Source organism: Pseudoselenomonas ruminantium (assembly GCF_900104055.1).
GTDB lineage: Bacteria > Bacillota > Negativicutes > Selenomonadales > Selenomonadaceae > Selenomonas_A > Selenomonas_A ruminantium_C.
This window is the reverse complement of sequence record NZ_FNJQ01000025.1, coordinates 1-56204: the sequence shown is the minus strand read 5'-3', so window position 1 is coordinate 56204 and position 56204 is coordinate 1. Positions and strand designations below refer to the sequence as shown.

54 protein-coding genes are annotated in these 56204 nt (G+C 51.3%); 34 read left to right on the top strand and 20 right to left on the bottom strand.

Annotation, left to right across the window (positions count from 1 at the left end; all coding sequences use genetic code 11):
* The 3 genes from BLQ59_RS16045 to BLQ59_RS10985 all read left to right on the top strand — a co-directional run.
* Window positions 1-202 (top strand): hypothetical protein (locus BLQ59_RS16045; protein WP_176756792.1); only part of this gene is annotated, 202 nt, incomplete at its 5' end.
* 351 nt (window positions 203-553) lie between these two features.
* Complete coding sequence (locus tag BLQ59_RS10990) at window positions 554-2395, top strand: glucose PTS transporter subunit IIA (protein WP_074572938.1); 1842 nt, start codon at window positions 554-556, stop codon at window positions 2393-2395.
* A gap of 51 nt (window positions 2396-2446) precedes the next feature.
* The gene (locus BLQ59_RS10985) at window positions 2447-3892 is read left to right on the top strand and encodes a glycoside hydrolase family 32 protein (RefSeq protein ID WP_074572937.1); all 1446 of its coding nucleotides are present in this window, start codon (window positions 2447-2449) and stop codon (window positions 3890-3892) included.
* Between the two features lie 81 nt (window positions 3893-3973).
* On the opposite strand, the gene BLQ59_RS10980 is transcribed toward BLQ59_RS10985, so the two are convergent.
* Window positions 3974-4207 carry a hypothetical protein gene (locus BLQ59_RS10980; protein WP_041914204.1) on the bottom strand — a complete coding sequence of 78 codons (234 nt, stop codon included), beginning with the start codon at window positions 4205-4207 and terminating at the stop codon, window positions 3974-3976.
* A 576-nt stretch (window positions 4208-4783) separates the two neighbouring features.
* On the opposite strand from BLQ59_RS10980, the gene BLQ59_RS10975 reads away from it, so the two are divergent.
* Window positions 4784-5503, top strand: coding sequence for a TerC family protein (locus BLQ59_RS10975; RefSeq protein ID WP_074572936.1), 720 nt, complete (start codon window positions 4784-4786; stop codon window positions 5501-5503).
* The gene (htpX, locus tag BLQ59_RS10970) at window positions 5496-6344 is read left to right on the top strand and encodes a zinc metalloprotease HtpX (RefSeq protein WP_074572935.1); all 849 of its coding nucleotides are present in this window, start codon (window positions 5496-5498) and stop codon (window positions 6342-6344) included. Before BLQ59_RS10975 ends, htpX begins: the two co-directional genes overlap by 8 nt.
* 41 nt (window positions 6345-6385) lie before the next feature.
* Here htpX and BLQ59_RS10965 read toward each other — a convergent pair whose 3' ends face one another.
* Window positions 6386-6982, bottom strand: a complete 597-nt coding sequence (locus BLQ59_RS10965; RefSeq protein ID WP_074572934.1) for an AAA family ATPase — start codon at window positions 6980-6982, stop codon at window positions 6386-6388.
* 288 nt (window positions 6983-7270) lie between these two features.
* On the opposite strand from BLQ59_RS10965, the gene BLQ59_RS10960 reads away from it, so the two are divergent.
* Entirely contained in the window at window positions 7271-8266 is a 996-nt protein-coding gene (locus tag BLQ59_RS10960) for a pyridoxal-phosphate dependent enzyme (RefSeq protein WP_074572933.1), read from the top strand.
* Between the two features lie 25 nt (window positions 8267-8291).
* Window positions 8292-9200, top strand: a complete 909-nt coding sequence (locus BLQ59_RS10955; RefSeq protein ID WP_074572932.1) for a Ppx/GppA phosphatase family protein — start codon at window positions 8292-8294, stop codon at window positions 9198-9200.
* Window positions 9201-9240: 40 nt separating this feature from the next.
* Here BLQ59_RS10955 and BLQ59_RS10950 read toward each other — a convergent pair whose 3' ends face one another.
* Entirely contained in the window at window positions 9241-10833 is a 1593-nt protein-coding gene (locus tag BLQ59_RS10950; protein WP_074572931.1) for a sensor domain-containing diguanylate cyclase, read from the bottom strand.
* Between the two features lie 295 nt (window positions 10834-11128).
* Between BLQ59_RS10950 and cpaB the strand changes: the two genes are divergently transcribed.
* From cpaB to gyrA, 12 genes are all read left to right on the top strand, one after another.
* Complete coding sequence (cpaB, locus tag BLQ59_RS10945) at window positions 11129-12055, top strand: Flp pilus assembly protein CpaB (RefSeq protein WP_074572930.1); 927 nt, start codon at window positions 11129-11131, stop codon at window positions 12053-12055.
* Between the two features lie 11 nt (window positions 12056-12066).
* Entirely contained in the window at window positions 12067-13620 is a 1554-nt protein-coding gene (locus BLQ59_RS10940; protein ID WP_143005341.1) for a type II and III secretion system protein family protein, read from the top strand.
* Between the two features lie 42 nt (window positions 13621-13662).
* Window positions 13663-14514, top strand: a complete 852-nt coding sequence (locus BLQ59_RS10935) for a CpaE/TadZ family protein (protein ID WP_074572928.1) — start codon at window positions 13663-13665, stop codon at window positions 14512-14514.
* 16 nt (window positions 14515-14530) lie between these two features.
* Window positions 14531-15637 (top strand): CpaE/TadZ family protein, encoded by a 1107-nt coding sequence (locus tag BLQ59_RS10930; RefSeq protein WP_081342541.1) that lies wholly within the window; start codon window positions 14531-14533, stop codon window positions 15635-15637.
* A gap of 6 nt (window positions 15638-15643) precedes the next feature.
* Window positions 15644-16603, top strand: a complete 960-nt coding sequence (locus BLQ59_RS10925; RefSeq protein WP_074572927.1) for a type II secretion system F family protein — start codon at window positions 15644-15646, stop codon at window positions 16601-16603.
* 38 nt (window positions 16604-16641) lie between these two features.
* Window positions 16642-16845, top strand: coding sequence for a Flp family type IVb pilin (locus tag BLQ59_RS10920; RefSeq protein ID WP_074572926.1), 204 nt, complete (start codon window positions 16642-16644; stop codon window positions 16843-16845).
* A gap of 90 nt (window positions 16846-16935) precedes the next feature.
* A complete protein-coding gene (locus BLQ59_RS10915) occupies window positions 16936-17394 on the top strand; it encodes a TadE family protein (RefSeq protein ID WP_218122898.1) in 459 nt (152 codons plus the stop codon).
* Between the two features lie 30 nt (window positions 17395-17424).
* Window positions 17425-18954 carry a TadA family conjugal transfer-associated ATPase gene (locus BLQ59_RS10910; RefSeq protein WP_371118288.1) on the top strand — a complete coding sequence of 510 codons (1530 nt, stop codon included), beginning with the start codon at window positions 17425-17427 and terminating at the stop codon, window positions 18952-18954.
* Window positions 18954-19955 (top strand): type II secretion system F family protein, encoded by a 1002-nt coding sequence (locus BLQ59_RS10905; RefSeq protein ID WP_081342539.1) that lies wholly within the window; start codon window positions 18954-18956, stop codon window positions 19953-19955. Before BLQ59_RS10910 ends, BLQ59_RS10905 begins: the two co-directional genes overlap by 1 nt.
* Before the next feature lie 28 nt (window positions 19956-19983).
* Window positions 19984-20742, top strand: coding sequence for a Flp family type IVb pilin (locus tag BLQ59_RS10900; RefSeq protein WP_074572923.1), 759 nt, complete (start codon window positions 19984-19986; stop codon window positions 20740-20742).
* Window positions 20743-20754: 12 nt separating this feature from the next.
* Window positions 20755-22434 (top strand): TadE/TadG family type IV pilus assembly protein, encoded by a 1680-nt coding sequence (locus BLQ59_RS10895; RefSeq protein ID WP_074572922.1) that lies wholly within the window; start codon window positions 20755-20757, stop codon window positions 22432-22434.
* A 156-nt stretch (window positions 22435-22590) separates the two neighbouring features.
* Window positions 22591-25020, top strand: a complete 2430-nt coding sequence (gyrA, locus tag BLQ59_RS10890; RefSeq protein WP_074572921.1) for a DNA gyrase subunit A — start codon at window positions 22591-22593, stop codon at window positions 25018-25020.
* 64 nt (window positions 25021-25084) lie between these two features.
* On the opposite strand, the gene BLQ59_RS10885 is transcribed toward gyrA, so the two are convergent.
* Window positions 25085-26320: an NAD(P)-dependent malic enzyme gene (locus BLQ59_RS10885; RefSeq protein WP_074572920.1), complete on the bottom strand. Its 1236-nt coding sequence runs from the start codon at window positions 26318-26320 to the stop codon at window positions 25085-25087.
* Window positions 26321-26632: 312 nt separating this feature from the next.
* Window positions 26633-27901 carry an LCP family protein gene (locus tag BLQ59_RS10880; RefSeq protein ID WP_074572919.1) on the bottom strand — a complete coding sequence of 423 codons (1269 nt, stop codon included), beginning with the start codon at window positions 27899-27901 and terminating at the stop codon, window positions 26633-26635.
* A 155-nt stretch (window positions 27902-28056) separates the two neighbouring features.
* Here BLQ59_RS10880 and BLQ59_RS10875 point away from each other — a divergent pair, with 155 nt between their 5' ends.
* From BLQ59_RS10875 to BLQ59_RS10860, 4 genes are all read left to right on the top strand, one after another.
* Complete coding sequence (locus BLQ59_RS10875) at window positions 28057-28521, top strand: CYTH domain-containing protein (protein WP_074572940.1); 465 nt, start codon at window positions 28057-28059, stop codon at window positions 28519-28521.
* Between the two features lie 375 nt (window positions 28522-28896).
* Window positions 28897-29577, top strand: coding sequence for an MgtC/SapB family protein (locus BLQ59_RS10870; RefSeq protein ID WP_176756789.1), 681 nt, complete (start codon window positions 28897-28899; stop codon window positions 29575-29577).
* 93 nt (window positions 29578-29670) lie between these two features.
* A complete protein-coding gene (locus BLQ59_RS10865; protein WP_074572918.1) occupies window positions 29671-30087 on the top strand; it encodes a cytidine deaminase in 417 nt (138 codons plus the stop codon).
* Between the two features lie 56 nt (window positions 30088-30143).
* Complete coding sequence (locus tag BLQ59_RS10860) at window positions 30144-30614, top strand: hypothetical protein (RefSeq protein ID WP_074572917.1); 471 nt, start codon at window positions 30144-30146, stop codon at window positions 30612-30614.
* On the opposite strand, the gene BLQ59_RS10855 is transcribed toward BLQ59_RS10860, so the two are convergent.
* The 4 genes from BLQ59_RS10855 to BLQ59_RS10840 all read right to left on the bottom strand — a co-directional run bounded on the left by BLQ59_RS10855 (window position 30611) and on the right by BLQ59_RS10840 (window position 35612).
* A complete protein-coding gene (locus BLQ59_RS10855) occupies window positions 30611-31918 on the bottom strand; it encodes an NCS2 family permease (protein ID WP_074572916.1) in 1308 nt (435 codons plus the stop codon). The two genes, BLQ59_RS10860 and BLQ59_RS10855, sit on opposite strands and share 4 nt — an antisense overlap.
* Window positions 31919-31997: 79 nt before the next feature.
* Window positions 31998-33896, bottom strand: a complete 1899-nt coding sequence (locus BLQ59_RS10850; protein WP_074572915.1) for a PTS fructose transporter subunit IIABC — start codon at window positions 33894-33896, stop codon at window positions 31998-32000.
* A gap of 58 nt (window positions 33897-33954) precedes the next feature.
* Window positions 33955-34863: a 1-phosphofructokinase gene (gene pfkB, locus BLQ59_RS10845; protein ID WP_074572914.1), complete on the bottom strand. Its 909-nt coding sequence runs from the start codon at window positions 34861-34863 to the stop codon at window positions 33955-33957.
* A gap of 2 nt (window positions 34864-34865) precedes the next feature.
* Window positions 34866-35612, bottom strand: a complete 747-nt coding sequence (locus BLQ59_RS10840) for a DeoR/GlpR family DNA-binding transcription regulator (protein WP_074572913.1) — start codon at window positions 35610-35612, stop codon at window positions 34866-34868.
* Window positions 35613-35845: 233 nt separating this feature from the next.
* Here BLQ59_RS10840 and BLQ59_RS10835 point away from each other — a divergent pair, with 233 nt between their 5' ends.
* The gene (locus BLQ59_RS10835; RefSeq protein WP_074572912.1) at window positions 35846-36745 is read left to right on the top strand and encodes a YitT family protein; all 900 of its coding nucleotides are present in this window, start codon (window positions 35846-35848) and stop codon (window positions 36743-36745) included.
* 11 nt (window positions 36746-36756) lie between these two features.
* Complete coding sequence (locus BLQ59_RS10830; RefSeq protein ID WP_074572911.1) at window positions 36757-37389, top strand: hypothetical protein; 633 nt, start codon at window positions 36757-36759, stop codon at window positions 37387-37389.
* On the opposite strand, the gene BLQ59_RS10825 is transcribed toward BLQ59_RS10830, so the two are convergent.
* Entirely contained in the window at window positions 37383-37946 is a 564-nt protein-coding gene (locus tag BLQ59_RS10825; protein ID WP_074572910.1) for a beta-class carbonic anhydrase, read from the bottom strand. The two genes, BLQ59_RS10830 and BLQ59_RS10825, sit on opposite strands and share 7 nt — an antisense overlap.
* 17 nt (window positions 37947-37963) lie before the next feature.
* Window positions 37964-38524 (bottom strand): hypothetical protein, encoded by a 561-nt coding sequence (locus tag BLQ59_RS10820; RefSeq protein ID WP_074572909.1) that lies wholly within the window; start codon window positions 38522-38524, stop codon window positions 37964-37966.
* Window positions 38525-38690: 166 nt separating this feature from the next.
* Between BLQ59_RS10820 and BLQ59_RS10815 the strand changes: the two genes are divergently transcribed.
* The 3 genes from BLQ59_RS10815 to BLQ59_RS10805 all read left to right on the top strand — a co-directional run bounded on the left by BLQ59_RS10815 (window position 38691) and on the right by BLQ59_RS10805 (window position 40902).
* Entirely contained in the window at window positions 38691-38957 is a 267-nt protein-coding gene (locus BLQ59_RS10815) for a YhdT family protein (RefSeq protein WP_074572908.1), read from the top strand.
* Window positions 38950-40449 (top strand): sodium/pantothenate symporter, encoded by a 1500-nt coding sequence (panF, locus tag BLQ59_RS10810; RefSeq protein ID WP_074572907.1) that lies wholly within the window; start codon window positions 38950-38952, stop codon window positions 40447-40449. The genes BLQ59_RS10815 and panF overlap by 8 nt, the downstream gene beginning before the upstream one ends.
* A gap of 180 nt (window positions 40450-40629) precedes the next feature.
* Complete coding sequence (locus BLQ59_RS10805) at window positions 40630-40902, top strand: hypothetical protein (RefSeq protein ID WP_176756788.1); 273 nt, start codon at window positions 40630-40632, stop codon at window positions 40900-40902.
* 83 nt (window positions 40903-40985) lie between these two features.
* Here BLQ59_RS10805 and BLQ59_RS10800 read toward each other — a convergent pair whose 3' ends face one another.
* From BLQ59_RS10800 to BLQ59_RS10790, 3 genes are read right to left on the bottom strand one after another with little or no spacing between them, the layout of a single operon-like run.
* Window positions 40986-41294, bottom strand: coding sequence for an AzlD domain-containing protein (locus tag BLQ59_RS10800; RefSeq protein ID WP_074572905.1), 309 nt, complete (start codon window positions 41292-41294; stop codon window positions 40986-40988).
* Window positions 41284-42039, bottom strand: a complete 756-nt coding sequence (locus BLQ59_RS10795; RefSeq protein ID WP_074572904.1) for an AzlC family ABC transporter permease — start codon at window positions 42037-42039, stop codon at window positions 41284-41286. Before BLQ59_RS10795 ends, BLQ59_RS10800 begins: the two co-directional genes overlap by 11 nt.
* 14 nt (window positions 42040-42053) lie before the next feature.
* Complete coding sequence (locus BLQ59_RS10790) at window positions 42054-43382, bottom strand: threonine/serine exporter family protein (protein ID WP_074572903.1); 1329 nt, start codon at window positions 43380-43382, stop codon at window positions 42054-42056.
* 150 nt (window positions 43383-43532) lie between these two features.
* Here BLQ59_RS10790 and BLQ59_RS10785 point away from each other — a divergent pair, with 150 nt between their 5' ends.
* Window positions 43533-43946, top strand: a complete 414-nt coding sequence (locus BLQ59_RS10785; RefSeq protein WP_074572902.1) for a peptide deformylase — start codon at window positions 43533-43535, stop codon at window positions 43944-43946.
* Window positions 43947-43994: 48 nt separating this feature from the next.
* Here the strand turns inward: BLQ59_RS10785 and BLQ59_RS10780 are convergent, their stop codons facing one another.
* Both BLQ59_RS10780 and BLQ59_RS10775 read right to left on the bottom strand, forming a co-directional pair.
* A complete protein-coding gene (locus BLQ59_RS10780; protein ID WP_074572901.1) occupies window positions 43995-45380 on the bottom strand; it encodes an alanine/glycine:cation symporter family protein in 1386 nt (461 codons plus the stop codon).
* Between the two features lie 110 nt (window positions 45381-45490).
* Entirely contained in the window at window positions 45491-47260 is a 1770-nt protein-coding gene (locus tag BLQ59_RS10775; RefSeq protein WP_074572900.1) for a MutS-related protein, read from the bottom strand.
* A 99-nt stretch (window positions 47261-47359) separates the two neighbouring features.
* On the opposite strand from BLQ59_RS10775, the gene BLQ59_RS10770 reads away from it, so the two are divergent.
* The 4 genes from BLQ59_RS10770 (at window position 47360) to BLQ59_RS10755 (ending at window position 49436) form a co-directional block, all read left to right on the top strand.
* Window positions 47360-47527: an aminoglycoside phosphotransferase gene (locus BLQ59_RS10770; protein WP_074572899.1), complete on the top strand. Its 168-nt coding sequence runs from the start codon at window positions 47360-47362 to the stop codon at window positions 47525-47527.
* A gap of 74 nt (window positions 47528-47601) precedes the next feature.
* Entirely contained in the window at window positions 47602-47877 is a 276-nt protein-coding gene (locus BLQ59_RS10765) for a hypothetical protein (RefSeq protein WP_074572898.1), read from the top strand.
* A gap of 20 nt (window positions 47878-47897) precedes the next feature.
* A complete protein-coding gene (locus BLQ59_RS10760; RefSeq protein ID WP_074572897.1) occupies window positions 47898-48569 on the top strand; it encodes a hypothetical protein in 672 nt (223 codons plus the stop codon).
* 210 nt (window positions 48570-48779) lie between these two features.
* Window positions 48780-49436 (top strand): D-sedoheptulose-7-phosphate isomerase, encoded by a 657-nt coding sequence (locus BLQ59_RS10755; RefSeq protein WP_074572896.1) that lies wholly within the window; start codon window positions 48780-48782, stop codon window positions 49434-49436.
* Between the two features lie 54 nt (window positions 49437-49490).
* Here BLQ59_RS10755 and BLQ59_RS10750 read toward each other — a convergent pair whose 3' ends face one another.
* From BLQ59_RS10750 to xylB, 4 genes are all read right to left on the bottom strand, one after another.
* Window positions 49491-50507, bottom strand: coding sequence for a LacI family DNA-binding transcriptional regulator (locus BLQ59_RS10750; protein ID WP_074572895.1), 1017 nt, complete (start codon window positions 50505-50507; stop codon window positions 49491-49493).
* Window positions 50508-50599: 92 nt separating this feature from the next.
* Window positions 50600-51223, bottom strand: coding sequence for a DUF4867 family protein (locus BLQ59_RS10745; protein WP_074572894.1), 624 nt, complete (start codon window positions 51221-51223; stop codon window positions 50600-50602).
* Between the two features lie 33 nt (window positions 51224-51256).
* Complete coding sequence (locus tag BLQ59_RS10740; protein WP_371118287.1) at window positions 51257-52663, bottom strand: sugar porter family MFS transporter; 1407 nt, start codon at window positions 52661-52663, stop codon at window positions 51257-51259.
* A gap of 57 nt (window positions 52664-52720) precedes the next feature.
* A complete protein-coding gene (gene xylB / locus BLQ59_RS10735) occupies window positions 52721-54214 on the bottom strand; it encodes a xylulokinase (protein ID WP_074572892.1) in 1494 nt (497 codons plus the stop codon).
* A 284-nt stretch (window positions 54215-54498) separates the two neighbouring features.
* Here xylB and BLQ59_RS10730 point away from each other — a divergent pair, with 284 nt between their 5' ends.
* On the top strand, window positions 54499-55989 hold the full coding sequence (locus BLQ59_RS10730; protein WP_074572891.1) for an L-fucose/L-arabinose isomerase family protein: 1491 nt from the start codon (window positions 54499-54501) through the stop codon (window positions 55987-55989).
* Window positions 55990-56204 lie beyond the last annotated feature (215 nt).

Here is a 56204-nt window from a genome sequence, read left to right as displayed (position 1 = left end):
CCAAGAAACGGAATTGACAATCAGCACGAACCGTTGCTCCCATAACAAGAACATCGATGTAATTGCGGCTTCCAGCCGGAACATATCTGCAGACACAAACGAAGCTTTGGGTGGAGGCGGGGATGCTTATTCGCCGACGGAACGACTGCCTGAACGAAGTGAAGGCTGGCCCGCAAACCGTTGTTACTGGAAACTGAGCTGAATATACGCGCCGCCGGCCTGCCCGGCGCAGGTAACTAAAACAGTACGCACTATTGCTGGCGGGTCATTTAGTGAAGCGGCGAAGAAGTATCCCCGCCTCCGCCCCACTACGCTGTAACAGATTTAGATTAAGCTCGCATTGACAAACTGCAATTTATATGTGTGAATGCAGGTATTATCTTTTGGCAACGGTAAAGAAAGGGACTTTTGACCGATTTTGACGGATTTTTGCAAGTTTAATCTTGACAAAGCAGGAGAAAGCTTGTAGACTGTAAATATGAAATTGGTTTCATACAGATTCTTTACAGGATTTATTCTTAGAAGCGCGAATTAATAGAAGGAGGCTTTTCCGATGAAGGAAATTCGTTTGGACAGCCCGCTCAATGGTGAGCTGGTAGAGCTGTCTAAGGTAAACGATCCGGCTTTTGCCAGCGGGGCCATGGGCTTTGGTGCGGCAGTGAAGAACCCGGAAGGCAAGGTTTATGCACCGGTTGATGGTGAAGTTACGGTATTCTTCGAAACGAAGCATGCCATCGGCATTCATGGTGTGAATGGCGAAGACCTGCTGATTCATGTTGGTCTGGACACGGTCAAATTGAATGGCGAGCATTTCACGGCACATGTGGAACAGGGCGCAGCCGTCAAAAAAGGCCAGCTGCTGCTGGAATTCGATGCCGAGGCAATCAAGGCTGCCGGCTATGATGTTACGACGCCGTTCGTTGTAACCAATTCCAGTGAGTTCGAGAAAATCACGATTGCGCTGGGCGACAAGGAAATCGTATCTGCGCAGGCTGAAGCTAAGGCTGAAACGGTTACGGCTGATGATGAATACGCTGACCTGCCGAAGGAAGCCCGCGTAGCCAAGCTGATCGAGAAATATGTGGGCGGCATGGACAACGTGCGCAACGCTGAACACTGCGCTACGCGCCTGCGCCTGATCATTAACGATAAATCCAAGATCGACGAAAAGGCCATTGAAAACATCGATGGCGTAAAGGGACAGTTCTTTGCCGCTGCCCAGTATCAGATTATCCTGGGCACGGGCTTTGTGGATAAGGTCTTTGCGGAATTCACCAAGGGTACGACCTTCTCCGGTACGAGCAATAAGGAAGAAGCGTATGCTCAGATGACGCCGCTGCAGAAGATTTCCCGTACGCTCGGTGACGTATTCGTACCGATTATCCCCGTACTCGTGGCAACCGGTCTCTTCATGGGCCTGCGCGGTGCTGCGCAGAGCCTGGGCGCGGAGTTCAGCCCCAATGTGCTGCTGCTTAGCCAGATCCTGACGGATACGGCCTTCATCTTCCTGCCGGCACTCGTTTGCTGGTCCACGATGAAACGCTTCGGCGGCACACCGGTTATCGGCCTGGTCCTTGGCCTGATGCTGGTCGGTCCGCAGCTGCCGAATGCCTGGGCTGTTGCTGGCGGTGATGTGAAGCCCATTCCCATGGAAGTCTTTGGTATGACCATCGGTATCGTCGGCTATCAGGGTTCTGTACTGCCGGCATTGGTGCTCGGTATCTTTGCTGCCAAGCTGCAGAAGGCACTCAAATCCGTTGTTCCTGATATCATTGATCTGATCGTTACGCCGTTTGTTACCCTGTTCATTTCCATGATCCTCGGTATCCTGATCATCGGGCCCATCATGCATGCGCTCGAGACGACGATCTTCGGTGCGGTTTCCGCCTTCCTGCAGATGCCGATGGGGATCGGCGGTTTCATCGTCGGCGGTTTGCAGCAGGTTATCGTAGTATTCGGTGTACACCATGTGTTCAACGCCCTCGAAGTGCAGCTGCTGGCTACCACGGGCGTCGATCCCTTCAATGCCATCATCACGGGTGCTATCGTAGCCCAGGGCGGTGCGGCTGTAGCCGTTGCCATGAAGACTCAGGACCCGAAGAAACGCGCACTCTACATTTCCTCCGCTGTACCAGCTTTCCTGGGCATCACGGAACCGGCTATCTTCGGTATCAACCTGCGCTTCATGAAGCCGTTCCTCTACGCTCTCGTAGGCGGTGCCTGTGCTGGCGGTGTGGCTAGCTTCCTGCATCTGGCAGGTACGGGTATGGGGATCACGGTTCTGCCGGGTACGCTCCTCTATCTTGACCATCTGCTCGAATATATAATTGTAAACCTGATCGGTTTTGGTATAGCGTTTGCTTTGACCTTCACGCTGTTCAAACCGGAAGAATAAAGTTAGGGGAAGGCTATGCCTTCCCCTTTTTTACAAAGGAAGGTGAATCCCATGGAAAATTTCAATAAACAGGAAATCGATGCGAAATTAAAGGAAACTTTCCCCTTGGAACATCGCTGGCATAACCGCTTTCATCTGGAAATGCCCTTTGGCCTGATCAATGATCCCAATGGAATGGCTTATCATGATGGGAAATTCCATATCTTCTATCAGTGGAACCCGCTGGGATGCGAGCATAAGAATAAATGCTGGGCCCATACGGCTACGCGGGATTTTGTCCATTACAGCCTGCCGGAACTGGCACTCTGGCCGGACGATGTGCATGACAAGGATGGCTGTTACTCCGGCTGCGGCACGGTGGAGGATGGGCGTCTGCGTGTGCTCTACACCTGCAACCGCAAGGAAGACGGCGTGCGCATTCCGGCCCAGCGCTTCGGCAGCTTGAAGGGCGATAAGGTCGAGAAGGAAGAAATCATCGTTCCCGACCATCCGGAAGGCATCACCGGTCATTTCCGTGATCCTTACCTTTTTACCCGCCGGGGTAAGCGCTACTTTGTGATCGGAGCCCAGCGGGAGGCCGATGAAAAGGGAACCGTACTGATTTATGAGGAGACAGCTGAAGGCTGGAAGAATCTGGGCGAGGTAAAGAACCGTTTGGGCGATTTCGGCTATATGTGGGAATGTCCCAATCTCGTGCAGTTCGGCAGTTATGATGTGCTGATCTTCTGCCCGCAGGGCTTGGAGGCCAGGGAGTTTGACCGGCAGAATATCTATCAGGCTGGTTATATCGCCGGTCATCTGTCTCTGGACAGCATGGATATGATGCAGCATACGAAATTCCAGGAACTCGACCGCGGTTTTGACTTCTATGCACCGCAGGTGCTCACGCATGAAGGCCGGCAGATCCTGATTGGCTGGATGGGGATGCCGGACAAGGATAGTGAATATCCGACGGCGGAATTGGGTTGGCAGTACAGCCTGACCATGCCCCGCGAACTGCGGCTGCGTCAGGGCCATATCTATTCCCGCCCGGCCCGCGAGCTGAAGGACCTGCGCATTGCCGAAACGGCTGTGGAACTGGAAGCAGAGGATATCAAGGAAATCAGCCGGCCCTTGTTTGAGGGTTCTGAGATCCTGCTGGATATGGACCTCGGTGAGAGCAAGGAAATCGTAACCACGCTGGCTTATGGCACGGAGAAATTGCGTTTTATCTATGACCGCAAGGAACAGGTTATGTCCATTGACCGCAATGAGATGAAAAAAGGCGGCCGGGGCGTGCGGCGCTTCAAGCTTTTTGCCGATGAAAACCTGTCTCTGCAGATTTTCGTGGATAAGACGGCTGTGGAAATATTCTTCCAGCATGGTGAGGAAGCAGCCAGCATCCTGGTGTTCCCCGAAAAGAATATTCGCCCGGAAATCACCATTGCAGCAGATGGTGAGCTTAAGTCCCTGAGCGGCAAGATTTGGGAGTTGGACAGCTTCAGATTCAACGCCTGAGAAAAGAAAAAGGAATAAGCCCCTGAAACCATTGGTTTCAGGGGCTTATTCCTGTCAGAAAACGGCTGGGGAAGCCGTACGTCAGTTGTTTACTGCGCGATCTTCGAACGTTTCTTTCAGTGGAATTCGTCTAATTCGGTCGAAGGGGATTGACTCAAACGAATAACGAATGTCTAAATACGCATCAGTCCGATTGAAGATGACCTTCTTCAGGGAAAATTTTGAGGTCTTCTTGATCCGGTTGATATAATACTGCGCATCTTCCGCTGAAAATGTTCCGTTCTCGATAATAACGCGGACGTTATCGACTATCATGGGGAAACACCTCCAACAAATAAAACACCGCATAAGCTGCCTATTGGGGATTATCAGGGACGGCTGCTTATGCATTCCTTGTTGTTAGCGAAGCAAAGGAATAGAGTATTCTTCAACAACTCAATATACAGTATACACTAAGATATGACGATTGTGAAGTACCAAAAGTTACCAATATTCCCCAAAAGTCCCAATTTAAGTGGAATTATTTCCAGTGATGGGGGTTTACGTAACAATCTCGCCCGTTTTTGATGGTTTTTAGCGTTTTTTGCAGGATTTTTTGTTAGTTAGTCATATAAACAATTATAATCAGTCATAAAATGAAATATATACTAAAGTTATTTGTTATAGTTGATGCGGAAAAGTATTGACTTTTTTCCAGCTTATGGTACACTATAGGTATCCCGAACAAGGGGAGTAGCTGAACGGCCAGATATCGTCAATACGGTGCAGGGCACCCGGTATGGCCGGCTATGATTAGTTAGTAAGCGAGACCTTGTCTTGCAGGAGCTTTTTCAAGTTATCTGTAAGGCAAGGTCTTTTTTGTACAATAAAGAAGGAGTTGGAAGGTTAGAAATGGAAAATATCTTTGCAGGGATGTTCAGTCCCGAATGGTTTGCGGCATTATCCGGAATTCTGCTGCTGGATATCCTGCTGTCCGGGGATAATGCGATACTGATTGCCCTGGCCTGCAAGAATCTGCCGGAGCATAACAAGAAAAAAGCCATCTTTATCGGTGGCTTTGGCGCAGTGTTCATTCGTATCGTCTGTACATTATTTGCCACCAGCGTGCTGGCAGCGCCCTATATCGAATTTATTGGCGGTGCGGCACTGCTCTATATCGCTGTGAAGCTGGTTACCGACCATAAGGAAAACAGTGAGGAAGGTGAGGCTCCGGCAAATTTTGGGGCGGCAGTGCGTACGATTCTGATTGCTGATTTCATCATGAGCATTGACAATATCCTGTCGCTGGCCGGTGTGGCCAATACCGTGCCGGAGGGTAAATGGAGCCTGATCATCGTGGGGCTGCTCATATCTATCCCCATTGTGCTCTGCGGGGCGCAGATTTTTCTCAAGCTGATGCAGAAAGTCCCTGCTCTTATCTATGCAGGCGCAGCCATCTTAGGCTGGACAGCAGCAGAACTGATGACGGCGGATAAAGGACTGGGCATGTATCTTGTGGATTACGCGCTGGCACTCAAAGTGCTCTTTGTAGCTTTAGTGCTGGGGATCGGTTATTACCTCAACCAAAAATACAAAAAGGAAATGAAAATGGGAGTGACGGAACATGAATAACTTAAAAACTTTGATGCTGATGGTGCTCTTGTGTGCAATGATGATTTTTGTCGGCGGTCTGGTGGGCGGCAAAAGTGGTATGATGATTATGCTGATGATTTCGCTGGGCATGAATGCCTTTTCGTATTGGTTCAGCGACAGCATGGTACTCAAGATGTACAATGCCCGGGAAGTGAGCCGGAATGAAGCTCCGCAGCTCTATGGCCTGGTGGAGAATCTGGCTGCCAATGCCCAGCTTCCCATGCCGAAGGTCTGTATTATTGAGTCTGAAGTACCGAATGCTTTTGCTACAGGCCGTAATCCTTCGCATGCGGCAGTGGCTGTGACTACAGGCATCATGCGCACGCTGGATTACAATGAGCTCTCTGGCGTGCTCGGTCATGAACTGGCGCATGTCAAGAACCGTGATATTCTGACGGGGACGATTGCCGCCATGATGGCTACGGTCATTTCCTATGGCGTACAGTTCTTTGCCCTCTTTGGCGGACGTAGTGATGATGACGAAGGAGGTAATCCGATTGCAGGACTGGTGGCCGTGATCCTGGCACCGCTGGCAGCCAGCCTGATTCAGATGGCTATTTCTCGTTCCCGTGAATATGAGGCTGACCATGATGGCGCCGAAATCTGCGGCAATGCCAACTATCTGGCTGATGCCCTCGAAAAAATCGAATATTATGCGGTGAACGGGCGTCAGATGAGTGATGCCACGCCGGCTACAGCCCATATGTTCATCATCAACCCCTTCTCCGGGGCCATGTCTTCGATGAAGAAGCTCTTCAGCACACATCCGGAAACCAGCGAACGCATTGCCAGACTGCGTGCTCAGGCTAATGGACGCTAAGATAAGCAAAAGAAAAGCCTTCCCAAAAGGGAAGGCTTTTCTTATTTTGTCAGCTTATCAAATTCTGCCTGTGGCAGCGGTGCAGTAAGTCCCATGATAGCCAGAATCTGGATCAGGGCCGTTTCTTTTTCGCAGGTATTGCGGATGATATGGGTGCATATCTTCCATAGGTCGAATTCCTTGTTGTTTTCCGCATATTGCAGGTGATATTTTATTTCGTTGTTGTTGTAGCCCTGCCGCAACAGGCGGTCAACCAGGGTTACATAATCCACCATCAGGAAGATAGTGGCCAATTTCTTTTTGATCAGCTTGCTCATAGGTTTGAGTCCTGTGATCTCCAGGATCAACACGCTGATGGTATGATCCCGCAGGGCATTTAAGATATCGTCTTTCTTATAGCCATAAGATTCACCTTTATGGGTGAATTCCACAACCAGATCCAGCTGGGAAAATTCCTCCCGGCTGACGGTTATATATAAATCCTCCCGTTTGATCTGGAAACGGTTGGTTTTTTGTTCGCTGAAATCCTGTGTGGTGTAGACCGGAATAAAATGTATCCCCATTTTTTTTAGTTCGGCGGCCATGGTGGCCTTGCCGGAAGCTTGCGCACCCATCAGTGCGTAAATCTTGTTTTCCATCTTTATACGTCCTTTTTGTCATAGAAAACACAAAAGCGGGAACTACCGAACGTTCCCGCTTTTGCCGCCTCTATACCTTCTGCCTACAACAACATACTAGATGTCGTTGTTCTCCCTCTTTTATAATACAACACTTGCCTATTCATTTCAAGAGAAAAAATGCAATTTCTGTAAATTTGTGGAAAATGACTGGGAAAGGAGGGTTTCGGAAAACGATGGCGAATATATAAATTAGTATTCAACCATAGATATAGCAAGAATTTGAGCAATTTCTGGGAGGGGTTCACAATGTATTTCTATTGTGAGAAATGTAAGAAGCCGTATCCGTTGAACACGCATTCTTATATGTGTGAGTGCGGGGGAATGTTCCGCCTGCATAAAGATCCGATGGATGAGGTGCATGGCGAGATCACTTTGGGGGAAGTGGAAACGCCGCTCTTGCCGTTAAAAGTTGGTAAGCTGGATGTGTTGCTGAAACTGGAAAATCTGCAGCCGACCGGTTCGTTCAAGGACCGTGGGGCGCATACGCTGATCAATGAAATCCATCATCTGGGCATCAAGAAGATCGCGCTGGACTCGGCAGGCAATGCCGGTGCCTCCATCGCTGCCTATGCAGCCGCCGCGGGGATCGAATGTACGGTCTATGTACCGGATGATATTTCCCCGGAAATGAATAAGCAGATCGAGGCCTATGGGGCCAAGATCGTCAAGATTCCCAATGGCCGTATGAGTGCTTGCGCTGCTGTAAAGAAGAATCTCGGCGATGCCTACTATGCTTCCCATGTATACAATCCGCTGTTCTTTGAAGGCATGCGCTCCATGGCCAAGGAAATGTATAAGCAGCTGGGCAACAAGATTCCGGAATATGTCTTTATGCCGGTAGGCAATGGCACCATGATGATTGGCCTTTATTTAGGCTTCATGGAACTGGGACGCCTGCCGCATTTCGTAGCCGTGCAGAGCAGCAAGTGTGCACCGCTCTATGAGGCTTTCAAGGTCGTGGATGAACAGCCGAAAAAGACCACGATTGCCCATGCTATCCGCATCGAACGTCCAAAACGCATTACGACCATGCTCGAGATCCTCAAGCAGACCGGCGGGGATGTAGTGACCGTGGAGGATGCGGAAATCCTCAAGGCCAAGAAATTCCTGGGCACCAAGGGCGTCTATGTGGAGCTGACTTCGGCTGCCGCTTTGGCTGGTGCCGAGAAATTCTTTGCGGGCGGCAAGCCGGATAACTATAAGGTAGTTATCCCCATGACGGGCAGCGGCCTGAAGCGTTGATGACGTTGCTATGAGGAGAAGTCCTATGCTGCACGGGATAATCGATATCGGTTCCAACACCATACGCCTGGCGGTCTACCTCATCGAAGGCGGTCATTTTGAACAGCTGATGAAACGGAAACATACCGTGGGGCTGGCTTCCTACGTGGAAGATGGCATCATGCAGCCGGAAGGCATCGAGCGGGCGGTGGAGATCCTGCAGGAATACAAGAAGCTCCTGCACTGTTTCAAGATAACGAAGGTGGCTGCCTTTACCACGGCGGCTTTGCGCAATGCCAGGAACAGCCGGGAGGCTGTGGGTGAGATCGAGCAGCGCACAGGCATCAAGATACGGGTGATCAGCGGTGATGAAGAGGCTACCTTTGACTTTATCGGTGCCACGCACAGTTTGAACAATGCATCTGGGCTGCTGATTGACATCGGCGGCGGCAGCACGGAAATCGTCACCTACAGCGAGCGACAGATCGTGCATAAGACCAGCCTGCCCATCGGCTCGTTGGGGTTTGCCAAGAAATACGTCAGTTCCATCCTGCCAACGATGAGCGAGTGTACGGAAATGTATGGCGAAGCAGAAGCGACTATCGGTGCCGCTGAGGATTTCCTCAATGTCTGCGAGGCGGAAATCGTCGGCATTGGGGGAACATTCAAAGGGGCTTGCGCCCTAAATAATGAATTGTTTAATCTGCCCGCTGCCAACCGGCGGCTGGAAACCAAAAACATCCGCACGCTCATCAGTACCTTCGTGACGGATCTGGGGCTGACGCAGGAAATGACCGTAGCCTTGATGCGGTCAGTTCCTGAACGGATACAGACCATCATTCCCGGCCTGGTCATTGCCAATGTACTGGCCAGACGATTCCAGAGTCACTGGATAACCTATAGCGATTCGGGGGTTCGGGAAGGCTATATATACGATCAGATAATCGGTAAATAAAAACAGAGGCTGTGCCTGCACAGCCTCTGTTTTGTTGGTTTTATTTCAAATTGTCGAATTCGCCATCTTCTTCGCCTGCAATCTCGTAGCAGTCGCGGCCTTTTTCCTTGGCGGTGAACAGGGCGAGATCAGCTGCATGGAGCAGGTGATTGAAGGTCTTGCCATTCTGCGGAGCGATGGCAATGCCGATGCTGGCGGTGATGCCAACGTTCTCGCCACCGATGGTGAGTTCGCGGGCCATCTTATTGATTTCGGCAGCCTTGCGCTTGATGATGGTCAGATCCGTCTGATGGTCGATGATGACGACGAATTCATCACCTTCCAGACGGCCTACGCAGTCATAAGCACGGAAGATATCTTTCAAGCCGTTGGCAAAATTCTGCAGGATGCGGTTACCGTGCTGATGGCCTTCATCCTTGGTGGCTTTCTTGAAGTTATCAAGGTCGATCAGGAAGATGGCCAGCATGCCAGGGGCAAAGGATTCCTCATATTCCTGCAGGCGCTGGCGGCAATTGCTTTCCACAGCAGTCCGGCTGCACAGGCTTGTCAGTTCATCGCGTTCGGCTTCCTGCCTCATGTTGTCGCGCATGAAGCGCATCTCATTGATAGCTGTAGCCATTTCTCCCAGTTCGTCTTCCGAGAGAATTTCCAGTTTACTGATGTCGTTGCTGCCCTTTACCAGGTCCGTAACCACCTGGCAGATCTTCCGGATGGGGACGGTAATGCGGTTGGCCAGGAAATGGGACATCAGGCTGACCAGCAGCAACAGCAGCAGGCCGATAATACCGGCTTGGATAACTTCGTTATTGACGGATCTGTAGACCGCACTGGCAGGTTGAACCGTTGCTACGCTCCAATTGGTCAACTGATTGTGAGAACAGGTGACGAAAGTATTGTGGTCATTGAGTTTGACTTTGCCAACACCATTGTCACTATCCATGATGCGGATGATCTTCTTGTAATAATCTGTATCATCTGTGCCGACAGCAGACGTGTCCGAATGGGCGATAACCTGGTTCTCCTGGTCCATGATGATAACGGCGGTGTTTTCATCGGCCTGAGCCTGAATGAATTCTTCGAGATTCTCGAGGTTCAGATTGCGCTGCAGCATGCCGATGGGGTTATGCTGTTCATCGAAGATGGGGACTTCCAGCACGACGATCTTCTTGCTGGTGGACATGCTGACAATGACGTCCGAGACATATTCCTTGCCCGCCATTGCCATCTGGAAATGATGGCGCTGTGTCACGTTGACTAAAGGTTCATTATCGCTGCGTACTAACTGTTGGCCGGCGGCGTTGGTGACGACCGTGAGATTGTTGTCATGAAAGATCTCGTCGTTGTTCCGTAACATTTCATGGATGATCGCCTCATCCGCCGCATTGGGGGTTTTCAGGTAATTGATGACCGGTTTGGCCGCCGCCAATGTCCGCAGGACGTAGAAGTTATTCTGCAGGCTGTAGTTCAGATGTTCGTTGACGATGGCATTGCGCAGCCAGCCGGAAGTCTTAGCGTGATTTTCCGCATGGGCTGCCAGCCGCAGACCGCCATAGAAAAGCACCGCCAGAAGGGGAATCATGCCCATAAGGGTAAAAATCAGGAATAATTTGTTTTTTATACTCTTTTTGCTCATTCCTTTGCACCTCTTTTGCTATGATTACCTGATAATTTTGATAGTTATAACATTATATCCATTATAAACCTATCAGCATTTTTTTTCTACGGATAAAATTGAAAAATGAATAAAATCTGAAAAAAAATAGACAGAAAATAAACAAATGAGTAATCTGAGAAGACAAAGTTATTGCGTCAAGAAAATGCCGGTGATATAATAAAAGAAAAAGTAAAGGTTATTATTATTGCAAGAATACAGACAATTTACTTGAGTCTGGGAGTATGAAAAATCTGAAGATGTGAAGGTGATGCCCATGTTTTCCAAGCTGATGGATGTACTGAACGATTTACAGCCCAAGCAGTTGTTGTTGCTGGCAGGGGGAACTGCGGTAGTGATGTTTTTGACCGTTTACCTTGCTTTGACAGGTCTGGCTCATCATGAGGAGGCGGTGACAAAAAACGTACCAATAACGCAGGCCGTTACAACACAGGTGGTCGTGGCCAAGGATGATATACCAGCCCGGACCGTAATCCAGTCAGAGATGCTGGAAATGAAGGAAGTTCCCAATGATGCTATCCCCAGAGGGGCGGTCATGAGTATGCAGGATGTCGTGGGACAGCCGGCGGCGTCGATGATCTATGCGGGTGATGTCGTCACCTTATCCAAATTGGTGACGGACAAGAATAAGACAGGGTTTGTCGGCGAGATTCCGGAGAACTGCCGGGCCGTGTCTGTCGGTGTCAGTGAGATTACCGGTGTAGCCGGATTGGCCAAGCCAGGCGATTATGTGGATGTAATCCTCGTGGAAAAAGGCAGTCAGGGGGCTACGAGTCGGTTCCTGCTCAAGGATGTATTGCTGTTGGGCATCAACCAGAGTACCAACAGTGATAAGGATGGCGATAAAAACAACAAGACGAAGGCCAAGCCCGCTACGGCGACTTTGGCCCTGCAGCCTGACGATATGCTGCAATTGGTATCGGCAGCAGCTATCGGCGAGATCTATCTGGCCCTGCGTCCCTTCCATACACAAGATACGGGAAATTTCCTGAATACTTATACGATAAATTCCAGCAAGGGAAATGAAGTATTGAAGGCTTCCACAGCTGCCAATAGCGCACCAGCACCAAGCTATCGTGCACCGGTATCGGCTCCGGCTCCGGCGCCTGCCAGAGCGCCAGCGGCACCGAGGCCGTCCGCAGGCTATGAAATCATTCAGGGAGACAAAATTATTACGAATTGAAGGTGGACAGCTTGAATAGAAAAATTCTTGGAACGCTTACCAGTATTATCACAGGCTGCTGTCTATGGAGTTCGGCTGCGGCTTCAGATCTGCTATCGGTAGGGGTGCATAGTTCCCGCTATGTATCCATGCCATCTGCTATTACCCGTGTGGCTGTCGGTGATCCGAATGTTGCCAATATCGTGCAGATACCGTCTTCGCGTACGGAATTCCTGCTGGTAGGGCATAAGTCGGGCACAACGACTTTATTCATTTGGACGGCTGATGGTTCCCGTTATGAATATATCGTGGGCGTGTCCCCTGAGGATGTAGGACAGGCCAAAGTGATTCAGGAGGCCATAAATCTACCGGGAGTTCGGGTGAAGATGGTCGATGGCAAGATTCTTTTGAGCGGTACGGTAGAGAATCAGTATGAACGCAATTATGCCGTGCGTACGGCACAGCTATTCATCAAGGGAACTGATAAGGATGAGAATCTGAGTGTCGGCAGTAATGCCAATATGCGTATGACCACGCAGAGTTCCAACGAGGAGAACAATGCGCGCACTGCGGTAGGGGGGAACATTGGCAGTACAGCCGGTGCCGTCATAGACCTCCTGCATATGCGCCATCCTTCGCAGATCAAGCTGGAGGCACAGGTTATCGCCATCAATCCTACGGAGAATAAGGATTTGGGCTTTGTCTATGGTTCATCATCCGGTTCAGATCTGCTGGGGTCGCCGGGCATCTTTTATGGCGGTCAGTCTTATGGTTCCGGGGGGACGAGATTCGGCAACAATCCCTGGAAATGGCTGACGGAACATCACAGCGGCATCAATGTGGCGCTGCGGGCTTTAATCAATCAGAACAAAGCCAAGATTCTGTCCCGGCCAAGCATTACAACACTGAGCGGCGAAGAGGCTGTAATCCAGGTGGGCGGTCAGATTCCCTATACGATCCGGGACAGCAATGGCAATCCTACGACCTCGTTCAAGGATTATGGTATCATCCTGCAGTTCAAACCGGTGGTGGATGCCGAGAACCGTATCGTTTCCGCCATTCATACCGAGGTCAGCATGCCAAATGGTGAGACGGTAGATAAGCTGCCCATCCTGGACCGGCGGCGGGCGGATGCCGTGGTTACGGTATCTTCCGGTTCGACCATGGTCATTGGCGGCCTGATGGATTCCCGTGATTATAAGACTGTGCGCAAATTCCCCTTCCTGGGCGATATACCGGTTATCGGTGAGTTTTTCAAATATACGTCCCATAACAAGGATAAGCAGGAACTGATCATTCTGGTTACGCCACGTCTGGTGGATGAGGAATCGTCCTCGACTGCGGAAATGTCTGATGATATGCGTAAGATGTATCAGCAGGGCCGCAAGGAAAGGGCAGATATGAATAAAGTGGATCTCAATGAGAGCCTGCCGGAAAAACATGAAAAAGCTAGCAAAGAGGCTGTGACGGAGAAGACGGAATCAGCTGTACAGGCAAAAGAAGATGCAAAAGATGTGGCTGCCGAAATGTCTGCGGATTCAGTGTTGGGAAAATACCTGAATCGTGATATCCTGCCGCAGAAATAAGTGCAGGAGCAAGGCATTTGGTGAGAAGGAGTGGTTAATGATATGGAAGGAATTAGAAGTATCATTATTGCTGTTTTCAGCACTTCCTCCGGCAGCGGCAAGACTGTTACGGCTATTAATCTGGCTGCCGGGCTGGCAGATGAAGGTTATCGGACCTGTTTGGTAGATCTGGATCTGCAGTTCGGTGATGTCCTGGGGTATTTGGACATGGTCTGCGATGTGACATTAGCTGATGCTCAGCGGGCCATTTTGCGTGATGAGAAGAATTTCCGCATTGATGACTATCTGACCGAGTATAACTGTGGTGAGGCTTCCTTTGCCGTACTGCCGCCACCGCGGGAAATCAATGATGCTTATCAGGTCAGCGTGGAAGCTGTAGAGAAGATCATTGGTTCGATGAAAGGTTTCAATTTCATCGTGTTGGATTTGACGGCGGTGTTCAGTGCCTTGAATCTGGCGATGCTGGATATGAGTACCGTCATCAACTTTGTTGGTGTCATGGACTTTTTGCCGGCGGTAAAGAATTACAAAGTCGGTTATGATACGCTCCTGCGTTTTGCCTATGAGGAACGCAAGATCTGTCTGGTGGAAAATCAGGCTGATTCGGACCGCTATATCAAATATCAGGATGTGGAACGTCTGTTGGGAACGAAGTTTTTCCATCGCCTGCCTTATGATTATCAGGCAGTAACGCATTCCATCCGCATGGGGCGTCCACTGATGTATTCCGTGCCATTATCACCGTTGACGCAGAGTTATGGGCAGCTGGTGGACCGTTATACCAATAAGAACAGGGTGACTTTCCCTTCGAAACATGAAAAACAGAATAAGAAGGGGGTACTTTCCTGGCTGCTCAATGGCAGAGGCTGGAAAACGGCACAGAATATGAAGTGAGGGCAGGTGGCTGAATGTGAATTATCGCGTGATTCTCGTAGAGCGTAATGTAGATATGTTGTCTCATATGGCAGGGACCTTGAAGGCCGATGATTCGTTTGACCTGGCTTCTACTTATCGTGATGCGGATATGGCTTTAGGGCAGAGCAGTGTATTTCGCCCCAATCTGTTTCTGATTGATGTGGATGATCCCAGAGCAGTGGAACTGATTGGCAATTTTGTCCGGGAATATCCACAGGCGCAGATTATCGGCCTGATGGAGAACTGGAAGCCTGACCGGGCGGAACGAGTTATCTCTGCAGGAGGCTGTGGCTGTATCATCAAGCCGTTCAGCATTACAGAAATATTAGGCGCCTTGTCTATCTACCGGCGAAGGGGGAAGGCCTTGCCGACCAGAACCATAGCTTTCTTCAGTCCCAAGGGGCATTCGGGGCGAACAACTTTAGCAACGGTCATGGCTATTGAGCTGGCGAAGAAAAGCGGTGAGGCTGTCGCTGTAATCGATGCGGACTTGCAGTTCGGTGATGTAGCGATGTTCTTCGATGCCGTGACGGAGCGCAACGTGGTGGAGGCTGCCCATGATATCCGGCTGTTGACACCGGCAACGCTGGAAGGATATTTTCATTCGCTGGGAAATAATGTCTGGATTATGGGCGGTTCCCTGCAGCCGGAGCACGCTGAACTAGTGGAAACAGACCAGCTGATAGATGTAGTGAAAATGGCAGGGTGCTTATTCCGTTATGTGCTGTTGGATTTGCCGGCAGGTTTCAATCCGATTTCGTTGGCACTGGCTGAGTGCGCCGATACGGATATCATGGTTTCGATGACGAGCAGTGGTCAGGAGGTACGGCATGTGAAACGTTCGTTGAAGATGTTTCATATGTGGGATAATTACGGCAAGAAAGTCTATACGATGTTCACGAATGTGCAGAATTGCACATCTGACCATCAGAAGAAGCTGGAAAGTGAGCTGGGGCGCCCTGTGACGAAGATACTGCCGGTGGAACGGCGGATTGCTGAGGTCACGGGCAGTGGCAGGCTGATGAAGGATTTGCCGGAGCGGACACCTTTTGTACAGGCTGTGGCGGATTTTGCTGATGAAATGGTCAGCGGCAGGAGGTGAGGCTGAATGATTATCCTGGCAGCCTTAGTGGCGGCTTTAGCGGCGTTTGTCTTGAGCCTCCTGTTTATGATCTATATTCAGCATTTGCGCCGCAATAATATTTTTTTCCGTCTGCGCCGCCATCGGATCATCAAGGGCGGACAGGTTATCGAGCAGCCTTATTTCATGGAACGGATGCGTAATATCCTGAGCCGTTTGGCGGCACCTATCGCGGAGCGCGGGCCGGTACCGGCATTGGATTTTCGCATGCGGCAGGCAGGAATTCCCTTGCTTGGCGGCGAATTCTTAGTGCTATTAGTAGGCAGTGCTGTAGCCGTTGGTGTGGTTACCCTGATGCTGACGCTTTCCCGCGGGATGGCTGTTCTGTTTGGTGGCCTTACGGCTGCAGGCCTATGGATTGTAGTATCCTGGCGATTCTATCGCCGGCGTAATGCCTTTACCGAACAGCTCGGTGATTGCCTGACTACTGTCGCCAATGCCCTGCGGGCGGGCTTCAGTTTTCAGCAGGCTGTGGATGTGGTGGCTCGTGATATGGAGCCGCCCATCAGCGATGAGTTCGCGCAGGTTTCCCGGGAGGTTTCCATGAGCGTGCCTTTGGATGCGGCGTTGGAAGCCATGTGCCGGCGGGTGGAGAGTGCAGATTTGGATCTTGTGGTATCTGCGGTGTTGATTCAGCGGGAAGTCGGCGGCAATCTGGCGCAGATTCTCGACAACATCGGTGATACGATTCAGGAACGCATCCGCATGAAACGCGAGATTTATGCATTGACGGCACAGGGACGCATGTCAGCCTGGGTTTTGATTTTATTGCCATTTGCAATGGCGTTATTTCTCTATATATTCAAGCCCTCGCAGCTGATGATTCTGATCAATCACCCAGTTGGTCGTATAGCGCTTATTGGTTCTCTGATCTTAGAGATTATCGGCTATATTGTCATCCAGCGGATTGTCGATGTAGACGCATAATAGAGGTATTCATATAGATTAAGAAGGGGGTAATTAAGATGTTGAAGTATCAGTTTGAGTATATCTGGGCCAGATTGGGCGAGAAAGGTCAGGGCGTAGTGGAGTATGCTTTGATCTTAGCATTTGTAGTTGCGCTGGTTGTATTTGCATTAGGAGAGAATACTGCTATTGGACAGGCAGTACGTGATCTGTTTGGTGATACTGCAGGGGCAATCAATAATGCGAATCCTAACAATGAATGATCAATCTATGTAAGGGGAAAGAGCTTCTGTGTTGCTGGAAGCTCTTTCTTCGCTCTAGTGCAGATTTTTGAGGAGGCGATGATGGTGAATGTGAATAACGAAAAAGGGCAGTCTCTGGTGGAATTCTGTCTGATCGTTCCGTTATTTCTCCTCATGATTCTCGGCATGATCTATGGCGGCTGTGCCTATGCGGATTATCTGCAGTACAGTACTGCTGTGCGGGAGGCCGCAAGGGATATTGCCATTCAGGACAAGGACAGACGGCAGGCGCTGATTACGGGCCTTTCCAATAATTCGGCAGGGACAATTGCGCAATATGCCAATCCTTTAACGAATTTGTATGAACCGCATTTTTCAGCCCGTCTGATTGAGGAGGAGATTGCGGGGAACGAAAACGGTGACAATAATTCAGGTAATACGACGAAAATGAGATTTGTGGAAGTTTCGGTGGTTCTTAATTTAGCTGAGGATGTATCTGTTCTGCCGGAACGTTTAGGGCCTTTGCAGTGTACTATGCCAATCGAAAAAGACCTTGAAGATGACAATTGACAGGTTAGTGGAAGCTAAGGTGGGAAGATTATGTCGCTCTTAAAGCGTTTGGGAAGAACAAAGGAACAAGCAATCAAAGAAGTAGGCAGCCGTGGTGAACAGGCGCAGAGTGAGCGTGGTCAGGAGACTAACGGCAGGAGCAGTTTTTCTGCATTGCAGCAACAGCAGGAAGAACAAAACACTTATTCCAGTATGCCTGATGTCAGCCACTTCGCCCAACAGCAGATGGCATCCTCGTTTGCCGGTCGGCGTTCGGCTATTGTGCAGGTTGACCAGATGCAGGAACTGCGGATGGCTATTCATCGTCGTCTTGTGGATGAGATTACGGTGGCGGAACAGCAGTTGATTTCTCAGGGAAAAGAAGCGCAGGAGCAGATCAAGAACCTGATTGCTTCTTATGTGGAACGGGAGATGGCGAGCAATACCTACAGTCTTTCCCGGGCTGAACGCATGGTACTGGTAGATGATATCTGTGATGAATTGCTGGGCTTAGGGCCGTTGGAACCTTTGCTGAAGGATGCATCCATTACAGAAATCATGGTGAATGGGCCACAGGATGTGTTTGTGGAGCGGGCTGGCAAGCTGCTGCTTTCGGATACACATTTTTACGATGAAACCCATTTGATGAACATCATCGAGCGTATCCTGGCGCCGTTAGGGCGGCGTGTGGATGAGTCCTCGCCTTTGGTTGATGCCCGTCTGGCAGATGGCTCCCGTGTCAATATCATCATCCCGCCACTGTCGCTGGTCGGTCCGGTCATGACCATCCGCAAATTTTCCCAGCGGGCTTTGTCCGTCGAGAGTTTGATGGAGTTCGGTACGATGAATGAGGCCATGGCAGTCTTTTTGGAAGGCTGTGTAAGAGCGCGTCTCAATATATTGGTTTCCGGTGGTACCGGTTCAGGCAAGACAACGACGCTGAATGTCCTGTCCTCCTTTATTCCTTCTACGGAGCGTATTGTCACTATTGAGGATGCGGCAGAACTGCATCTGCAGCAGCGGCATGTCGTAACTTTGGAAGCGCGTCCTGCCAATATCGAAGGCACAGGGGCTGTGACCATCCGTGATCTGGTGCGTAACGCCCTGCGTATGCGTCCTGACCGCATCATTGTTGGCGAGGTTCGTTCCGGTGAGGCTCTCGATATGCTGCAGGCCATGAATACCGGTCATGACGGTTCTTTGACCACAGCCCATGCCAACAGCCCGCGGGATGTATTATCCCGCCTGGAGACCATGACCTTGATGGCCGGGATGGAACTGCCGGTGCGGGCAGTTCGCACGCAGATATCCTCGGCAATCAATATCATTATCCATCAATCCCGTATTATGGATGGCAGCCGGAAAATTACTCATATTACGGAAGTACAGGGCATGGAAGGCGATACCATCATCCTGCAGGATTTGTTCCGCTATGTGCAGGATTACATTAATGAAGATGGAAAATCCGTTGGTCATTTTGAGTCCACGGGCCTGCAGCCATCCTTTATGGAGAAATTCCGCATCAATGGTGTGAATTTGCCGCGGGATATCTTCTCGAACAGTTATGGAAAGGAGGGCTGATGATGATTTTTTTGACAGCTCTTCTGGTGACAATGTTATTTATGCTGGTCTTGTTCCTGCTCTATTATTCGGCACACATGCCGCAGATGAAGACACAGCAGAAGCTGGAAAAGATGATTGCACAGGCAGAAGCACAGCGGGCGGCGGCAAAACAGCAGAAGATAAAGACGCCAGTTCAGGAAACTGTTGTTTCGTTGCAGGAACGCCGGCAGGCTGACTTTCATGCCATGCGGGATAAATCTTTTTATGAACGCATCATAAAGCCTGTGACTACAGATATCGAAACATGGCTGATGCATTTTGCTCCCCGCGAATTGCGTAATGTCCTGGAAGATATGCTGATGCATCTGGGCGTACAGGAAAAATGGGGAGTAAACCGTCTGGCGGCTGGCTGGGTACTGGCCGTGGCCTTGGGGGGGATTATTTCGCTATTGGTGATTTATTTTCGTCCCTTCCAGTTGACGCAGAAAATTGCCATAGTAGGTCTGGGACTGCTTTTAGGGGCTGTGATTCCTTTCCTGTTGCTGCAATCTGCTATCCGACGCCGCAAGGCAGCAATCAAAAAGCAGCTGCCGGAGTTTTTGGACTTCCTGAGTGTCAGCGTGCAGGCGGGTCTTTCCTTTGATGGAGCAGTCGCCAAAATCGTCCAGCGGATGAAAGGCCCCTTGCCGGATGAATTCCAGCGGATGCTGCGGGATATGGGACTGGGGATGAATCGGCAGCGGACGCTTACCCAGTTGGCCAGACGCTGTGATGTGGATGAGGTTTACTTATTTACCGCCTCAGTTATCCAATCCGAGCATTTGGGGACCAGCATGTCGAAAAACTTGAAAAATCAGGCGGACAATATGCGTGACCGTCATCGTCAGGAAGTGCGGGCCCTAGCGCTCAAGGCGCCGGTAAAGATTATCTTCCCGCTTATCCTGTTTATCTTTCCCTCGATTTTTGTCATGGTTGTGTTACCCTCAGCCTTGACGTTACTCAAATCGTTGGCAAAATAGGCCGTGCCAGGCAGTTTGGAGGTGCGCTATGAAAATATGGTCTGAAAAAGGGCAGAGTATGGTGGAATTTGCCTTGATTGCTTGTTTTGTCGTTGGTCTGGCCACAATAATCTACAACTCCAATCTAAGCAATAGCGCCCAAAGTGCCTATGAAAGCGTGAGCAGTTACTTAAGTGGCGTACCTGTTACAACGCAGGCAGCAGTGCAGGATTGTAAAGTGATGTCCAATACAGAACTGCGCCAGATCAGCAACAATCAGCGGATTGCCCATGATCAGGAGGCCTTGGCCAATCTGAGCAAGATATTTTTGGGCAAGAGCCAGAAGGAAATAAGTGCTATGTTAAGTAGTCCATCTTTTAATGCTTATGATCCCAGCAAAGGTCTGAGTCAGGGTACATTGCTCTTTGATTATGATATCAAGAATACTGGCGATGGGGATGGTTCGGTGCAGACAGCCTTCCGTAATGCTAAAGCTTCGCCGGATGTGCTCCTTGCGTGGATGGAAGGAAATTACGTACAAAGTGATAAAAAAATTAAGGCACAGACCTATAACGAACGTGTTTTTTTATCGGACGATGTCATCGATCCTTCAGGCGTGCTGAATGGAATGGAACATGAGGCTGGTACTTACGCCGTCAGTGTCCGCTGTACGTTTTCCTTTGACAGCAATGGCAACTGCGATAGTGTGCGCATCTGGACTACCCGTAATAAGCTAAAGGATGGTACAACCAATGCTTGGCTGCGCTATGAGTGTGAAGGTTTGACGAAAATTGTGGTCACGAAGTAAGGGGGGTTGGTCATGAAGCATATAGAGCCCGAAAGGGCTTCGGTGCTGGTCTTTACGGCAATCTTGCTCCCGCTGATCCTGTTCTTTGCGGGCATGGCCATTGATATCGGTGGCGGCTATCTGTACAAATCCTCCTTGCAGAACGCCGCCGATGCCGCGGCGCTGGCCGGGGTACAGGCGGCTAGCAGCAAGAAGGCCCGGCTGGTCAATAGTGACACTGTTTCATCTATCATCAACGTGACGCCGCCAGCTGGTTCCTTGGACCGGGCTAATGCGATGGCAAATAAGGTTATGGCCGCAGATGTTGGTGCTTGGCAGTCAGGTGGAGAGCATGTCAGTACGGAAATGCGTGCTTCTTTGCTGGACAAAGAAGATCCACGTGCTTTGGGAAAGACAGGAGCATACTATTACAAAGTAGAGATAACCGACCGGATGCCCATGCGTTTTGCCAGACTTTTTTTGCCAGATGCTTTAGTGGCGAATGGCTGGACGGTGACAGTACAGTCATGGGCAATGGCGGCAACCGATGAAAGTACGGCTATGAGCGGCAGAACCCTGCTGGAGCAGATGCTGGAAGTGGAGAATGATGAAAATACTTCAACCTTCCAGGAGTTGAAGCAGCATTTTAAAGATCATGGCATGAGTGATGGTGATGCACATAATGCAGCCAAGGCACTTGGGTTCACGAATCCGGGTATTACTTATAATCTCGATGGCACACGTTCGGAAACCTTTTCTGTCAGGCACGATAATGGCCAGACAAAGGATCAGAAGAGCCTGATGATAAATTTCAAACCGGATATTATTACAAAGGGGAATGTCAAATTAGGAGGAAATTGGGATATCAGCCAATTCGATGGTATGAGCGATGAACAGGTAAAAGCTTTCCTTACGCAGAATCAGCTGGAATACACCAATTTGCGGCGATATAATAATAAGGGAACGTTGTTGAATGGTGAGGGAAATTATCTGGATTGGACTAATTCTGATGATCCCTTGCTTAAGAATATGATCCAGGTTTATGGTGAATCCGTGGTCAGTCAATTACTGAAATCCCGGATTGCCTCCATTATCAATGTGGAAGAGGCTTATCCCGTTCGTGATGTAGAGTCTTTAGGCCCCATGGATGTTTCTTTTGATATTAATTATAACCGGAATAAGCTAGACCCTTTGTTTATCCGTATTGAGAGTGAGGAATACAACGAAGCGAATGGAAAGGCGAATGGGCCATATGTGACAAATAGCGTGCGGGATATCAGCATCAATATCAAGCCGCAGGCAAACAATATGGATGAGAAGTCATACAGGCCGATGTTGTTTTTCTATGACGGGCCGGTGGATGAATTGGGGGAACGCGGCGTAGGTCGGAAATCGCGTACGGTTGTTTTAACGCTGGAATCAGATTTCCGCGGCGTGCTGTTTGCCCCGAACAGTCCTGTGCAGGTAATTGGCAATGGACATGTTTTTCAAGGCTTGATTATCGCGGATACTATCATCGGCGCTAATGGTGCTGTCCTGGAAATGCCGGCGGAAGCGAATTCGGATACCAAAGACACATTACAGTCCTTCTATAGCAACCTGGGACTGTCTGATGCAAAATATGATACCTTCGGGGTAGCAAGTCTGACAATTTATAGTAAACCTGAGAAGGATATCTGCTTCCTGACCGAACGGGCGCGTACAACCAGATAAATTTGGAGCTTAATGGCAATAGAAAAATGTCTGTCAATGCTTATTTTACCGGCATTGATGGACTTTTTTGTGTGAAAATGTTATAATAAGAAGCTAGTAATTTTGTTAATCAAGATATTTTTTACGATAATGAAAGTAAGATTTTGAGGTGAGATTGTGGAGTTTGAACAGGGAAAAATTGTCCCCGTCAATCTGGAACACGAGATGAAGAACTGCTACATCGACTATGCGATGAGCGTTATCGTGGCTCGTGCCCTGCCAGATGTGCGGGACGGCTTGAAGCCGGTACACCGCCGTATCCTCTACGCCATGCAGGAAGCGGGCATGGGCTCCGGGAAGCCCTACAAGAAATCAGCCCGTATCGTCGGTGAAGTTCTGGGTAAATATCACCCGCATGGTGATACTTCCGTTTATGATGCTATCGTGCGTATGGCGCAGGATTTCTCCATGCGCTACATGCTGGCTGACGGCCACGGCAACTTTGGTTCCGTAGACGGTGATCCGGCCGCTGCCATGCGTTATACGGAAGTCCGTATGTCGAAGATTTCCGAAATGATGCTGCAGGATATCGACAAGGAAACGGTTGATTTCGTACCGAACTATGATGAATCTTTGAAAGAACCGTCCGTGCTGCCAGCAAAGTTCCCGCAGCTGCTGGTCAATGGTACTTCCGGTATCGCCGTTGGTATGGCTACGAATATCCCGCCGCATAATATGCGGGAGGTTATCGATGGCACTTTGATGCTGATTGACAACCCGGATACGACCATCGAGGAACTCATGACGGTCATCAAGGGACCGGACTTCCCGACGGCTGGCCTTATCCTGGGCAAAGAGGGCATCAAGCAGGCCTATACCACGGGCCGCGGCATCGTGAAGATGCGGGCCAATGCCCATATCGAAACCATGAGCAACGGCAAGCCGCGCATCGTGGTTACGGAACTGCCGTATCAGGTCAATAAGGCACGCCTGATCGAAAAGATTGCCCAGCTCGTCCGCGACAAGCAGATTGAGGGTATCACCGACCTGCGCGATGAGTCTGACCGCAATGGTATGCATATCGTCATCGACCTGCGCCGTGATGCCAATGCCAATGTCATCCTGAACCAGCTCTTCAAGCACACGCAGCTGCAGGACAGCTTCGGCGTGATCATGCTGGCCCTCGTCGATGGCAAACCGCAGGTACTGAACCTCAAGCAGGTGCTCCATTACTACATCAAGCATCAGGAAGAGGTTATCACCCGCCGGACGCAGTATGAACTCAAGAAAGCCGAAGCCCGGGCGCATATCTTGGAGGGCTTGACCATCGCCCTCGACCATCTCGATGCAGTGATCACGACCATCCGCGAGAGCCGTACGGCTGATATCGCCAAAGAGGCTTTGATGACGGGCTTCAAGCTCTCCGATAAGCAGGCACAGGCAATCCTTGACCTCCGTCTCCAGCGCCTGACCGGTCTGGAACGTGAAAAGATCGAGGAAGAATATCAGGAAACCTTGAAGGCAATCGAAAACTTCAAGGCCATCCTCGCTGATGAGCAGAAAATCCTGGGTATCATCAAAGACGAACTCACGGCTGTCAAAGAGAAGTTCGGCGATGACCGCCGCACGAAGCTGACCATTGACACTTCGGAAATCGATGTGGAAGACCTCATCGCGGAAGAAGATGTGGTCATAACTTTGACGCATAACAACTATATCAAGCGGATGCCGCTCGATACCTACCGCCGCCAGAATCGCGGTGGCAAGGGCATCAAGGGCATGGGCACGAAGGAAACGGACTTCGTGGAAAATCTCTTGATTACCACGACACACCATACCATCCTGTTCTTTACCACCCGCGGCCGCGTATACAGCCTCAAGGCTTATGAGATTGCCGAATCCAGCCGTACGGCCAAGGGAACGGCCATCATCAATCTCCTGCAGCTCGACCAGGGCGAGAAGATTACGGCGGTCATTCAGGTCAAGGGCTTCGATCCGGACCGTTACCTCTTCATGGCCACCCGCAAGGGTATCGTCAAGAAGACGTCCCTGTCTGAGTTCAGCAACCTGCGCCGCAATGGCCTCAACGCCATTAACCTTGATGATGATGATGACCTCATGGGCGTCAAGTTCACGGATGGCGAAAGCTATCTGATGCTGGGTACGAAGCTCGGTAAGGCCATTGCCTTCTCCGAGGACGATGTGCGAGCCATGGGCAGAACGGCCCGCGGCGTCAAGGGCATCACCCTGTCCATGGGCGATGAAGTCGTAGGCATGGATATTCTCGTGCGCAACTCCGAAGTCCTGACCGTTACGGAATGCGGTTACGGCAAGCGTACGAACACCGACGAATACCGTGCACAGACGCGCGGCGGCAAGGGCCTCATCAACATGAAGGTCACGGAAAAGACTGGCTGCGTCGTCGGCATCAAGGTAGTTCGTCCGGATCATGAACTTATGCTGATCACCACCGATGGCATCGTGATCCGCACCAACGTTTCCGACATCTCCGTCATCAGCCGCAACACCCAGGGCGTCAAGCTCATGACCACGGCAGAGAATGACAAGGTAGCATCGATGGCTACGCTGGAGCAGAAGGATAATTAAATTCCGCGATAGAGCATAATAAAGGCAAGCTGTTTTGGGCAGCTTGCCTTTTTGTTGTATATATTTACTTTTTCAGCAGTTCTCTGGTATGTTCCGCAACCATTTCCGGGGTGATATCCCAGTTGCGGGCGACGCCGCTCTTGCGGGCGGCCTGGGCTACGGCAGACGCCACCGTGGGCGCTACGTCTGGATTGAAGGGGCTGGCGATGATATGGTCTTCGTCCAGTTCCTCCGGCTTGATCAAGGAAGCGATGGCCTTGGCCGCAGCCAGCTTCATTTCCTCGTTGATACAGCTGGCCTGTACGTCGAGGGCGCCGCGGAAGATACCCGGGAAGGCCAGGAGGTTGTTGACCTGATTGGGGAAGTCGCTGCGCCCCGTGCAGACGATGCGGGCACCGGCTTCTTTGGCCAGATGGGGCAGGATTTCTGGTTCGGGGTTGGCCATGCCCATGACGATGGCATCCGGGGCCATTGTGCGCACCATATCCTGTGTGACACAGCCGGCTACGGATACGCCGATAAAGACATCTGCCTTGCGGATTACCGCGTTGAGCGGGCCGGCTTCGTGCGTGGGATTGGTGATCTTGGCAATATCGTCCTTGTAGGGATTCATGCCGTTGGGACGGCCTTCATAGATAGCCCCGCGGGAATCGCAGAGGATGATATTGCGGCCGCCCATGCTGTGGATCAGGCGTGTGATGGCCTGACCGGCAGCGCCAGCACCATTGACGACGAACTTTGCCGTGGCAAAATCCTTGCCGACAATCTTGAAGGCATTGATCAGCGCAGAGACGACGACAATCGCCGTGCCATGCTGGTCATCATGGAAGACGGGGATATCGAGCGTTTTCTTGAGCTCTTTTTCGATATCGAAGCACTGCGGGGCCTTGATATCCTCGAGATTGATGCCGCCAAAGCTCGGTGCCATCAGCTGTACCGCCTTGATGACTTCCATCGGTTCCTGGGTATCCAGGCCGATAGGAATGGCATCTACGCCGGCAAATTCCTTGAATAGGATGGCCTTGCCTTCCATTACTGGCATACCGGCCTGCGCACCGATATTACCTAAGCCAAGTACCGCTGTGCCGTTTGTGACCACGCCGACCAGATTGCCCTTGCTCGTATAGTCATAGGCTTTGCGTTTATCTTCCTTGATGGCAAGGCACGGAGCAGCTACGCCGGGGCTGTAGGCCAATGTCAGATCATCGCGGCTGCGCAAGGGGACCTTGCTGGTAATGGCCAGCTTACCCTGATATTCTTTATGTAATTTCAAAGCTTGTTCATTCACGTTACTCATAATGTACTTCCTTCCTTAATTATCCAAGACTCTATTGTAGGCAGACTGCGCTCTCGAGTCTGTATGTTTTGTTACAGTTTACATTTTGTGATGGTTAAAAAGATATTTAAAGCGATACTGTAATATATAACATTATAAACATCCTGTATAAAAAGACAAATATTAAATATTAATAAGGATGATAGATAAACACTATGAATAATTGGATGCAAAAAAATCCGGTATGTTTTTTTTCTGTATTCATGACGGGGAGAACGTCAATCCTGCAGAAAAATCCATACCGGACTTTTATGGTTATGATAGATGACTATGCAATCACCGGGTTTTTCCTACGCCAGCGCTGGGCGTGGGTACAGACGATTCACTGCTGTCTGTGGCAGGGAATGTCTGACGGCGGGCGGGACGCGTAGATTCGCTGGTATCGCGCTCAAGGCGTTCTTCCGAGCGGGTGCGTTCGCTGCGGTCAATTGTTTCCCGTTCGCTGGCGCGTTTGTCTGTATCAGCCTTATCCTCGCGGTGGCGGCTTCTGCTGCTGTCGGATGGTCTGGAACGACCGATAGAGGTATCGTTGGCCGGTACTTCGCTGGCGCTGGCAGGGATACTGCTCTCATATTCCCGGATATCGGCTTCCATCCTGGTCTTGTAGCGGCCACTGAGGGACACGCCCAAGGTATCTGCTACGGTCATGCGCAGTTTGTTCAAGTTCGGAATCCAATAGCTTACGCCATCGATGTAGAGCGGCTTGCCGGGCACCATGTCGGTTTTGAGTCCGTTATCTCTGGATTCTTTCAGCGTGCCGGCAAATTCCAGCATCTGACGCAGGCTCATATCCGTGTCGACAGATTCCATGATTTCCTTGATGACCATCGGTAGTTTGGGAATGATGGCCGGCGACAGGACTTTTTCCATGCAGGCCCGCATGAAGTCCTGCTGGCGGCGGATACGGCCGAGGTCGCCCTCTTCGTCACGATAGCGCACATAGGTGACAGCTTTGGCGCCATCCATATGCTGCATACCGGGCTGGAAGTCGATGAGCAGGCCGCCATCATCATCCCAGGGATCTTCATAGTGCATGCGTTTGGGTACATCGATATCGATGCCGCCGATGGCATCGATTACTTTCTTGAACGATTTTGTGTTGATGATCACATAATGGTCAATATTCACGCCCAACAGATTCTCTACGGTGTCCTGGGAGAGTTTCTGTTTGCCGTAGGCATAGGCGGCGTTGATCTTATCGAAGCCGTGTCCCTTGATCTTTACACGGGTGTCACGAGGCACCGAAAGCAGGGAGGCCTGTTTGGTTTTGGGATCGATGGAGGCAATCATCAGCGTATCGCTGCGTCCTACATCATCATCGCGTTCGTCCACGCCCATGATCATGATGGTGGCTTTATCCTTAGCGGTCAAAAGCTCCTCTTCCTGTTTATTATGGGTGGTCGGCTTTTCCAGCAGGCTGGTGCTGGCAAAATAGGCACCGCCAAGGGCTGCGCTTACAAACACCAGTACCATCACGATCCATGGCCAGATGCGGCGCTTCTTCTTTGCCTTGCGCGGCGGGATATTGGAAGTTTGCAAAATCATACCTTCTTTTCTAGCGATTTATTTATCGAATTTGGTACATACATAATAATTATATCGCAGGTTTCTTATAAATCAATTAAGTCTAGCAAAGAAAAATGAAAAAAGCAAGGGAATTTGAGAAAAAGTGTTACAATAGGGAAGAAAGGGTGATGAGCATGGCAAAAGAAATCGAACGGAAATTTTTGGTCAGGGAAAATTGGCAGCCACAGAATGCAGGTGTGGATATTGCTCAAGGTTATCTGTCCACAGTGCCAGAGCGTACAGTCAGGGTGCGCATAAAGGCGGATAGGGCCTTTTTGACCATCAAGGGCAGGAATGAAGGCATCAGCCGGCCGGAATTCGAATATGAGATTCCTGTGGCGGATGCGGAAGAACTGCTGCAGCTGGCAGAACAGCCGGTACTGAGGAAAAAGCGCTATCTGGAAAAGCATGGCGGTTTCCTCTGGGAAATCGATGTTTTCGCAGGTGCCAATGTTGGGTTGGTCGTGGCAGAAATTGAACTGCCAACAGAAGATACGGTCTTTAGTCCCCCCTGCTGGCTCGGCGAGGAAGTCTCCGGTGATGTCCGCTACTATAATGCAAACTTAATAAAAACGCCCTATTCCCTGTGGAAAAAATGATTTTTTGTAAAGTTATACACAGATGAATGGTTATCCACAAAAAATAGGCCTATAATTGGGGATAAAAGCACAAAATATAGCTAAAAGAGTCCTGTCAAGCTGAATATATGGGGTTATCCACGGTTTTATCCACATTATCCACAGTTTGAGGGAATTTTCTTGTAAACAAAATACACATGCTGTTTATATATTATAGTAGGAAAATGGAAAACACGGTAGAGAGTGGTATATTTATCCACAGTTGTGGATTATTATGTGGATAAATTGTTACATTGTATACCTGCCCGCTTGTGGACAGGCAGGAATTTCCCTGTTGGAGGCGAATCTATATCAAGAATGAGGCATGATTATCGAAACATAAGGAGGTGAGAGGTCATGCTGTCGGAATGGGAACTTCTCCTGCGGCTGGTTCTCTCCTGCATCCTCGGGGGAATCATTGGATATGAGCGGCAATCCCGGCGCAAATCTGCCGGTCTGCGCACGAATGTGCTGGTCTGTCTTGGTTCCTGCCTGATCATGGTCATGTCTGTGGAAATGTATCAGGAGGTTGAGGGCAAGACCAATGCCGATCCGGCACGGCTGGCGGCACAGGTGGTCAGCGGTATCGGTTTTCTGGGCGCTGGTGCCATCATGAAGGAGGGCTTATCGGTCACAGGCCTTACCACGGCTGCCTGCCTTTGGGTGGTGGCCGGCGTAGGCCTGGCCGTAGGGGCTGGCTTTTATACCGGGGCGCTTATGAGCACGGCGTTGGTTTTTGTGACGCTGGGCCGACTTTCCCGCATCGATGACTGGGTGGACCATGAAAAGAATCTCTCGCTGAATATCCAGACGGTAGACAGGCCCGGCCAGCTCATGCGCATCAGCCGCTGCCTGGAAGACCTGCAGCTGCGGGTGCGTGGCGTCAAGGTCAAGGCGAATGAAGATGAAGTGGATGAAGCTGGCGAGCGCAGCATGTATATCGATCTGGAGATCTTCAACAAGCAGAGCCTCAAGAGCATCATCATCGTGGATGCCGTGCGGCAGATTGATGGCGTGATCCGGGTGGATGTGGTGTAAGAAATTTTCTTTTGTCCGGTAAAGGGATTTTGCCTGTTGATGGAGAATAGCAGAAATAAGTGATAGTGGCTTTGAAAAAGGAGTGAGGGGAAAATGAATCCGGAAATTGTGGATACCATGGTGCGGGCGGCGATGCAGGTGATGGATAATGCCTACGTACCTTATGGCAAGGCAGCAATTGGCGCCTGCGTACTGGCCAGCGATGGTACTTTCTATACAGGCTGTAATATCGAGAACGCTGTACCGCGTCTGTCCGTCTTTGCCGAGGAAGTGGCAATGTATAGGGCTGTAGCTGATGGTAAGCGTGAATTTGATGCCATCGCCGTGATTGCCGATACGGAGGAGCCTTTTGTTCCCAATGGGGCCGTCTGCCAGCTGCTGGCCGAGTTCAACGTGGAAGAAATCATCATGACGAATATGGACGGCGTAGTGAAGACCATGAAACTTACGGAGCTGATGCCTTACGCCAAAGCCCCCATAGAAAATGCACTGCGTCCCGCAGAAGAATAAGATTAAGTAAAGCCCCCTTTCTTTCGATATAGTAGGAAAGAAAGGGGGCTTTCATCATGGCAGATATGGGATTGGAAACGTTGCTGGCCTTGCAGAAGCTGGCCGATAAAACGTATAAGACTGCGGATAAGAAACAGGAGAAGAAAACGGAGCAGGGGGAAAGCTATCAGGATATCTGGGCTAAGGTACAGAAGGAACAGGAAGAATGGGACAGGACACTCAATGAATATGACCTGACCAAGTACAAGCTGGGGCTGATGGACAGTTTCTGGTCAGACCGGCATAAATCCCAGAACTATCTTTACAGCTATTACAAACGCCAGCAAAGAGCCATCAACCAGCAGTCCATCAACGAGATCACGCAGAATATCGCCTGGCTCAATCAGCTCAATAACAGCGGCCTCTTGAATGGCAATATCGATACTGAAGCCGCCCAGGCTACCAGCAAGGTGCTGCAGACGGCCTTGCAGACGACCATGCTGGCTAGTATCCGCAACTTCCAGCTCAGCTCTTTCCTGGGAATTTAAGCCCGCATGACGAGGTTTACGAGGAAGGCCAGGCTGATGACGCCCATCACCCAGTTGACCTCTTTATAACGGCCCGTGCAGACTTTGAGCAGCACATAGCTGATAAAGCCGAAGGCAAAGCCGCTGGCGATACTGTAGGTCAGCGGCATCATGATGATGGTCAGGAAGGCGGGGACGCCGTCGGTGAGGTCACTGAAGTCAATATCCTTGACCGCAGAAATCATCAGCGCGCCGATGAGAATCAGCGCCGAAGCCGTTGCATAGCTGGGGACCAGTCCAATCAAGGGGGCAAACAGCAGCAGGGAGAGAAATCCCAAGGCCACCGTTACGGCGGTCAGACCGGTACGTCCGCCGGCTTCAATGCCTGTGGCGCTTTCCAGATAGGTGGTGACCGTAGAGGTACCAACGAGCGCACTGCCGATGGTGGCAAAGGCGTTCATGGTCAGTGCTTTATTGAGGTCGGGAATCTCACCGTCCTCTTTTACCATATTGGCCCGGCGTGTCAGGCTGATCAGCGTGCCGATATTATCGAACAGTTCCACCATGGTGAAGGTGAAGATGATGGAGATGATGCCATAATCCCAGGCACCGGCAATATCAAGCTGGCCCAAGGAGGCACTTAGCGAGGGAATATTGAAACTGATGATATCACTGATGCAATGGGGCACAGGCGAGCAGCCAAAGGCCATGGAGAGCAGGGTGGTCACAGCGATGCTGATCAGGATGGCTCCCTGTATGCCCCGCACCATCAGGATGATTGTGAGGGCCAGCGTAAACATGGCAAATATCGGGGCAGGCTTGGTGATATTACCCAAAGCCACAAAGGTGGAGGGATCAGCCTGTAATACCCCGGCACTCTTGAGTCCGATAAAGGCGATGAACAGGCCGATACCTACGGTAATGGCGGATTTCAGGGTGTCCGGAACAGCTTTGATGATGGCCTGCAGGATGCCACCACAGGTCAGCAGAAAGAACACAAGGCCCGAGAAGAACACGGCACCTAAGGCCACTGACCACTGCAGGTGAAGGCTGCCGCAGACATAATAGGAAAAGAAGGCAGCTAGCCCCAGACCGGGAGCTAGAGCCACAGGATAATTGACCACTACCCCCATGAAGAAGGTGGAAACAGCGGTAATCAAGATTGTAGCGGCGATGGATGCTTCTTGGGGCACACCAGCATCGGTGAGCATATGGGGAATGACAAAAACGATATAAGCCATGGCAATGAACGTGGTCAGCCCGGCAAAGACTTCTGTGCGCACCGTCGTCTGGCGATCGCGCAGCTTGAATAGGCGGTCTAGCATAACTCCTCCTAAAATTTACAAATAAGCAGCTCATCAAAGAACTCGATGAGCTGCTTATTCTATATACTACGGATTGATCTTATTTTTCGATAGGCTTTTTCAGTACGGACAACACAACGCAGCCAACTACAGCACCAATGATGATGGCAGCCAGATACATAGCGGCATTGCCAATGGTCGGTACAACGAAGATACCGCCATGGGGAGCACGCAGCGTGCAGTCAAAGGCCATGGAGAGGGCACCGGCCGTAGCGGAGCCGATGAATACGGACGGAATCACGCGCAGGGGGTCACCAGCGGCGAAGGGAATAGCACCCTCAGTGATGAAGGACATACCCATGACGTAGTTGGTGATACCAGCTTTGCGTTCGCTTTCGGTGAAGCGGTTCTTGAAGAACGTCGTGCAGAGTGCGATTGCCAGAGGCGGAACCATACCACCAGCCATTACAGCGGCCATTACATGGTATTCGCCGGAAGCCAGCAGGCCCGTACCCGTTACATAAGCTGCCTTGTTGATGGGGCCGCCCATGTCGATAGCCATCATACCGCCCATGACGATACCCAGGAAGATACGGGCATTCGGGTCCATATTCTTCAGGGTGTCAACGAGCCAGGTGTTGATGGCACCAACCGGCGGAGCAATGATGAACATGCTGATGAAGCCGATGATCAGGATACCGAAGAACGGATAGAGCAGAACGGGCTTGATGCCGTCCAGGGATTCCGGCAGGCAGGAGAAGGCTTTCTTCAGGAAGTTTACCGCGTAACCGGCAACGAAACCAGCTACGAGAGCGCCGAGGAAGCCGGAACCCGTGGTACCAGCCAGTGCACCGCCGACGAAACCAACAGCAAGGCCCGGACGGTCTGCGATGGACATCGCGATAAAGCCGGCGAGGATCGGCAGCATGAAGCCGAAGGATGCACCGCCGATATCCATGAAGAACTTAGCCAGCGGCGTATTGGAACCGAACTTGCTCGGATCGATGGAATAGTCATCGAACAGGAAGGCCATGGCAATCAGGATACCACCACCGACAACGAAGGGCAGCATGTGGCTGACACCGTTCATGAGGTGCTTGTAGATCTGACGGCCAAGGCTTTCGCCGGATACATCGGCAGCAGCTTCTTCTGCATCGGAGCCGTTGGCATGGTAAATCGGTGCGTTGCCGGACAGAGCACGGTCGAGCAGTTCGTCGGCCTTGTTGATGCCGTCAGCAACCTTGGTGATGATGGTCGGTTTGCCATCGAAACGAGCCATAGCGACGTTCTTATCAGCAGCGACGATGATAGCGTCTGCCTTGGCGATTTCTTCAGCGGTCAGTACGTTTTTGGCACCGCCGGAACCATTTGTTTCCACCTTGATGGTGATGCCGCGTTTCTTGGCATGCTGTTCCAGGCTTTCCGCAGCCATGAAGGTATGGGCAATGCCAGTGGGGCAGGCAGTTACAGCCAATACCTGGATATGGTCTGCTTTCGGTGCCTCTTCAGCCGGTGCATTTTCAGCAGCAGGAGCAACGAATTTGCCATCTTCCTTGGCATCGATAAGCTTCAGGAACTCATCTTTGCTCTTGGCCGCAATCAGGGCTTCCTTGAAGTCCGGGTCCATGATCATGGTAGCCAGCTTGGACAGGATAGCCAGATGATCATCATTGGCAGAGTCCGGAGCGGCAATCATGAAGAACAAGCGGCTCGGCAGGCCATCCATGGAAGCAAAGTCCATGCCGGCAGGAACCGTCATAGCGGCAAGGCCAGCGGCCTTTACGCCAGCACTCTTGGCGTGGGGAGTGGCGATACCATCGCCAAGGCCAGTTGTGCCGGATTCTTCACGGGCAAATACGTCTTTCTTGTACTGTTCTTTGTCGGACAGGTTACCGCCGGCTTCCATCAGATCAGCCAACTGATTGATAGCGGCCGCTTTGTCCGCGGGGGATGCGCCAAGAACGATGCTCTCGCTCTTGAGCAGGTCAGTGATACGCATAATGCTCTCTCCTTTGTAAAAAAATTATATTTATGATGCCTAAAAGGCGAGATCCCAATTATTCGATGGTGGCCAGCAGTGCTTCAACTTCCGGACGGGTAGCGAGGTTTTCGCTGAAGGCGGAAGCAGAACCCGTAGCTACACCCATATGGAAAGCTTTCTCGAAGTCACCATTAGATTCCATGTAACCGGTGATGAAGCCGGCTACCATGGAGTCACCAGCGCCAACGGAGTTGATGAGCTTGCCTTTCGGTGCCGGGCACTTGAAGGATTTGCCTTCTGCCGTCAAGAGGATTGCACCATCGCCGGCCATGGAAATCAGTACGTTCTGCGCGCCTTTTTCCTGCAGTTTCTTGGCATAGGTGATGATTTCTTCATCGGTCGTGAGTTTCACGCCGAACATATCGCCGAGTTCATGGTTGTTGGGTTTGATCAGGAACGGATGATACTGCAGTACGTTGAGCAGCAGTTTCTTCTCGGCATCTACCACGATGCGGATGCCCTTGCCGTCGAGACGGGCCATGATGCGCTGATAGATGTCATCCGGCAGCGTCTTGGGGATGGAACCTGCCAGCACCAGCGTATCGCCTTCCACGAGCTTGTCGAGCTGGGCAAAGAGTTCCTGCTGTTTGGCTTCGCTGATGTCCGGGCCCTGGCCGTTGATTTCCGTTTCCGTGCTGGCTTTTGCCTTGACGTTGATACGCGAGAAACCTTCATTGAGCTGTACGAAATCGCTCTTGACGCCGAAATCCTTGAGCTGGCGTTTGATTTCTTCGCCGGTGAAGCCAGCGACAAAACCCAGAGCGCTGTTGTCATGGCCGAGGTTCTTGAGCACGATGGATACGTTGATGCCCTTGCCGCCAGCCAGCACCTGCTCGTAGTTCACGCGGTTGATTTCACCAGCCGTGAAGTTGTCCAGACGCACGATGTAATCCAAAGATGGATTGAAGGTTACGGTGTAGATCATTTTCATTCTCCTTCAATAACAGTTGTATAATCACGATATTTCTTATCTTCCAGCCGTCCTGTGATGATGGTCGCACTGGAGATATTGGCGAAAGTAATCGGGGAAATTTTATTGAATTTTGACCGGTCGGCCAAAATATAGGCATTCTTGCAACGGGCCAATGCGGCGCTCTTTATGGTACCCTCATCAGCATCTGGTGTAGAAAAACCGGATTTGGGGCTGATGCCATTGGTTCCGAAGAATCCTTTGGTAAAGTTGTAACATTTCAAATTATTCAAAGCTTCTGTACCTACTACCGCTTCGGTTACAGACTTTACGGCTCCGCCGATGATGAAGACCTTGAAACCCTTGGCAGCCAGCTTGGCTGCGTGCTGCATGCCGTTCGTGACGAATACAGCACTGGTTTCAGTCAAAAAATCAATTAAATGCAAGGTGGTGGAACCGGCATCGATATACACAAAATCTTTACGTTTGATCATTCCAGCCGCCTTGCGGGCGATAGCGATTTTTTCCTCGGGGAAAAGATCGTTTTTGGTTTTCATATCTTCCTCGGCAATCGTGTAATTGTTGTCGATGGAAGTGGCCCCGCCATACACCTTGTAGAGCCGGCCACTCTTATGCAGAGCGGTGAGATCCCGGCGCACCGTGGACTCTGAAGCATCCAAAGCGCGGGTGAGGTCAAGGACGGTAACAGCCTTTTTTTCATTCAGGATGCGCAGGATGGTGGCATAACGCTCTTCTGTCAGCATGGCTATCACTCTCCCCAAAAATTGATGTTTTATATATCATACAACTAAAGTCAGTCAAAGTCAATCAAAGGTACGAAAAAACAAGCATAAAGTTGCTAAATCCCGCCAAAAACTGCCGACAAAGTACGTTTGTATTTTAGTGCGGTACAGAAATAAACAGAAAAAAGAGGAATATTGGATATATAGATGGTATAATATATTTTAGATATAGTATAAACGGGAGTGTGAGGCGTATGGAAGAACAGGTAAGTTATCATGCAGGTAATAAACCGAAAATCGTGCAACATCGTAAAGCATCTTTTTATTTGAAAAAATATGCGATGATCTTTGTAGGGGCAATCATTGCTGCAATTGGGCTGGAATTATTCCTTATTCCGAATAATGTCATTGATGGCGGCATCGTGGGTGTGTCCATCATGATGCAGACGCTTACAGGCATGAGCCTGGGGGTGTTTCTGGTATTGCTTAATATTCCGTTTCTGTTTATGGGCTATAAGCAGATTGGCAAGAACTTTGCCATTGCGACGATGATTGCTATCTGTTTTCTGTCTGTTTGGTCAGAAATCTTTGGTCCTGTGGCCAAGGTTACGGATGATCCTTTTCTTGCGGCCATTTTTGGCGGCATCATCGACGGACTGGGGGTAGGACTTATCATCCGGGCTGGTGGCAGTCTGGATGGTACGGAGATTGTGGCGATTATCATGGATAAGAAGTCAGTGTTCTCTGTGGGTGAAGTCGTTATGTTTATCAACCTCTTTATCCTGTCCAGTGCCGGACTTCTCTATGGCTGGGATAAGGCGATGTATTCGCTGGTCGCTTACTTTGTCATCTCGAAGATGATTGATGTGGTGATCAAGGGACTCGATGAAAGCTATGCGGTCATGATCGTGACCAACGAGCATGAGGAAATCACCTCGGCCCTCAATGACCGCCTGGGACGTGGCGTGACATTGCTGCATGGCGCAGGCGGCTATACGGGGGAGAGCAAGGAAGTGCTCTACTGCGTGGTCACGCGTCTGGAAGTAGACAAGCTCAAGGAAATCGTTCTGGATAAGGATGAGAATGCCTTTGTAACCATCAATGCTGTTCACGATATTGTGGGCGGGCGGTTCAAGAAGAAGTCGATCCATTAAGGGGGGGCTTGATGATGAAGAAGCTGGCGTTTTTTTTTAGCTTGCTGTTGTGTTTCTGTCTGTTCGGGACAGGAACGGCAGAAGCGACGCGGGAACCTGCACCCTTTTGGGTGGCTCAGTTTCCCTTGCAGGTGGAAAGCCGTATGGCGCCGTCGCAGGCGGTCCATGACCGGCTGGAGAAGCTGGTGGACTGCAGCATGCACATTCCTTTGAATGGCACATTAAAGGCCGTCCGCTACATACCGGAACGGCAATGTCAGACGGCCTGGGAGGCTGTGCGCAGTGAAGCCGGGCGCAAGGCAAGACTGAAAGAGTTGATGCGCCCTTTGGCAGAAAAATTACAGGCGGATTTCGTGGTGATACCGATCCTGAGCGGCTATGAGCAATATGAGACCATGAGCTGGCACCGCTGGGGAAGACGTATCACCCATAGCTATGCCTGCGTGCAGATTGTTGGCTATGACCGGCTGAAGGATGAGGCATTCAGCAAGACCGTTTCACGCAGCTTTGATGATGAGTATTCCTCACAGGGGGATGTTTCCACGCTGGCTTATGAGGCCATGGATGCAGCCCTGCGCGAGGCACAGGTCCATGACCGGATCTGGGAAATGAAGCGGCGGATGGTTGGCCCTGCAGATCATTGATAGCCATTCATGACGACATCGATCTTACCTGTACGGGGATGGAAAATCAGCCCGTGGATGGGGACATCCTCGGGAATCAAGGGATTGAGGCGGATGCGTTCCACCGTGTCGATAACGTTTTGTTCAGGATGGTGAAATTCGTCGGCCCATTCCGTCAGTTCCTTTTTGACCATATGGATGGCCTCTTTGGAAATACCGCGTTCCAGCATGGATTTTATGAGGCTTTCCGAAGTGGTGTTGGCCATGCCGCATTCATGATGGCCAATGACGAAGATCTCTTTGACGCCTAATTCATAGATGCAGACCAGCAGGCTGCGGATGGTGCCGTCAAATACGCCGGTGATACCGTTGCCGGCGGTCTTGATGACTTTGGCTTCACCACGGCCGATTCCCAGCGCAGGCTCTAAGAAATTGACCAGACGGGTATCCATGCAGGTAATCAAGGCAAGCTGCTTTTGGGGCAGCTTGCTTTTCTTTTGGTCTTCCTGCGTGTAATCTGCAGGGGGATGGGCACAGAATTCTGCATTGGCTGTGAGCATATCTTCGAGAATGGACATAGTAAGACCTCCTTTTCTTAAAGGACACCCGGACGGATCTTCAAGGTTTGATTGTTGTGCAGGCTGATCTTTTGCACCAGGCAGGTGCGCGTTCCCACCATAAAGAGCTCAAATTCATCGGTATGAGGCAGTTTCTGCAGGAGTTCATCCCGGCTCATCTTTTCGGTAAGGTTTTGATTTATTTCCTGATCGTGGGGATCGAGTATCATAAGGTAGTATTCAGCAGCGGGAACGTCCTGGAACGTGAACTTCCCATGTTCGTTGACTGTGACATGGTAGATGGGCTGCTTGTCCGGAATCGTCCCGGTCTGATACCATTTTTGTATAGCCGTGTAGGGAATCGCATTGAAGTTGATGCTGCGTTCAATCAGCCAAACCTCTGCCCGTTCGGAGCTTTTGCGTTTTTTAGGGGCACTCATATCCCACATCATACCCGCGGCGGTTTCACCTACGGTTGGACGCATTCCCCGTTCGGTACTGGGCGGATAGACGGTGCCGGTTATGGTTCCATTCGCAGCCGCCATGGAAGCGAAGCTTAGCAATAGGCACAATATCATCAGATTTACGACCTGTTTCATATGGTATCACCCTTTCCAAAAGTCATGTGAATAAATCTCTTTGCAGTTAATTTTCGCTTTGGGCAGAAAAAATCCTGCTGCATTTGCCTGAGCGGATATTTTGCGGTACACTAGATAGCGACGGTATGCATGGAACAGGTGCAACCGTACGAAAGGAGATTTAGCTATGACAGATTGGGAAAAGTATCAGCAGATTCGCCGGGAAGCCGCATTTACGGGGCTGGCGTTGCTGGTGCTTATTTTATTTTGGTGCTGGGCAGGTTTCGGGCTCAGCGATGTGGAGGCGGAAGTGTTTGGTCTCCCCTTATGGGCGGTGACTTCTAGTATCGGCGTCTGGTTTTTCGCAATCGTGCTGGTGAAAATCTTGCTGAGATATGTATTCCGGGATATGTCCTTGGATGATGAGAAAAAGGAGGGCGTTTCCCATGAGTAATGGCGGCAATCCGGCGGCGCTTCTGCCGCTGCTTGTCTTTATGGCCGTGATGATCGGCATTGGCTTCTATGTGCGTCAGGTGCAGGCGCGGGGCTTTGGCAAAAACTTCGTCCAGCAATATTTTATCGGCAATCATGATCTGGGTGGTTTTGTGCTGGCCATGACCACGGTCGCTACCTATAGTTCGGTCAGTTCCTTTGTCGGCGGGCCGGGGATGGCCTGGCAGATTGGCTTTGGCTGGATCTATATGGCGGTGGTGCAGGTCACGGCGATCTTCCTCGTGCTGGGCATCTTCGGCAAGCGGGTGGCGCTGCTCTCACGCAAGTTCGATGCTGTGACCGTGGTGGATATCATCCGCGAGCGTTTCCAGTCAGATGGATTGGCCAGTCTGGCAGCCTTTATCATCGTCCTGTTCTTCTGCGCGACCATGACTGCACAGTTTGTGGGCGGCGCCAAGCTCTTTGCGGCGGTCACGGGTTATAGCTATGAGATGGGCCTGCTGCTGTTTGGCCTGGCCGTGGTGGTCTATACTACGGTGGGCGGCTTCCGGGCCGTGGCGCTAACGGATACCTGCTGTGCCATCATCATGATGGTGGGCATCGTACTGCTGCTTTACCATGTGCTGGATGCAGGCGGCGGTTACCACGCAATCATGGCCAATCTCCATACGAACCATCCGGAAATGTTTGAGCCGTATTCCGGCGGCCATATGCCGGCAGGGCTGTACCTGACACAGTGGATACTGGTCGGTATCTGTACCATTGCCCTGCCGCAGTCGGTGGTGCGCGGCATCAGTTACAAGGATACGGCGAGCTTGCATAAGGCCATGCTGATCGGTACGGTGGTTGTCGGCTTCATGAATATCGGCATCAATTTCACGGGTATCCTGGCACATGGCGTGCTCACAGGGGATTTGGCATCCTATGGCGGCGTGGATAATATCATACCGAGGACGATTGTCACAGTCATGCCTCCGGCCCTGGTCGGTCTGGCCATTATCGGTCCGCTGGCGGCGTCGATTTCGACGATTTCCGGTCTGCTCATTGTGGCTTCGTCGGCAATCATCAAGGACGTATATCTGCATCACGCGCATAAGCAGGGCAAAGAACCGGGCACGCAACAGCTGCGGTTATTGTCCATGCTGGCTACCGCGGTCATTGGCGTGGTGGTGTTCATGATTGCCCTGACGCCGCCGAGTCTGATCTGGATCATCAATATGTTCGCTTTCGGTGGGCTGGAAACGGCCTTCTTCTGGATGCTGCTCTTGGGGCTCTTCTGGCGGCGGGCCAATAAGCTTGGGGCCATCCTCTCCATGGGCGGTGGTACCCTCGTATACTGCCTGACGCAGGGACTGGGTTTCAAGGTCATGGGGCTGCATCAGATCACCATCGGCATCACGGCTTCCCTGCTGTTTTTCCTGCTGGGAACATACTTAGGCAAGCCGCAGGACGAGCGGGTTTTAGCGGAGTTTTTTCCTTATAGGAAAAGTTAATGTATATATAGGAAAAATTTTTCTAAAAATCCGTGATAAAGCAAAAAATCTCCTTGCCTAATTAGGACTTTTGGGGTAAAATCATGGTGTAAATTTATAAAACAGATGTACTTTGTGGAAATTATATGGGATGTTTTACTGGAAAGAATTTAGAGAGGAGAAAGAAAGATGATTGTTGCGGTGAATAATGCGACAAACAAACTGTTCAAGTTCAAAGCGGGCCGGTATAACCTTAAGGAGCAGGCGGCATGGAAGTCCCGGACGGCGTTTGTAGAGGATACGTTGCAGGAGATCCTTCGCGAGGCGAATACCCGGGAAGCGTCAGTATTTGCCAAGTGTTGCTACGGCATTGAACTGGGCAAGAGTGAAGCTGAGGATCGCTATCTGTTGTCCTATGGTGATGCAGTGAGTTATTGGAAACATTTTGATGCGCGTGTGTATCAGATCGCATAAATAAACGAACAGCCCCGGAAGCTAGGGATAAGCTTCCGGGGCTGTTTTTGCGTTGTCTTGTTGACCACTTACTCAAGCGATGCTCACAATAAGACCAGCTCAACGCCGAACACTACCATACAGCAGGCTGCTGCAACTTTGAAGAGGCTGAGGCCTTTCCAGGCCAGCCCCATGCCGATAATCAGGGCCAAAAGTCCTGCATAGGGGCTGCGTGTGGCATCCATGATGGCGGGAAAGGTCATGACCGCCAGGGTTACGTAAGGCACATAGAAGAGAAATGAGCGCAGAAATATGTTCTTGATGGGGCGGCGGATAAGGGTTACGGGCAGGATACGGATGGCGATGGTAACGGCGCTCATTACAAATAGATAGATATAGATATCATGATTCATGCTTATTCTCTCCTTTGGCGGGGGCATTATCTTTTATAGGATAAAGGATTGCGCCTATAGTAGCAATGGCTACGGTCAGGATGATGGTTCGCGTGCCACCGGAAAGTTCACTGATCAGGGGCAGATTTGCGCAGGCGAAGCTGGCAATGAAACTCGCGGCTACCAGCATGCCGATGATCTTGTTATCTCGGGCAGGCGGGATGATTACCCAGATAAACATGCCAAAGAGCGCTACGCTCAGGGCACTGACCGCGGCCACGGGCAGCATATTGCCGGCCATTACGCCCAGGGCCGTTCCCACAGACCATCCTGGCAAGGCTACGCTCATGGCACCGTAGTTATAGTAAGGATTCAACGGGCCTTTCCGGGCGATGGTGATGCCGAAGATCTCGTCGGTGATATCGAAACCCACCAGAACGCGGTGCAGGATATTGGTATCGGGGGAGAATTTCTGGCTGACCACGCAGCTCATCAGCATATAGCGGGCATTGGCTACGAGCGTCATGATGGCCAGTTCCAGATAGGGAGCGTCAGCGGCGATGATGGTAAAGGCCGCGTATTCGCCTGCCGAAGCGTTGTTGAAAAAGCTGGCCAGGAATCCCTCAAAGGGGGTAAGTCCGGCATTGCGGGCGGCAATGCCAAGGGTGAAGGACACGACGAAGTAACCAAGGGCAATGGGCAGTCCATCACGAACTCCATAGACAAATGCCTCCCGCCGGGGGGATGATGTTGTTGTAAGCGTCATAAAACTCCTTCTTTCTAATCTTCGGCCTCAGCATATCTCTTGGCCAATAATTTCGCCACATTATCCTGCTTGCGCCGTTCAATCTGCCGGTGGATGAAGATATTGGGAATGGCCACGCCCACGGCGATGCCGATGATGATGGTCACGGCATCTACGCCCATGCGGAAGCTGGCAAAGAATTCCTCTGCCGTGATAAACTGGATATTTAAGAGGGCAAACAGCAGGCGGTAAAGTAGTACCCCGGGAATCATGGGGATGGCTGAGGGGATGGTCATGACGATATTCGGCGTATGGAACCAGTGGATGGCCCGGAGGGCAATCAGGCCCACGACGGCTGCCCCGATAAAGGAACCAGCGGTCTGGGAAAGCCCCAACTCCATCACGGATATATTGCGCAGCAGCACCGTGATGATGCCCCCGACTGCCACCACGGGCAGGATTCGCTTGGGCACATTGAAGATGATGGAAAAGCCCACAGCGGCAACGGCAGCGGCAATGGCCTGTGACAAGTAATGGGTGTCTGGCGTCAGCTGGACACTGGTAAAGTCCGTCACGCCGCAGAGGCGGATGGCAATGACGATGCCGAAGGTCATACTGCCGACAACCAGTAGCGTATGCATCGCCCGCGTCATACCAGCGACGATGAAGTTATTGAGCAGGTCATCCACGGCATTGATCAGCGGGATACCTGGCACGAGGAACAAGGTACAGGCAATCAAGGGATACCAGTTCAGTCCGCCTGTCAGGAATTGCGTGCTCCAGGCCAGAATTGTCGTCACGAACGAGGTAATGGCGATGGTCGCATAGGCATTGAAGGCATAGCGGTTGCAGAGCCGCCGCATGTAAAAGCCCAGGCAGGAGCAGATCGCCGTCAGCAGGAAATCCAGCCAGCTGCCGCCGAAGAGTTTGCAGAAGCCGCCGCAGGCCGCGCCTGCACCGATGGCCGTGAGCCAGACAGGATAGGCGCGGGGGAGGTTCCGGATATTGTTCAGCTGGCGCCGGAAGGCTTCGAGGCTGTAATTCTGCGCCAATGCCCGCCAGGTCAGTTTGCTGACTGCGGAAAGCGTGGTCATATTGACGCCGAGTTTCTGGTATTTGCAGAACTCCGTATAGGAATGGCGGCTGTCGCTGACATTGAGCATTAGCGTGGTATAGAGCACATGCTGGTGCATATGTTCCTGATCGATGCCCATAAAGGCCGCCGCCCGCCGCATATCGCGCACCGTGCGGTCACTGTCCGCGCCATTTTCCATCAACAGGGCGCCGGTCTGCAGGAGCAGATGGAGTTTCTCACCGATCTCCGCAAAGGGCTTATTCAAAATTTCATCCTTGTCGTCACTCAAACTATCATGGTCCTTTCATAGTAGTGTAAACATATTTGTAAATGTATGTAAACTATTGTAGGACAGCGGGAGATAGTTGTAAAGGTTTTGGGGCGGGAAAAATTGTGGTAAAATTAGAAGCGGAAAATAATGGTAAATGGGGAGTAAAATATGGTTAAGAACATTATCAAGGATACGGAATTTTTACAGCAGGTGGCAGAGCCTGCTACTCGCAAGGATAAGGCGGTCGCTGAGGACCTGCTGGATACGCTCAAAGCCAACCGCGCCATCTGCGTGGGGCTGGCGGCTAATATGATCGGTGTGGCCAAGAGCATCATCGCCGTACAGGTGGGCAAGCAGAATGTGGCCATGCTCAATCCGCAGATTGTCAAACATTCTGAGGAATACAGTGAAGTCATGGAAGGCTGCCTGTCCCTGCTTGGCGAGCGCCCCGCCAAGCGCTATGAATGGATTGAGGTGGAATACAAGGACATAAGATTCAAGCCGCAGAAGCAGCGCTTCTCCGGATTCACGGCCCAGATCATCCAGCATGAGATCGATCATTGCCAGGGAATCTTGATCTAAACAAAAAGGCAGATTCGTCTAAAGCGAATCTGCCTTTTGTAGTCTGTATTAATCTGTTACGGCTGAATTATGGACTTCATCGTCCTCAGTGAGCTCCCCCTTGCGGGAAAGATAGCTCTCCGTTTCTGCCACAACAACGCCGGACAGGGCAATCAGGGCAATCAGGTTCGGGATGGCCATAAGGCCGTTGACGATGTCCGCCAGGATCCAGATGGCTTCGAGTTTGAGGAAACCGCCGCTGGCAATCAGGGCGATGAAGATGATGCGATAGGGCATCACGCCTTTCGTACCGAAGAGGTAGATGCAGGCGCGCTCGCCGTAGTAGTTCCAGCCCAGGATCGTGGTGAAGGCGAAGAGCACGAGGGCGATGGTCAGCAGGCTGCTGCCGATAACGCCGTAAGCAGAAGCAAAAGCGGCACTGGTCATAGCGGCACCAGCGGCGTCACCCTGCCATACGCCGGTGAGCACGAGGGCCAGGCCGGTCATGGTGCAGATGATCAGCGTATCGATAAAGGTACCCGTCATGGAAATCAGGCCCTGCTCCGCAGGTTCCTTGGTCTTGGCTGCGGCTGCGGCAATCGGTGCAGAACCCAGGCCGGATTCGTTGGAGAACACGCCGCGGGCGATACCATTCTGCATGGCCATCATGATGGTGGAGCCGGCAAAACCGCCAGCTGCGGCCGTACCGGTGAAAGCGGATTCAAAAATCAAAGCGATAGCTGCCGGGACGCCGTCGATATTCATGGCAATCAGTCCCAGACTGATCAGGATATACATCACAGCCATAAAAGGAATGACTTTGGATGCAACCTTGGCAATGCTCTGCAGGCCGCCGATGGTGATAGCAGCAATGAGAATCGTCAGTACAGCACCCGTGAGCACCTTGGACAGGCCAAAGGAGATTTCCGCACTGTCCACAATGGCGTTGACCTGCGGGAAGGTGCCGATGCCGAAGTAAGCAACGAGAATCGTAGCAGCGGCGAAGAAGGTAGCCAGCGGCTTATACTTCTCGCCCATACCCTTGCGGATATAGTACATGGGGCCGCCGGCAATATTGCCATTGGCATCGGTGCTGCGGTATTTTACCGCGAGGAGGCCTTCGGCATATTTGGTTGCCATACCGAAGAATGCGGCCATCCACATCCAGAAGATAGCGCCGGGGCCGCCGATTTTCACGGCCGTAGCCACGCCGACGATATTGCCCGTACCGACCGTAGCAGCCAGAGCCACACAAAGGGCCTTGAAGCTCGAAACATCGCCTTCGCCGTGGTTCTTGGCCTTGAAAATCAGGGAAAGAGCCTTAGGCAGGCGGACGACCTGCAAGAGTTTCAGGCGTAAGGTCAGATAGATGCCCGTACCCACCAGCAATGTGATCAGCGGGGGGCCCCACATAAAGGAGTCGATGGCATTAAGCACAGGGATAAATGATTCCATAAATAGATGTCCTCCTCGTAAGATATAAACAGGATAATGTCTACTGCGAATATACACAGGTACTTCCTCGATAAGATAGTCCCTATAATATCATACGAAAAGACATTTGTCTACAGGATTCCGGCCATTTTTAATAAATATTGGGCATTTGTTGTCTGGCAGCGGTCATTCTTTATTTTATAGTCGAATTTTATCTTATTTTCCTCGTAGTATTCGGCGAAGTGATAGTTGGTTATGGGAATATTATTGGGCGACTGCAAATCGCAGAGTTCAAAATCGTGGGTGGATACCAATGTAATGGCGTAGGGGCGTGTCAGGCGAGAAATCGCCTCGCGGGCGCCGATGATCCGGTCGGCGGAGTTGGTGCCCTTGAAAATCTCGTCAATGCAGATGAACATGGGCAGCTCTTTCTGGCTGAAATCCACCATCTGTTTGATGCGCAGGAGTTCGGCGTAGAAGGTGGATATGCCCTGTGACTGGTCATCGTGGACCTGGATCGAAGTGAAGATATGCAGGGGCGTACAGGCAAATTCTTCTGCACATACGGGAGCGCCTGCATAGGCCAAAACCAATGAGCTGGCCAGCGTGCGCATATAGGTGGTCTTGCCCGACATATTGGAGCCGGTGATGATGCGGGTTTCGCTGGTCAGACTAGTGTCATTGGGGACAGCCTTGCCCTCGTCAAGCAGCAGGGAGGCTAATGCCGTGGTTTTCAGTTGGGGAGAACCGGTAAGGATTTGCGGCAGGCAATATTGTTTACGGGTATGTCCGACCATCGCCAGAGATATATAGAGTTCTATTGCGGCCCATTGTTCCAGCCAGCCGGACAGGTTCTGGGCAGCATTATCCTGCCAGCGGCTGAACCGTGCGGCGCAGTGGCAGTCCCAGAGAAGCAGGGCATTGCCAAAGACATAGAAGAAGAGATTGCGGCAGAGATTCACATGGTCGGTAAGCCGGGCTAGTTCCTGCAGGGCAGGCGCGCCGTTTTGGGAAAGGTCGGCCGCCAGTTTAGCGAGTACGGAACTTGTAAAGTTTGTTTTTCCCAGACGGATAAACAAGGACTGATAGGCATGAAGCTCCTGATTCAGTGTCAGCAAAGGAGCAAGGATGGCCTGATTTTGCCGCTGGAAAAGCATGGCAATGGCGAATTGCAGGAGGACCAACAAGCCGGGAATCTGCCAGTTTAGCAAATTTAATGCCGCCAATATGAGGCTGCACACGGTCAGTATGGGCAGTATCCAGGCCGTGCGCTGCAGCATATGGCTGATATGCCGTTGGCTGTCAGCGGTGATTTCATTTATCAGGGGTGCGGTATCGTGACCGGCAGGCAACTGGCGGCTCAGCGCCAGAAGTTCTACGCAGAGCAATTGACGGTTGATGAGTTCGGCGGCAGCTTCCTGACGCTGCCTGATGGTATCGGCGGGCGGCGGCGTGACAGTCAGGGCCTGGGCCAGCTTTTTCCGGCCTAAGGCTGTGCGGGCACAGCAGAGATATTGGTAGAGCGAAGTCTGGCCGAAAATATGCAGGTCGATATCCTGCGGGCGGTCAGCTTTGAGAAAGTCATTGCCCTTGTCGGCCAGTTTCTGCCAGTTGCCATTGAAATGTGCGAGATAATCTGCCGTCACGGCCAGGGCGTTTTGGATAAAGCGGATCTGTTTCTTGATACGGTTGTGCTGGCGGATCAGCCAGCTGAATAGCATGAGCAATAGTACTCCCATAATGCCTGCAATGGTCATGCCGTCATAGGCTGCCGCGAAAGTAAAAATCAGGGCAAAGAAGCAGATGGTGCGGTAGAAGGTATAGTGACTGGCTTCTTTTTCATAAGCAGTTAACTGCGTTTCTTCTTCGGCCTGCAGATTGATATAGAAATCCTGTTTCATGGAATTCACTCCTTTATCTGGTCTATTCATGCTCATTATACATTATATTGAGAGTTATCACTAATTTTGCTATAATTGATAGAGGTTGGAGGAAAGGATATGGGCGATAAACAAGCGGCCATGGCCCGGTTGCAGGCGAGCATTGATGCCATCAACAAGCGGCTGGCCATTGATTCCAATGATTTGGACTATGAAACACATTTGCGGCAGAAGCGTCAGCTGCAGCAGATTCTGGATCGCATGAAAGAAAAGATGCAGAACAAATGAAATTATCATGTTATTTTCAGTTAATCCTGATAAAATAATAACATCAAAAAGTCAAAGTTGAAAGGATGAACACTATGTCACAGCGTATGACCATGGACGAAGTCTTGAAAGAGTATGGCGTGCCTCAGGTAAAACTGGATATCCACGCTACCCGCAGTGAGCTCCTGAAGCTCCGGGAAAAACTGATGGCGATCCGTGACCTCTCAAATGGTACGGAACAGGGCTATCTGGATATTGACTGCAAGCTCTATATTGATGTGGATGATATCGACCGCTATCTGTCCGGGGAGCTGGACACGGTGGGGGAAATCTATGCCTTCCCTGAAGATATCAAATCCTATAAGGAATAACGAGTCAAAGGAGAATTGACATGAAGATGAAGAAAATCCTCGCCTCCCTGATGGTGGGAGCAATGGTTATGACGACGGTTCCCGTGGTAAATGCTGATTTTGCGGCTACGGCTTACGCTGCCAAGGGCGGGGCAAAGATGGGCGGCGGTGCCAAGAGCGCGCCGAAGGCTGCGGCACCGAAAGCGGCTGCTCCCAAGACGAATAATGATACCCATAAATCCGTAGCCGGGACGGGCGAAAATTATAAGCCGTCCAAGGATGCCAAGAGCCTCGATAAGAATGCACCGACGGCAAACAGCAAGAGCAATGCCAATGCGAATACGAATGCTGCCACTAATACACAGAGCGGCAGCCGTTGGGGGAATGCCCTGCGCACGGTAGGTCTGCTGGCTGGCGGTATGCTGCTGGGCTCCATGCTTGGCAATCTCTTCGGCAGCAGCATGCTCGGGGATATCTTTGGCGTGATTGCCAATGTGGTGATGTTCCTGGCACTTTTCATGCTCCTGCGTTGGGCTTGGAATAAGTTCCGGAATCGCGGCAAGGAGAATCAGTATGCGTCGCAGATGAGTAATTATAATCGCAGCAACGAGCCGATTGATGTGACGCCGCGCCCGCAGCAGATAACAGACATCAAAGCCCCCTCTGGGGATTACGATGCCCGTAATATGGCTGATCGTTATCGCAATAAGTAATAAAGTTGCCTGTACTTTTTCTTTGGCGCAAAGAAAAAGTACCAAAAAGAAAACGCGGACTGAAATCACATCACGTGATTTACGTCCGCCAGCGCCCGTCCTTGGGCGCTGGGTAACGATTTACCACGATTTTTTGGTGAGTCGTAAAACCTTCTCTTTAAGGGAAAGGTGCTCCGTAAAGGGCGGATGAAGTGTAAAAGGAGTATTGTTTTGGTTAAAGAATCTACTTTGAAATGTGTTGAAGATTTGATTATCCGTTATCCGCAGATGGCGGAGTGTCGGGATGATTTGCAGGCGGCTGTGGAGGCTATCTGTGATAGTTACCGCAATGGTCATAAGCTTATTGCCTGCGGCAATGGGGGCAGTGCCTCGGATTCGGAACATATCGTCGGTGAACTGATGAAAGGGTTCCTGCTCAAGCGGGAAATCAAGGGTGAGCTGGCTGAAAAAATCCGTGCTAACTGTGGCGATGATGCGCAGTATCTGATCGATAATCTGCAGGGGGCTTTGCCGGCGCTGTCGATGGTCAATCAGGTGGCGCTAAATACGGCGTTTGCCAATGATCAGGCACCGGATCTTTCCTTTGCCCAGCAGCTTCTGGGCATGGGGGATGAAGGGGATGTGCTGCTGGCCATCTCCACGTCCGGCAACAGCACGAATGTGATCTATGCGTTGGAAATGGCCAAGGTCAAGGGCGTGAAGTCCATCGGTCTCTTAGGTCATAGTGGCGGCAAGATCAAGGCGCGTGGCCTGGCAGATATCAATATCTGCGTGCCGGAAACGGAAACCTTCAAGATTCAGGAACTGCATCTGCCGGTATATCATATGCTGTGCATTGCCGTAGAGAATGAATTTTTTGGTGCATAATCGCATATAAAAAAGCGCTGAACGGAGAAATTTCTCTGTTCAGCGTTTTTTCGCTTAAAGATTTTCCAACAATTTGATTTCATTCTTGAAGATATAACTGTCCTTGTCCGGCTGGCGCCCATGCACGAGATATTCAAAGGCCTTGTTGATGGCGGTATGGCCTTGCCGGTAAGGGTGCTGGTAGATGGTGGCTTTTATGAGGCCAAATTCCATCATTTCCACGGTGGTGGGCACGGTATCGAAGGCAATGACTAAGGGGCGTTTTTCCTCCGGCAGCTGCATGACGGCGCGGCAGACACCGTAGACGCCCGCGGCCAGGATGCTGATGGCGTTGATTTCCGGGTGCGTCTGCAGGAGCTGGCGCGTGGCATCATAGGCCTGGATATCGTCGTCTTCATGTTCGATGACTTCTACGATCCGGAAGTCCTGAACGCGTTCCATGCGGTGCTGGAAGCCTTCCAATCTCTGGCGATGCCCCAGCACGTTCCGGCTGCCCAGCGCCAGCGCGATATGGGCGGCCTGCCCGAGCAGAGCTTCCAAGAGAGCGCAGGCAGTTGTGCCACCGTTGTAGTAGTCGCTGCCCACATAGCAATGGCGGTTGGTACCGGCGATATCATTATTGACGGTGATCACGAAGATGCCCTTGGCAATCATGGCATTGATCTGTTCGGCGATGACTGTGTCATTGACTGGATTGATGACCAAGGCCTGTATCTCCGGGGTAATCTGTTGCAGCAGATTCAATTGCTGCTGTACGTCATAACCCTTGACTTTGTAATACTTGATCTGCAGGCCGTAGATTTCATATTCTTTGGCTGCATCTTCCATGCCACGCAATACTTCGGCGAAGAAGGGATTGCCTTCAGAGGGGATGACTACGCCGATTATGGGCCTGGTCTTGCGGGCGGCCAAGGCCTTGCCCGCCGGATTGGGCTCATAGCCCAATTGACGGGCGACATTGCGGATGTTTTCCGCTGTTTCCTCACTTACCCGGCCCCGGCCATTCAAAGCCCTGTCTACTGTCCCACGGGACACGCCGCAGATTTCGGCAATCTTCTTCATCGTGACCATACTACCACCCGTATTCCCTTCGAATTTGCTGTTATTTTAGCAGTTTATCGTTCAAACGTCAAAGGAGGCTGTATAAGCAGCCTCCCTTAGTATTAAGCCAAAGTTATGTTTTTGCCCTGCAGGCCAATCCAGGCGCCTTCTTTTTCGAGGCCGCTGTCCTTATGGGCAATCAGCCATTTGTTGACGGCAAAGAGCAGTTCATCTTCGCCTTTTGCTTCCGGCTGGGATTTGAGATCTTCATTGGTATGGCGGGGCAGGACCACGCCGCAACGGAATTCCTGGCCGTCCACGCCGCATGGGGCATAGTGCAGGGTGGTGGCATAGAGTTCCACGGCCGTGCCGGCAGGCACTTTGAAACATTCTACTTTATCCGTATCGTAGGTGTAGTTTTCCGGATCGATATCCTGCTGACGGCCCAGCATCAGTACGAGATCCGTAGCGGCAATATCGATTTCAGAGCTGCGATGGTATTCGAGCGCGTTCAACGTCTTGTTCCAGCCGCTGCAGTGACCGAATTCCACGGGCATATCACCGTAAACGGATTCCGTCATTTCCTTATAGAGGGGCAGTTTCTCAAATTCTGCTACGGACGGTTCGTAGACCACTTCGCCAGCTGGTACTTCCTCGTGTGCATTGATGGCCTCGACGAATTCCTGGGTATCCACATCCAGCACACGTCCATAAGCGCGGAACTCTGCATCCATTACTGTTTTCATGATTAACACCTCAAATAATTCATAATACTTATATTATACACCAATATTGCGCAATTTTTTACCGGAAAGGAGATTATGTTCGATTTTTTCCAAGGAAACATTCTTGGTTTCCGGTACATACATCATGGTCAAGGCAATGAAGAAGCCGTTGAGCAGGGCATAGAGCCAGAAGGTATGGGCAGAACCCAGAGTATCGACGAGGGACAGGAAGGTTGCACCGACAATCGCACAGGTGATCCAGTTGGTCATCGTAGAGCAGGCGATACCGAATTCACGGCTCTTGAGGGGCTGGATCTCAGAGCAGAGCACCCAGACAATCGGACCGGCGCTCATGCCGAATCCGGCGATGCTGACCATGGTCATGATGGCAGCGAGATAGGACACCCAGGTGGCAGCCATGCCGCTTTCCAGGATGGACATGCAGTAACCGACAACGGCCATGGAAGCAGCCATGACACCGAAGCCGACCTTCAGTGCCGGTTTGCGGCCGGACTTATCCACCATCCAGATGGCAATGAATGTGGATAATGTGAATACGATACCATTGATAACCGTGCCGATCATCTGTTCCTCTGTGGTGGAGAAACCCGCCAGACTCAGGATTTTTGGGGAATAATACATGATGACATTGAAACCGGTGAACTGCTGCATGGCTTGCAGGAGTACGCCCAGGAAAACGGCGCGACGTACATTGCTGTTGGTCTTGAAGAGCTGCCAGCCGGCTTGTTTGACCTTCAGGGATTCCTTGATATCGGCCATTTCTTCGTCGGCAGCTTTGGGATCAGGATTCAGGCTCTTGATGACTTCGTCAGCTTCTTCGGTACGGCCGACTGCTGCCAGCCAGCGCGGGCTGTCCGGCAGTTTGATGACCGTCATGATCAGGATTACCGCCGGGATAGCGATGACCATGAGCATCATGCGCCAGTTGCCCGTATAGCTGAATGCCGTATCGGACAGGAAGGCGGCGAGGATACCGACGGTGACCATCAGCTGGTAGCCGGAAATCACCTTGCCTCGGGCATCTTTATCGGCCATTTCGGCTAAGTACAGCGGGGCCGTATAGGAGGCGATACCTACGGAAAGACCGAGTACCAGACGGGAAATGATCAGCATATCCACGCTGCCGGCCAGGCCGGAACCCAGGGAACCGGCGATGAACAGGGCCGCGCCAATCATCAGGCTCTTCTTGCGGCCAATCTGTTTGGCCAGGAAGGAAGCGGCAATGGCACCAGCGGCCGCGCCGACCATCATGGAACTGACCACCCATTCCTGGGCACTGCTGCTCAGATTCCATTCCTGACTGATAAAGGGCAGGGCGCCGGAAATAACACCCTGGTCAAGACCAAACAATAGTCCGGCCATACCAGCGGCAAAGTAGATGAAAACCTTCAGGCGGGACGCCCGTTTTTCCATATCCACGCTCGGGGCGTGTACTGACATGCTCTCCATAATAACACCAACATCCTTTCTTATTTCGGAACAAATATAGGGATACGGTTACAATAAAGACAATTCCTGATAGCAGTCTTTGAGCTGCTGATAGAGTTTCTGATAAAGCTGATGGCCGCGCTCATAGTATTCATGCGCATCTGCTTCGGGCTGGCAGACTGCCGTCGTGCTGATGTACTTGCGGCAGGCGCTGGGTACATCGGTGAAAATTCCTGCCGCCACACCGGCTAATATCGCTACGCCCAGTGCCGGGCCACCGGCTTCGCTTCCGGTCTTTACGGGGCAGTTGTACATATCGGCCAGCATCTGCCGCCAGATGGGGCTCTTGCTGCCGCCGCCGCAGGCCATCATATCGGTGACTTTTACGTCCATTGCCTTGAGGATATCCCAGCAGTCACGCAGAGAATAGCTGACGCCTTCCATCACTGCCCGCAGCATATCCGCCCGCTTATGCATGGCCGAAAGGCCGAAGAACGTGCCCCGGCAGTCCGGATCGAGATGAGGCGTGCGCTCGCCCATCAGATAGGGAAGGTAGAGCAGACGGCGGCTGCCGCGCGGTACGCTGTTGATGGCTTCGTTGATGGCGTTATAGTCCATGTGCTCAGCCAGATTTTCGCGGAACCATTTGAGGGAAAGTCCGGCGGCCTGGGTTACGCCCATCACATGCCAGCAGCCCGGGACAGCACAGCAGAAGGTATGTACCCGGCCCTGCGGATCGATGCGGGGTTCGCTCGTATGGGCGAAGACCACGCCGCTGGTGCCAATCGTGGTAAAGGCTTTGCCGTCTTCCACGACGCCAGTGCCGACCGCGGCGGCAGCATTATCGCCAGCGCCGCCGGCGACCACGCAGTCTGTGGAAAGTCCTGTCAGCTGGGCGAATTCTGCACTGATATGCCCCGTAGCTTCGGGGGATTCATAAACCTTCGGCAGCAAAGCTTTATCGATGTCGAGTTTTGCGAGGATCTCGTCCGACCATTGGCGTTTGGGCACATCGAGCAGCTGCATGCCGCTGGCATCGGAAACTTCTGTGGCATAATCGCCGGTCATACAGAAGCGCACATAATCCTTAGGCAGGAGAATGTGGCGGCAGCGCCGGTAATTCTCTGGTTCATGATTGCGCACCCAGAGGATCTTAGATGCGGTGAAGCCGGTCAGCGCCGGATTGGCAGTAATCTCAATCAGTCGTTCTCTTCCTATCTTGGCGGTTATCTCAGCACATTCTGCCGCCGTGCGCTGGTCGCACCAGATAATGGATGGGCGGATAACTTCATTTTTCTCATCGAGCATGACCAGGCCATGCATCTGACCGGATAAGCCGACCCCTTTGACATGCGCGGGATTAATCTGTGCCTTGGCCAGCACCTCGCGGATCGTGCTGGCGGCAGCTGCCGACCAGTCTTTCGGATTTTGTTCTGCCCAGCCGTTCTGGGGCTGATACAGAGGATATTCTGCGGACGCCTCGGTCACCACATGGCATTCTTCATCAAAAAGTACCGTCTTGGTGGCTGAGGTGCCGATATCCACACCGAGCAAATAATTCATTTTCCAAGCCTCCCCTAAAACATTTGCGTGCTTATGTACGCAACTCACAGTAATCAATATAGCACAGGAGAAAACAATAAGCAATACCTTTTGTGCGACAATTTTTTATTTTCCCAATGCCCGAACAACAGCACACTAATAATATAAAATGCCGCGTAATTTTTTACGAGACAATAAAAAACAAAATAAAACGATTGACAAACTCACAGGGGCGTGTTATGCTTTGCATGTAATGAGCGTGCTTGAGCACGCAAATATGATGTAAAACAAAGGAGCGCTTTATCATGTCTATGAGCAACATTCCCAATGTCAAATGTGGTATTATCTCGGTCAGCCGTGACTGCTTCATCATTTCCCTGTCGGAAAACCGCCGTCATGCGATTGTCGAAGCTTATAATAAGAATTATGGCCAGCTGTACGAAGTGCAGAAGACGGTAGAGAATGAAAAAGATATGCTGGCAGCAGTGAAGGAAGCCAAGGACGCTGGCTGCAATGCCCTGGCGGTGTTCCTCGGCAACTTCGGTCCGGAAACACCGGAAACCCTGATTGCAAAAGAGTTTGACGGTCCGGTGATGTATGTGGCAGCTGCTGAAGAAACGGGCAAGAACCTCATCAATGGCCGTGGCGATGCTTATTGCGGCATGCTGAACTGCTCCTATAATTTAGGGTTGCGCCATCTCAAAGCCTTTATCCCTGAATATCCGGTGGGCACGGCTGATGACCTGGCCAAGATGATTGCTGAATTCCAGCCGGTGGCCCGTACGCTGCTGGGGCTCAAGGACCTCAAGATCATCACCTTCGGCCCGCGCCCGCAGGACTTCTTTGCCTGCAATGCGCCGATTCAGCCACTTTATGACCTCGGTGTGGAAATCGAGGAGAATTCCGAGCTGGATCTTCTGGTTGCCTATCGTGCCCATAAGGATGATCCGCGCATCAAGGAAGTTGCTGAGGATATGGCCAAAGAACTCGGCCAGGAGGGCAATCCTTATCCGGAAATGCTGCCGCGCATGGCACAGTTTGAATTGACTTTGTTGGATTGGGCTGAAGAACATAAAGGGGCCCGCAAATACGTGGCCTTCGCCGATAAATGCTGGCCGGCTTTCCCGAAGGAATTCGGCTTTGAGCCCTGCTATGTCAACAGCCGTATGGTCAGCCGGGGCATCCCCGTATCCTGCGAAGTGGATATCTATGGTGCCCTCAGCGAATACATCGGCCTTTGCGTCAGCGGCGATGCAGTTACGCTCTTGGATATCAACAACTCCGTGCCGAAGGATATGTACGAAGAATCCATCAAGCCCGCTGGCAAATATCAGCTTGAAGATACCTTCATGGGCTTCCATTGCGGCAACACCCCGCTCTGCAAGCTGCGCAAAGGCGGCGTGAAATACCAGCTGATTCAGAACCGCCTGCTCGAAAACGGCGGCACGCCGGACTTCACCCGCGGCACGCTTGAAGGCGACATTGCTGATGGTGATATCACGTTCTTCCGCCTGCAGAGTACGTCTGATGGAAAACTCCGTGCTTATATTGCGCAGGGCGAGATCCTGCCGGCAGCTACGAATTCCTTCGGCGGCATCGGCATCTTCGCCATCCCGGAAATGGGGCGCTTCTATCGCCATGTGCTGATTGAGAAACGCTTCCCGCATCATGGAGCAGTGGCTTTCGGTCATTTCGGTAAGAGCCTGTACTCCATCTTCAATTATCTGGGGATTGGAGACATTTCCTTCAATCAGCCGAAAGGCATGCTCTATCCCACGGAAAATCCGTTCGCCTAAAAGAAATATTCATTTATAAAAAGTTCGCTGACAAAAAAGTCAACGGACTTTTTTGTAAAGTTGCAGTTTGTTGGTGCGTGCTTAAACACTGTTTGTTACAAAGTAGTGGGGCGGAGGCGGGGATACTTCTTCGCCACTTCACTAAATGACCCGCCAGCAGTAGTGCGTACTATTTTAGTTACCTGCGCCGGGCAGGCCGGCGGCGCGTATGTTCA

Bases quoted from the DNA above. Each gene is read 5' to 3' on its own strand.
- BLQ59_RS10990 (WP_074572938.1), top strand. From the start codon at position 554: ATGAAGGAAATTCGTTTGGACAGCCCGCTCAATGGTGAGCTGGTAGAG.
- BLQ59_RS10985 (WP_074572937.1), top strand. From the start codon at position 2,447: ATGGAAAATTTCAATAAACAGGAAATCGATGCGAAATTAAAGGAAACT.
- BLQ59_RS10980 (WP_041914204.1), bottom strand. From the start codon at position 4,207: ATGATAGTCGATAACGTCCGCGTTATTATCGAGAACGGAACATTTTCA.
- BLQ59_RS10975 (WP_074572936.1), top strand. From the start codon at position 4,784: ATGGAAAATATCTTTGCAGGGATGTTCAGTCCCGAATGGTTTGCGGCA.
- htpX (WP_074572935.1), top strand. From the start codon at position 5,496: ATGAATAACTTAAAAACTTTGATGCTGATGGTGCTCTTGTGTGCAATG.
- BLQ59_RS10965 (WP_074572934.1), bottom strand. From the start codon at position 6,982: ATGGAAAACAAGATTTACGCACTGATGGGTGCGCAAGCTTCCGGCAAG.
- BLQ59_RS10960 (WP_074572933.1), top strand. From the start codon at position 7,271: ATGTATTTCTATTGTGAGAAATGTAAGAAGCCGTATCCGTTGAACACG.
- BLQ59_RS10955 (WP_074572932.1), top strand. From the start codon at position 8,292: ATGCTGCACGGGATAATCGATATCGGTTCCAACACCATACGCCTGGCG.
- BLQ59_RS10950 (WP_074572931.1), bottom strand. From the start codon at position 10,833: ATGAGCAAAAAGAGTATAAAAAACAAATTATTCCTGATTTTTACCCTT.
- cpaB (WP_074572930.1), top strand. From the start codon at position 11,129: ATGTTTTCCAAGCTGATGGATGTACTGAACGATTTACAGCCCAAGCAG.
- BLQ59_RS10935 (WP_074572928.1), top strand. From the start codon at position 13,663: ATGGAAGGAATTAGAAGTATCATTATTGCTGTTTTCAGCACTTCCTCC.
- BLQ59_RS10925 (WP_074572927.1), top strand. From the start codon at position 15,644: ATGATTATCCTGGCAGCCTTAGTGGCGGCTTTAGCGGCGTTTGTCTTG.
- BLQ59_RS10920 (WP_074572926.1), top strand. From the start codon at position 16,642: ATGTTGAAGTATCAGTTTGAGTATATCTGGGCCAGATTGGGCGAGAAA.
- BLQ59_RS10910 (WP_371118288.1), top strand. From the start codon at position 17,425: ATGTCGCTCTTAAAGCGTTTGGGAAGAACAAAGGAACAAGCAATCAAA.
- BLQ59_RS10905 (WP_081342539.1), top strand. From the start codon at position 18,954: ATGATGATTTTTTTGACAGCTCTTCTGGTGACAATGTTATTTATGCTG.
- BLQ59_RS10900 (WP_074572923.1), top strand. From the start codon at position 19,984: ATGAAAATATGGTCTGAAAAAGGGCAGAGTATGGTGGAATTTGCCTTG.
- BLQ59_RS10895 (WP_074572922.1), top strand. From the start codon at position 20,755: ATGAAGCATATAGAGCCCGAAAGGGCTTCGGTGCTGGTCTTTACGGCA.
- BLQ59_RS10880 (WP_074572919.1), bottom strand. From the start codon at position 27,901: ATGATTTTGCAAACTTCCAATATCCCGCCGCGCAAGGCAAAGAAGAAG.
- BLQ59_RS10875 (WP_074572940.1), top strand. From the start codon at position 28,057: ATGGCAAAAGAAATCGAACGGAAATTTTTGGTCAGGGAAAATTGGCAG.
- BLQ59_RS10870 (WP_176756789.1), top strand. From the start codon at position 28,897: ATGCTGTCGGAATGGGAACTTCTCCTGCGGCTGGTTCTCTCCTGCATC.
- BLQ59_RS10865 (WP_074572918.1), top strand. From the start codon at position 29,671: ATGAATCCGGAAATTGTGGATACCATGGTGCGGGCGGCGATGCAGGTG.
- BLQ59_RS10860 (WP_074572917.1), top strand. From the start codon at position 30,144: ATGGCAGATATGGGATTGGAAACGTTGCTGGCCTTGCAGAAGCTGGCC.
- BLQ59_RS10855 (WP_074572916.1), bottom strand. From the start codon at position 31,918: ATGCTAGACCGCCTATTCAAGCTGCGCGATCGCCAGACGACGGTGCGC.
- BLQ59_RS10850 (WP_074572915.1), bottom strand. From the start codon at position 33,896: ATGCGTATCACTGACCTGCTCAAGAGCGAGAGCATCGTTCTTGGCGCA.
- pfkB (WP_074572914.1), bottom strand. From the start codon at position 34,863: ATGATCTACACCGTAACCTTCAATCCATCTTTGGATTACATCGTGCGT.
- BLQ59_RS10840 (WP_074572913.1), bottom strand. From the start codon at position 35,612: ATGCTGACAGAAGAGCGTTATGCCACCATCCTGCGCATCCTGAATGAA.
- BLQ59_RS10835 (WP_074572912.1), top strand. From the start codon at position 35,846: ATGGAAGAACAGGTAAGTTATCATGCAGGTAATAAACCGAAAATCGTG.
- BLQ59_RS10830 (WP_074572911.1), top strand. From the start codon at position 36,757: ATGATGAAGAAGCTGGCGTTTTTTTTTAGCTTGCTGTTGTGTTTCTGT.
- BLQ59_RS10825 (WP_074572910.1), bottom strand. From the start codon at position 37,946: ATGTCCATTCTCGAAGATATGCTCACAGCCAATGCAGAATTCTGTGCC.
- BLQ59_RS10820 (WP_074572909.1), bottom strand. From the start codon at position 38,524: ATGAAACAGGTCGTAAATCTGATGATATTGTGCCTATTGCTAAGCTTC.
- BLQ59_RS10815 (WP_074572908.1), top strand. From the start codon at position 38,691: ATGACAGATTGGGAAAAGTATCAGCAGATTCGCCGGGAAGCCGCATTT.
- panF (WP_074572907.1), top strand. From the start codon at position 38,950: ATGAGTAATGGCGGCAATCCGGCGGCGCTTCTGCCGCTGCTTGTCTTT.
- BLQ59_RS10800 (WP_074572905.1), bottom strand. From the start codon at position 41,294: ATGAATCATGATATCTATATCTATCTATTTGTAATGAGCGCCGTTACC.
- BLQ59_RS10795 (WP_074572904.1), bottom strand. From the start codon at position 42,039: ATGACGCTTACAACAACATCATCCCCCCGGCGGGAGGCATTTGTCTAT.
- BLQ59_RS10785 (WP_074572902.1), top strand. From the start codon at position 43,533: ATGGTTAAGAACATTATCAAGGATACGGAATTTTTACAGCAGGTGGCA.
- BLQ59_RS10780 (WP_074572901.1), bottom strand. From the start codon at position 45,380: ATGGAATCATTTATCCCTGTGCTTAATGCCATCGACTCCTTTATGTGG.
- BLQ59_RS10775 (WP_074572900.1), bottom strand. From the start codon at position 47,260: ATGAAACAGGATTTCTATATCAATCTGCAGGCCGAAGAAGAAACGCAG.
- BLQ59_RS10770 (WP_074572899.1), top strand. From the start codon at position 47,360: ATGGGCGATAAACAAGCGGCCATGGCCCGGTTGCAGGCGAGCATTGAT.
- BLQ59_RS10765 (WP_074572898.1), top strand. From the start codon at position 47,602: ATGTCACAGCGTATGACCATGGACGAAGTCTTGAAAGAGTATGGCGTG.
- BLQ59_RS10760 (WP_074572897.1), top strand. From the start codon at position 47,898: ATGAAGATGAAGAAAATCCTCGCCTCCCTGATGGTGGGAGCAATGGTT.
- BLQ59_RS10750 (WP_074572895.1), bottom strand. From the start codon at position 50,507: ATGGTCACGATGAAGAAGATTGCCGAAATCTGCGGCGTGTCCCGTGGG.
- BLQ59_RS10745 (WP_074572894.1), bottom strand. From the start codon at position 51,223: ATGAAAACAGTAATGGATGCAGAGTTCCGCGCTTATGGACGTGTGCTG.
- BLQ59_RS10740 (WP_371118287.1), bottom strand. From the start codon at position 52,663: ATGTCAGTACACGCCCCGAGCGTGGATATGGAAAAACGGGCGTCCCGC.
- xylB (WP_074572892.1), bottom strand. From the start codon at position 54,214: ATGAATTATTTGCTCGGTGTGGATATCGGCACCTCAGCCACCAAGACG.
- BLQ59_RS10730 (WP_074572891.1), top strand. From the start codon at position 54,499: ATGTCTATGAGCAACATTCCCAATGTCAAATGTGGTATTATCTCGGTC.